This window comes from Abditibacteriota bacterium, assembly GCA_017552965.1.
GTDB lineage: Bacteria > Armatimonadota > UBA5829 > UBA5829 > UBA5829 > RGIG7931.
In genome coordinates, this window is record JAFZNQ010000003.1 from 1 (window position 1) to 57,671 (window position 57,671).

The following is a 57,671-nucleotide window of genomic DNA, read 5'->3' on the forward strand; positions in this document are numbered from 1 at the left end:
ATCCCGATGCATGGTCTCAATGACCATCTTTCTGAAATCACCGTCATACTTTCTGTTCTTTCTATGGCGCTTCATGAAAACTGTCCTCTCTTCGTACAATAATATCATAACATAGTTGTCCTACTTTTGGGGTGCAGATCAAACCCATGGGTATTCTTTGTTGACGATTTTCCACCAAAAGTTTTCCAAGCGGATTCTTTATAAAGCCTGAAGCCATTTATGTTACTGGTACAGTGAATTAGATTATAAACAACAGCATTCCTTGTATTAAAAAATGGGAAGGCAGCAATGTAGTATTTTTTCCCTCGGTCAAGTCGCAAACCCTTGATAATTCTTTCGATGCGTTGTTCAAAAGCGTCTTTATCGCTTCCATATAGAAGGAGATTTTCAAGGTCCATCAAATATGTTTGTTGGTATTTATTTCTTGTGTTCTCAGTTTTAACCATCTTAACTGCTCTTATGGTATCTGATACCATATGATTAAGTATTACCTCGCTCCAGCTGTTTATAAACGGCATTATTGCGCCCCAGTCAATAGAGGCAATAAATGGATCGTAGACAAGAAGGTAATGCTTGTTCTTTTGTATCATCTGCCCTAAACGTCTGGCCAAATCATTTCCGTTCTCGGTTGTGATATGCCAATGGAAATTTTTAGTTTCCTTGGGCATGAGAGTTTTCAAGTGTTCTGTTTTTGCTTCGCAAAAATCGCTGAAATATAAATCAATTTGCTTCTCTTGATATTGCCACGCAACATTCCTGAGGTAGTTTGCCACCCGAACAGGAGTGCCATATACTTGAGTGCCGGTATCATCGAAGTACTCGCCACAATTTGACATGCAATCAATGAAAACAAGTCCTGAACAATACGTGTTTTGGAGTAACTTTTGTGCCCAAGTCTCTACGTACTTCTTGATTAATTCAAACTTTTTGATTGAATGAGGATTAACATGTCCAATAACAGTACCGTTGATGTTCACTTCATTTATTCTCCAGCAATACGATAAACTATTAAAAATCGTGTCAAAAAGTCCTACTTTATATAGTAAAATCTATATTTGTATCGATTCACTTTTCTGCTTTCTCGGATAAGGTTCCTTCTTTGATATGGTAACTGATACCATGTTTGTTACAAAAAGATATAACCTCATCAGCCTTGTCGTTATAGAAATTTTTGTGAAGGCTATATGACGTTACATCTGTACTGTAATTCATTCGACCAAATATAATTCGGTCAACAAAAGCTACTTGCTCAAGCAACTTCTGCAAATCCTGTTTAACTATGTTAGGTGTCGGAAACGGCTCGATGCTAACCCATGTTTTACAACCTGCTTCATGCAAAGCCTTAAGTGAATCAAGTCGTTTTTTCCATGGGGCTGAACCAGGTTCCATGCGCTTTCGAAATGACTCGTTTGTAGAAATTAACGTGATGCCGTACTCATTCTCTTTAGAGAGTTTTGCAAGTTCAATTGGCAAAACTCCTTTAGTTAGAACGGAGCATCGGACCCCTGCTTCATTAATCTTTCTTATTGCCTCAAAGCTCATGCTCTGGACTTCATTGTACTGATACATGAACGGATCGGTTGTAAAGCACAAATGCAGTATCTTGATTTTATTCTTGAGTTTCGGTAGTTCGACATCCAGTAAAGACAGCGTGTTTTCAACAAGTGCAGGTTCACACCATTCATCATATGATTTTATCTCGCCAAACCTTTTCTTCTGCAAAAATGCGTAACAAGGATAATGGCAACCATGAGAGCAACCCAAGACATGGTTCATTGTGTAGTCACCATATTCGACCCCTGTTTTGTATATAAGCGATTTTCTCTTAATAAACTTCTTGATTTTTTTCATGACTCCCACTTAATGTGTACTTTTTGATTTGAGCTTTCTGACATGAATGTTGTCGGTCTGCCCGTAGCTGTAAATGCCGGGTTTCTTAAAACTGAAATATGACCTTCTTTTTCAAATTCTTTTAGAACCTTAGCGACTTTATGTTTTTCGCAGATTGCCCCATTTCTCATATAGAATTCAGCCAAAGCCTTGTTATATGAAGTCATAACGTTGTAACTTGAAAAATGCTCCTTTGCTTTGTTCTTAATGATTGTATCATCGATGAAATTATTATTCGGGTCTTCAGGGATTAAAGACAATTGCCTGTTGTTTTGGACAGTTTGCCATAGCTGCCAGCGATTCCAGATATTATCAACCATTAACAAGCAACCGTCAGGGTGGTTAGTAGCATGAATCATTCTATATTTTGGTCTTTGGCCTTGACGTATTCTAAGTGGCATGTTAAGGACATAGGTAAAATCTTTTGATAGTCGTTGACAATACTGCTTTGCAAAGCATTCTTCTGCCTGGTATCCGTCTTTTCGTCTGTCGCGATAGTCTTTTATAATGGCCTGCCAATAGTTACCACCGGCAATTACATCTAAGTCATGAATAGAATTTGGAGTAGTCGTATTTGTTGAATCGTATTCTACAAGGTCATCAAATACTGTCGGATCATCAAGTATTAATGTAGTACCTAATACACTGCAAGCTTCTCGGATAAATCCGAATGTATTTAGATTAATTAGCAACTCAACAGAATTAAAACCGTTTTTAGCAAGTGTGTCAAATATAGGAAAATGAAGCGACTTGATTCCATAGGGATCAAGATATAAGAATACGTTAGTATTGACCTTGTCCCTGAGAATATCAAAGATTTGTTCTTCGTATCGTCCTGATACAACTGTTGCAGACGGATAATCTGATAGGACTTCTTGTAATTCGCGTCCATACTTTAATTCAATAAAAGTTGTGCTGATACAAGGATTATCATGTGTTGTTGATCTCAAACACTCTTCAATAACATCTAAAGCAATTAATGGGGAACCCGGTTTCCCATCTTCAAATTTGCCCTTGCCGGCAAAACAATCGATATATGTTAACGGCTTATGTGTGTGAAGAATTTTAGCAACATACGGTTTAAAATAACACTCAAAGAGTTGGTCTTTCACTTCTGACCACGCTTTCTTTTCCTGAAAGAAGTCATCGTTATTCCTCGGCATATTCTAATCCCCTTCGCCTTAAATCTTTTTAGTAATAATATGTGTCACAATCCGTCTATGCAGCTCAAGGCCTCCTTAATTATATGTTTTATGTTATACGGCATCTGGCTTAGCATAATTATGCGTCTCGTGCGGTCTGACAGAGTTGTAATCCGTGATGTTGTTGAATCGGATTGCGAATTGAAATGCTTTTGGCGAGTTGACCCCGGCAACTTGCGCTGACGCCTGACAGTAATATTAGCGTCCGAATTTATCTTGTTTTGGTATTGGATATCCGTTTCGGCGAAACACGTCCCGGAGAAAGTCGCGTTCCATCGTCAGCTGACCGATGGTTTTCAACATCCGAACGCGCTCTTGCTCCAGCTCAGCCTCCTTTTTGCGGATTTCATTCTCGGATGACGTTCGTTGAACACGCGGTCGGCGTTCTTGATGAATTCTGATTTCCAGTCTTGACCATATCAGAATCTAGACCGCTCTCCGCTGCTTTCTCGCCGACTTCCCGATCGCCATCGATAATACAGACCGGCAACTTATAATTCTTTCATAATCCAGAAAAAATGAAATAACTATAAAAACGGACTGCCATAGGCAGCCCGTTTTTAAAAAGATTACAGTCTTTCGCTCTTGTAGACGTCCAGGAAATACTTGTAGGTATCTACCTTCAGCTCGCCGCAGGCGGCTTCGTCCACAGCGATATAAGCGTTGTTGTGGTTCTGCAGAGCAGAGATGGTCCACTTGCTGCTTACCCCGCCTTCCACGCAGTGGGCCAGGGCCCGGGCCTTGTTGTGGCCGTTGATGAGGAGCAGCACCTCGCGGGAGTCGGTGACGGTGGCCACGCCTACGCTGAGGGCTCTGGAGGGCACCTGGTCGGGGTCGTTGTCAAAGAAACGGGAGTTGACGATCTTGGTGTCCTCGGTCAGGTCGCGCACGCCGGTGCGGGAGTTGAGGGAGGTGTAGGGCTCGTTGAAGGCGATGTGACCGTCAACGCCGCTGCCGCCCATAAAGAGGTCTATGCCGCCGTAGGAGGCTATCTTTTCTTCATAGCGGGCGCACTCGGCTTCCAGATCCTCGGCCATGCCGTTCAGGATGTTGATGTTGCCGGCGGGAATGTCTATGTGGTCAAAGAAGTTGTCGTGCATGAAGAACCAGTAGCTCTCGTGGTGGGTCCTGGGGAGGCCCACGTATTCATCCATGTTGAAGGTGACCACGTTCTTAAAGGACACCTTGCCCTCTTTGTTGGCCTTGATGAGCTTCTTGTAGACGCCCAGAGGGGAAGACCCGGTGGGGAGACCCAGTACAAAGGGCTTGTCCTTGGGGTGGCTGTTGATGGCGTCGATGATATGGGCCGCCGCCCATTCGCACATCTTGTCGTAGTTTTCCTGAATAATGACTTTCATGATGATCTCCGTTTTATATATTATAGCGATGAACTGACAGACAGTCTTGTCAGTATATACCTATCTGATTAGCTTGCTTTTCCCTGCCGCAATCGATGGTATGCATCCCCCCTTCAGGTATCTATGCAGCTAACTCCTCTACATAAAGCTCTTCCCGTTGATCAGATTGATCAGGTTGATGCCCTTTCTGAAGTCATATATGTCCTGAGGCGGATTAGTACGTCTGTAACCGGAACTCATTATGTGCTGGCAGTTCAGGCCGTAATCCTGTCTGACAAACAGAACCTTTCTTTCTTCTTCCAGATTATCAAACTTTTTCATTGCTTCAAGTGAAGGACAGTAATCGTCGCTCATCTTATAGACTATGTTATTCCAGTTGATCCGTTCTCTGCGCCTGTTCCATTTGGCCAAGGCCTCTTCTTTGTCCTTGTAGTGTATAAAAAAGATTTCCACTCCGCCCAGAACTCCTATGGGTGATGTCATTCTTTTGGGATGCTTCTGCAGATCTTCATAATGAACCGATTCTTCCGGGCTGATAAAACTGAGGTCCATAGACATATATTCCCGCAAATCAGAAATGAACCTGCCGAAATCCTCGGAGTAGAATAAAAGTCCTACCGTAGGAGACTGATAGGGGATCTGAAAATAGCGGTAAACGTGTCCCCCCCAGCAATTATCCGATATAATGGTAAAGTCGGTATCCTTCAGCCGGCTCCGGCGAAAAGAGCCCCATATAAAGTTAGTCTTTTCCCTTGTGTTCAAAGGGTCGGTCTTGTTTATGATGTATTTTATTAGTTTTCCTGCCATGATCTTGCTCCGTATTCTTCCTTGAAAAAGTGGCCGCAGAAAACTGCTTGCTTTATATCTTCGGTCTGCATACTTCCTGTGGTCGAGAAATTGCATCTCTTCCGCGGAAGGACGGTGGCTAAAATTGGGTCATATCTCCAAACCGTTGTACAGATCGGCGTATCTTTTGACGGTGTTTTTTACGTCAAATTTTGCCAGCTCCTCTTCATTTACCGTCGGTCTGTTGTTTTTGTGCTCTTCCATAAAGCCGCAGATGTATTCCGCCCAGCCTTTGGGGCCTGCGCTGAGAGGAAGAGCTTTCCACAGGCCCAGCGTTTCGATCTCTCTCGTAAGACAATCGGAGCCGAAGCACATTACGTTCATGCTCATAGCTTCCATCGCTACGTTGCTCAGTCCTTCAAACAGAGACGGGAATATCATATAGTCCGCTTTGCCCATGGCTTCAGGGACATAGGTATCAGGCGGCAGCATAGCGATACAGTTATTCAGCTGCAGATCCGATATTTGCTTTTTGATGTCTTCTTCAAGAGGGCCGTAGCCAATAAGGGTCAACCGGATATTCGGAAATCTGGTCTTTATCAGGTTGAAGGTATCAATAATAAATTTGTGGTTCTTTTGGGGAGTGAACCTGCCTACGTGGACAAAGTCTATAGTATCCTTTGTATCGTCTTTCGGATATTTGGATTTGTCGAATATACTGAGATCTATGCCGTTGTAAAAGACTTTCGTGTCCTTCCTTTTGCCGAAGACGTCGTCACAAGCGATACGGGATACTCCGATAAGGCGGTTAGCGTTCCTCAGGGCGTTTTTTGTTGTGATGTAAATAAACAACTGTTGAATGACCGTTTGATTCTTGACCAGGATCTTTGAGCTGTGAGCGCTCAAAACTCTCGTGGTGATCTTATGCTTTTTGGCTGCTGCCAGGACGATACCGCCTATTCTGGTATCGTGACAATGGACCGTGTCGTATTCGTGCTGATCAAAAAAACTGTCGGCGAAACGGTATAGACGCCGGCAGTTATCGAGTTTGCCGATGTCCTTCCTGTCTTCAAAATAATAAAAGCTTCTGATGTGAGGGAACTCGTTTCTGAGAACCGTTTCTTCTACAGGATGGAATAAAAGCAGGTCTAAATCAAACTCGCTGCATAAGAGTTTTGTCCGTAGCTGGACACCCTTTTGTATTCCGCCCTTGTTGTCAAAGGGCATACCGCACGAAAGAAGCACCTGTTTTTTCATAATGATTTCCTCGTTGTTCAAACTATAATGCTGAGCCAAAACCGCTCTGCCGGGTGACTTGCTATTTGAATACGACCACGTCTTCCGGCTCTTTTCTGTTGCTGTAAGGGACGCTGAACGATTCCGGATAGTGACCTATGGCGATCTCAGCGCAAAGCTGCTCGTTCTCCGGGATCGCCAGATAGGCTTTGATGGCTTTTTCTTCTGCCTGAGGCATTTTCAGGGTTTTCTTCAAAACGCTGCAGCCGATACCCAGAGAATGAAGCGTCAGAGACAGATATCCGCTGAAGATCCCTGCGCTTACGATCCAATCAAACAATTCGGTATTATTGTAGGCGGTCTTTATGCCTGTGATCACCAAAAACTTTTCGCCCTGAATGTCAAACGGTTTGTTGCATATAGCGGCGCAGGATTTGTCCGATACGTATACCCTGAAAGCTTGTCTGTTACAGGCGCTGGGCGCTCGCAAAGCAAGCCGCACAGCCTCGTTGATCTCTTCCTTTGTGACGGGTTCGTCACTGAATGACCGGATGCTGTGTCTGGTACTCAGCACATCTTTGATGGCTGAATAGGGAGTCATCATAACTTCGTTTTTTGTCAGGCTTAGGACGCCTCCGCAGCCGTAGTCGGTCAGAGGCACGTTTTTCTTGGCAAAAATGTCTTCGATCTCTGCAGCCAAAAGCGTGTCCTCCGGGTATGCCGAGGCTTTCTTGGCCTGGATATACTTGTATAATACGGACATGGCCGTGCGATAATAAAACTTATCGTGCTCCACAAGACCGGACAGCAAAGCGGCCATTTTCAGAGCCTTGTCCCTGCCCCACAGCTTGCGCGGATTAGTGTAAAGCAACCCCTTTTCCAGCCTGTGCGCCTGCTGCAAGAGATAGTATTCATTATCCTGACGGCTGACAGACATTTTATATATACTGCATGTGGTTCTTACGGCATCAACGAGTTTTTCGGCTCGTGCTCTCAGTTTTTTTAGGATCATTTTACTTGTCGTTCTTCTTGCTTATGATGTCTTTCAGGTCTGTACTGGAGATCCCTTCCGTGTGGGGAAGAAAAACCAGATCGCATCCAACTTCTTTCAGCTGACGTTCTATTTCATTATACATATCGCTGCCCTTCCAGTCGCTTCCGTGAAAAAGGGCGTCAAACTTCAGCTCCCGCCAGGCCTGCATTTTGTCCATGCTTGTCTGAGGGACCACCTCGTCCACGTATCTTATGGCCTCAACTATTGCCTTTCTCTGTTCGAATGGTATTACAGGGGTTTTGTGCTTGTATGATTGCACGGCTTCATCTGTGCTGACGCCCACAATAAGATATTCGCACTGCTCCTTGGCATTTCTCAGTATATTGAGGTGCCCTATGTGAAACATATCAAATACGCCGGTAGTGTAACCGATTTTATATTTTTTCATGTTGTGCCTCTATTTCTTTTTGGCAGCCAAAGATTTTAACGTTGTTATCAGATATGCCAGACTGTCATCCTTAAAGAGCCTGGTTAGTATTAAATAAGTCGCTAATCCTATTATGGTTTGGAGCAGCAGGATCACAGTGTCATTTAAGCTCAGCAATAAAACAGAATACATCGCAGCGCCCATAATGGACGACATTAGCAGGCTGGGGATGACGTCCTTTATCTGCAGCAGATATCCGTAGTTGAGCAGCTTTTTGTTGGGCCAGATGTTTATCAGCGCGCATATAAAGTTTGTAATGGCAAGACTCATGGCCACCCAATAGATCCCGAAAAACATGCTGATGATCAAAAGGATGACTCCGATCCCTTTCTTCAGCAGATCCAACTTAAGCAGCAGACCGGCTTCCTTACAGGCCATGATCACACTTACGTTTACAAAGATCAAAGGCCGCGACGCCATAGCCAGGCAGCCTATCTGAAGATAAACCACGCTTTCCAGCCATTTTTCTGTCAGTATCAGCAGTATCAAAGGCTTGGCCATTACGGCTAACCCTGCCATTATGGGAAAGGTCACATAGCTGGACACCTTGGTTATGCGGCGAACTATGGATCTCATTTGATCCCGGTCGTCCTGGCATTTTGCCAGCGCAGGAAACAACACGCCTGTGATCGTTGGCTCTACGAAAGCCATGCCTGTATGCGGGAACTGATGCCCTTTATTGTAAAACGCCAGATCGGCGGCAGAATATTTCTTGCCGATTATCAGATTCCGGAGCTGCGCATACACGGTATCCAGCAAGCCCATAGCGAGTATTTTCCAGCCGAAGTCATATATCTTTTTCAGACGCTGAAATGAAAATTCCGCTTTAGGCCGCCACCCGACTATACACCATAGTACGGCGGCATTTATGAGCGCTCTGGAAAGATTCTGGCAAACAAGAGCCCACACTCCGCAGCCCATATACGCCATGGTGATGGATATGACGCCTGACGCCAGGGTGCCCGTGAGTGTTGCGTAAAAAAACTTTTTAAACATCAGGTGCTTTGACGTGTAGGACTCCTGCACACAGGAAAGAGCCGTCACCGGCAGCTTGAGAGCCATGACCCTTATAACAGGCACCAGCATAGACTCGTGATAAAAAACAGCTATATAAGGAGCAGAGAAATAAACCAGCGCATACAATACCACGGCTATGCCCAGGCTGAACCACAGACAGGTGGAAAAATCCAAATGGTCCGAGTCCTTGTTGGCGATAAGCGACTTGCCGAAGCCACTGATGACGAATACGTCGCATATGGCTATGAATACCATGACCATAGCAACCACGCCGTATTGACTGGGCAAAAGCAGCCTTGCCAGCACCATAGATATTACAAAGCTGGTCCCCTGCGCTCCGGCGCGTTCGGCAAATTTGTACAAGAAGCCGGATTTGGCCTTTCTTCTGAAGTCGCTCATACTACTTCCTGTTCAGCGGCGATTTGCCGAAGAACATTTCTCCCGAAAGATCCGGCTCGGGATAAGGACTGAAGTCAAACAGGTATTCGGTCAGATGTTCTTCGATGTATTTCACGTCATCGTCAAAGTTCTTGAATCGCAAAAAGGTCTGAGTGTTTGCTATTGACAGGGCCGGATCAAACACTGTTTTGGGACGCGGATTTTCTCCCAGTCCCAGAAAGCCTCGCAGCTTGGCGGTAGCATTGTCATAGTCATATACCATATCCTCAAACCGCATACGAAGGATGCGCTCTGATTTTTTCTTGTAGGGCTGATCGTCTCTTATCCCCCGGAAATACTTGACGAAATCCCGCACGTCATTCACCGGGGCAAAATGGTTTCTGCCCCTCAGCTTTGTTTTCAGGAAAATGTAGTTGTCTCTCGGATCACGATCCACTATTATTGCATAGGGCTCATCAAAATAGGGGAAGGCAGCCTGGGGGTCGTTGCCGGCAAAAGGCTGATCTATGACCAGCGGCTTATCGCCCTTGGCTCCGATTATCTGCAGCAGGTTTTTTACGTGCTGTTTTGCCAGTTCATAAAAATCCCTGGTTGCGGCAGCATAGCTGACCTGCTTTTTGGGCCAGGACGATAGCTGGACTCCGCTTTTCTTTTCTTGTTTTTTTATGCTTGCCAACGCCCTTCCTCGGAGCTTATTCTCAATAAAACTCCTTTTGGTATATGTCAGGTCCGTCCAGTACCAGCTGACGGAGGTGATCTTGTCGATGAAGTCCATTACCTCTTTTTCAAACAGTTCAAAAGTGGCGGTACTTCTGGAGTAGTAGCTCTTTATATAGTTCAGTCTGTTGGCGTATCGCTCTATAGCTACAATAGAATCCTTTGTCCGGTTGTGGGGATTCAGCACATGATACGCCAGGTCTATCAGACCGTCAACGTCATATACCCAGTTAAATTCGATAGTATCAAGGATCTGAAAAGAATCAAACTCCATAAGATAATCGGATACAACGCTTGAACCGGTAGAGCCGAAGCCGCAGGCGCCAATAATCATTTTTTATCCTCTCTGGTTAAATAATATATATCAAAAATCAACGGCAACGTAAAGAACATGTTGATCCCAACGATCGGGACCAGTATCGTACCGATCAGCGATCTGATGATGATAAATACAAAAATCACGGAAAACTGTTTTGAGAGAACCGTAGATTTGAAAAACGCCATTTGCGTCGCGTTATAATAATAGTATCTCAGCATAGAGAAAAGCAAAAGTCCACCCAAGAGCCCATGCTTTGCAAGAGTGTCAAATATTTCGCTGTGACCGCCGATAAACGCAAAACTGGTCCTGTCATCGCCGTATCCTGCAAGGAAGGTGGGGATGTCCGTGAAAAGCCATGTATTGATGCTGTTTTGAATATACGTTACCCTTGTCAAAAAGGAAGAGCCCAACAGCAGTGTATTCTGTTCAAAAATCGTGTCGATCACAGATATAAGCCTGAAGGATAGTCTCCTTGAAGGGATAGTTGCTGAGATGAAAGAAGTGATTCTTTCGTAGTCAACGGTCAGATAGATATACAGGAATGCTGCGCATAGTATTGATGCAATGACAATCATAACCGAATTATATTTGGTATTAGTAGTGACAAGGACCAGCAGCATCAAAAGGCCGAGTACTGTAACAATACCCCTTTGCAGCAGGAATGAGTTGACAAAAAAGATCAATGCGTATAAAGCAATACTGAACAGCTTCAAAAGGAGATTTTTATCCCTGAGAAAAACCACCAGCAACGCTCCGGCTATTATAAACAGAGCAGTAGAAAACTGTGTTGACTGAAGAGTCTCACCATTATCCGAAAGGGTGACCATTATTGTCCTGGCTTGCTGAATGCAATTGTATACGGCAAAAAACATAAAAACCATCAGCATCGTGAAAAGCGCCTTTTTTTGCTTCAAAGTCGCTGTTTTGAAGAAATAGACGGACCAGACTCCTCCCAAAGCCCATGCTACGTATCGGTTGGTAGTATTTAACGGTATATTGGATATCCCCATATATACGTAGAGCGGGGTCATCGCCGCAAAGACAAAAAGAAGTCCGACAAAGAGCTTTTGTTTTTTGTCAAGCCTCGTGAAGTATTTTATAGTCAGGTAAAGGCTTCCCAGAATGAGTATGCCCAACGCGAATTTTTGCAGCTTCTCAAACCCGTTAACTATAAATGGTAAAGAGCATAACGCTATAAATATGTGCATATTTCTGCCTGTTATTCTACTATAGACCTGAACATGTTGATACTGTCTCCGACGCTGATATTAGTTTCAACAGGGTCTTGTTTTTCTTTCTTGATCCATTGTATTTGCGAAAGGGACTCCGGAGTAATGTCGCATATTATGTCCGACGAAGGGTCGCAGACTTCCCGCATTATGTCTATGTCCCGCGCAATAACACGAGTGTTAAGCAGGTGCGCTTCCGCGGCAACCATTGAAAAGGTTTCGTGGAAAGAGGGGATCAGGATATAATCGGCTGCCTTTATATACGGATACGGGTTGTCTTTGAAACCAGTAAGAATGATCCTGTCCGAGAGTTGCTCCTTCAGGACCAATTCTGTTATAGCGCTTTCCTCGGGACCGTTCCCGATAATATACCATGTGATGTTGCTGTGGTTCTTCAATATTGGAGCCAAAGCTGCCGCGGCTTCAGCGAATCCCTTCTCCTTAGTCATTCTGCCTACGGACAGGATATTTATCTTGTCTTCATCAAATATCACTTCAGCTTTTTCTTCCGCTTTATCCAGAATGGCTTGTGACGGAAGGATGTTGTAGCAAAAATCCGTTATGGGTGCCAAATCGGGATATCTGTTCAGAAAACTTTTCATACACGACTGTGAAACGCAGATTATCAGGTCAAATTTTCTGTATGTCTCGTGGTTTTCTGCAGTTGCAAGCCTGGTTCTTTGAAAATCTGAATGGACCCAGGCTATTTTCTTTTTAGCGTCGCATTTTTCGAGAGCAAATCTGCCAAAGCCTGTCACCAGTGTTTTTGCAGAGGTCTCCTGATGGTAGGATATGACGGCGTCATAAGGCCCCAGCCTTTTTTGAAATGCCAGCAGGAACGAGACAGGGAGTTTGTTGCCAAAAAACATAGTCCACACTCCCAAAAAGTATTTCAGGAACTTCTGACTGAAGGTACAGACAGAAGATGTGTCCTGCTTGTTCATTCCAAGGACCCTGACGAAAGGGTGCAGTTCGACTAATTTGACGTTTTCCGGGACCGACTGCCTGAAAGGGCCGTTGTCATTGAATATTGCAATGTCTATGTCATATTCGGCGCTTATTGCGCCAAGCAGATTTGAAAGGGCGGACTGGATGCCGCCGAATTCAAAGGATTTATTGATGAACAAGAGCTTCTTTTTCATTTCTGCAACGTGTCAAAAGTCACCAAATCTATATTGTTTTTTGCTAATAGTTCCCTGACGTTGTTTTGAGTATAGAGAACGTGTTCTATGATTCGGGATTCCGACATTGACCCAAAATACGGACTGTCGCATTCCGTGGCAGGATGAATGACCAATTCGCCGACTTGTTTGTCATTCCATTGTATATTGGAAAAAGCGTAATTCAGATCTTCGGCATCAGCTGAGTCCATAAATATTATTATTCCGTCAGGAAGACCGGTGCCGTTTTTTCTGAATTTGTTTATCCAGCTTTTCAGCAGGATCACCTTGAATGGTTCGAAGATCCTCCATTTCAGTGACCTGGTGGTTTTATGATTTTGTGACGGAACGTATATACGCAGATGGTTTCGCATACGTTTTATGCTATATTCCTGCGCCTTTCGTCTGAAAATGTCTATGACCCCAAAGTCTACGTGGACGTTCTGATGGGTATTCCAGTAGTCCGGCTTGCCGATATTTTCCGAATACAACTTATATTGCGCAGCCAGCTCTTTTTCTATATCGGCATCCTTGATCTCGTGTTCACGGTATTTTTTACGGAAAACAGGGTAGCTGAAAAAGACACCGTTTTCATCAACTAGAGAAGGTATTTCATTGGCGTCCAGAACAGGCTTTCCGCAAGATAGAGTCCAGTGCAGTCCCAGGGAAACGTTTTTGTTGCTCGTGTGTTTTTGGGCTTCCCTGAAAAACGGCATATTGACCATGATATTTGTCGAAGAGATGTTTTGCAGTTCAATGCACTGATCTATAGCGTCGTTGACTGCCCTGGACATTCCGTAATCATCTGCGGTTATAATGATTTTTTTCGTATTACCTGCCATGATAAAACCTTTTTTCTTCTATTTTATACTTTATTAAGCTGGAAAGATAGTACACTATACCGCTTGATTTGGATATCTTCGCTGCAAGCGAATCAGTTCCAAAGGGTGTTGACAGTATATCAGGCGCAATCGCTCTTATCAGCTCTTTGTGGATCTGCGTCTTTTTTCTGTATTTTCTTTCTACAGCAGTCCAGGCATATATGATGCTTCTGGAATTGAAGATATTAGCATATCTCTGCCCTACGGCGTTGTATATCAGATTTTCCTGGCCTGCCCATCTGCCTACCCTGCTCTCTATAGAAAACAAGTCAAACGGATTTACCTTTTCGCCGGATCCCTTAATATCTTTCAGCCAGTCATTCAACAGTCTGATGCTTTCTTTGCTGTAATTATGCAGCTTGCACCTGAAGTAGCCTGCTCCGGCCAGCATTCCGGGAATATCTCTGTGAAGGGAACACTTGCCGACCTGTCCCATAATATCTCCGTTTACTATCAGGCCACCTCCGTATTCTGAGAATATGGTATTGGCTATCATAAGAGTCCTCTGAGAAAACCCGTCTTTGCCAAGCAAGCTTTCCATATATCCAAGCAGATCGTCACCAAAGTCCTTGTCGGTTATCTGACGGTGTTTGATGCCTGCGCTATGGCATAGGATAGTCGGTATGGTGATATCCTGTTCATCCCCGGAAAACGAACTATGCCTGATGGTATATGCTTCTGTGTCTTTGTCGAGCGCGTAAAAAACGGCAAGCACTACTCTGCTGTCGTAACCGCCTGTGACGGGGACATAGATTTTGTAAGTATCGTGGTAGTACTTGGCTATGTTCCTAATATAGGGCAAGGTCGTTTCGGCAGCTGCCTTGGGAGTCAGGACAGATTGTTTTTCTTTTGCATTTATGAATCTGCATGCCTGCTTTTTAGTAAGGTCAAGCCGATGGTTCGGCAAGAGCCGTTTTATCTTCCTGTATTCCGTAATATCATAAGGCATTGCCTGGGATATATCGCCGCTTTTTCTGATGGCAGTAAGTTCGCTGTCCGGCTCCAGGGCACACACCTCACTGATCTTTTTCTTGTTGTCTGAGCAACAGGACTTTGTCGTTGAATAAAAGACAGGAATGCTGCCCGACGCATCTCCTATGACATTGCATCCGACGTCGTCCTTGTATAGGATAATATATTTCCCTCCTAAGACTTTTTCTTTCTCAACAATGTCTTCTACGCCTGCTGAGTCTGTCAATAAAAAGCCCGGCAGGTCCTCGCTGCTTCCGGTGATCACGTTTACACAATCACCAAAGAGCACCAGGATCCTCGATCCCTGCTTCTTGATTTGCAAAGGAGTTCGGTCATCACAGCAAAAAAAGTAATTACCCAGATCGACCGTCTTTATGTACTCGTCGTCAGCAGTATTACCGATATAAAACGAGTAAAGCCTGTTGTCAGATAATTTCATTACACAATGTCTCTGTAAATGCCATGATATTGTCCTGCTATGACGTTCCAGTCAAACTTTTTGGCGGCATCAGGAGCGTTAGCCGAAAGACTGGCATAGTTCTTTATGATATTTTTAATGCCTTCCGCCACGGACTCTGCGCTGTGCGAATCTACGTGATAACCCACGTAGCCCTCGTCAAACTGTTTGTCGAAGCCCTGCCCTTCGGAATAGATGACGGGCAGTCCGCAGCTCAGGGCCTCGGCATATACCAGGCCAAAGCTTTCCGCAAAAGAAGGCATCACAAAAATATCATGCTGCCTGTAAAGGTCTGCCAGTTTTTCCTTCCGGACAGGCTCATGATAGGTGGTATACCCGTCTTTGATTATCTGATCATAGACGTCTTTTTCCACTATCTTGCCTACCGCGGTAAGGGTGGTCTTAATGCCTTCTTCGCGAAGGATCTCCATAGCCTGCTGAGTAGCGCCGATGTTTTTGTTTCTGTCTATTCCTCCGGCATATATAAGCCTGACCGGGTCACCGGGGCTTTTTGCTTTTGCAACGCCTGAAAGCCAGAAAGGATCTATACCATTGGGAATCGTGTCAGATTTTCCTTCTAACGAACTGTGATATTTCTCCGGAACAAAGCGACGGAACACGGTATTCTTATAGGCTTCCGACAAATAGAATACCCTCTTTGCGTCCAGCATGGTTTTTACGCCTCTGCTTCTCAAAAAGGGGAGCTTGGCAAAAAAATCATTTACGTCGGTATTGCGAATAGCTGCGACATACGGTACTCCGTATTTTTTGCTTAACACTCTGGCTGCATTGCCGTCTGTAAAGAGCGTATAGGCGTGGATCAAATCAAATGACGCTATATCATACTGTCTTTCACAGGCTTTGATGATCTTGCTCTGCTTGTAGTCAAAAAGGATCCTGTCCCAGTATTTAAAACATTCGCTCACAACCGCATAGTCTGCGGGCTCTATTATTTGCTCAGAACCGTGATAAATAGGGACGAATACCTGATTGTCGTATCCCAGACCGTTCAGATATTCAATCATTGTCTGATGCAGCGTCGATCTTAAATAATTGCAGTTTATATGCAGAATGCGCATATGTTGTCCTACAGCCTCCACCACAGGAGCCCGGACTTGGCCAGGGCTTTAACTTCATAGAGTCCCTTCACGTCTATGAGCACCTTGCCGGAGGCCTTTTTGTTGTACATGGCCTTGACGTCGTCCAGGGACAGGGCTCTGAATTCGTTGTGGGCCACGGCGGCTATGATGCAGTCTGCGCCCTTGGCGTCTCCGATATCCGTGAGCTTCACGCCGTATTCATGCTCCGCGTCTCTCTCACTGGCCCAGGGGTCCACCACCACCGGCTCGATGCCGTATTCCCTCAGGCGCACGATGATGTCGTTCACCTTGCTGTTGCGGGTGTCCGGGCAGTTTTCCTTGAAGGTGAGGCCCAGTATCACTACCTTGCTCCTGGCCGGGGCCTGTCCCGCCTCGATCATCTTTTTGATGGCGGCGTCCGCCACGTATTTGCCCATGTTGTCGTTGACGATGCGGCCGTTCAGGATGATCTGGCTGTGATAGCCCAGCTTTTCCGCCTGATAGGTGAAGTAGTAGGGGTCCACGCCTATGCAGTGGCCGCCCACCAGGCCCGGGCGGAACCCGAGAGCGTTCCACTTGGTGTTCATGCCGTCCACTACCTCGTTGGTGTCTATGCCCATGCGGTCAAAGACCATGGCCAGCTCGTTCATAAAGGCTATGTTGATGTCCCGCTGGCTGTTTTCCACCACCTTGATGGCTTCGGCAGTCTTGATGGAACTGACGGGGTAGGTGCCCACCTCTATGACCAGGTCGTACACCTTCTTGATCTCCCTGAGGGAGGCTGCGTCCATGCCGGAAACTATCTTGCGTATGTTTTCCAGCCGGTGCACCTTGTCGCCGGGGTTGATGCGCTCGGGGGAGTAACCCACCTTGAAATCCCTGCCGCACTTCAGGCCGGACTCCTTTTCCAATATGGGGACGCACACGTCCTCGGTGACTCCGGGATACACGGTGGATTCATACACCACTATGGAGCCCTTTGAGAGGTTGCGGCCCACTATCTCGCTGGCGCCTATGACCGGGGCCAGGTCGGGGGTATGGTCGGTGTTCACCGGCGTTGGCACCGCCACTATGATGAACCGGGCCTTTTGGAGATCCTTTTCGTCGGCGGTAAAATATACGGAGGTCTTTTGGATGCCCTCGTCTCCCACCTCGTTGGTAGGATCCACGCCGGACTTGTAGAGGTCTATTTTGGCCTTGTTGAGATCAAAGCCTATGACGTTCACCTTTTGGGCAAAGGCCACCGCGATGGGCATGCCCACGTAGCCCAGACCCACCAGGGCCAGGCTCTCGGTCTTGTTAAGCAGTGATTTATATAAAGTCATATCGTGTACCTTTAATGAAGATGTTTTCCGTTTTTCCGGGCATTAGCCAACTTATACCGGACACATAAATTCATTTTTCAATAATATCTATCAGCATCCTCGTAAGGTTCTTGAAGTCATACACTTCTGCAGCTTTTCTGGCATTTCTGCCCATCTCTTCCTTTTCGTCATCGTTCAACGAAGCCATAGCAAGGATCCCTGCGGCGATATCCTTGGGCTCAAAGCCTTCAGTAAGCTTTCCGCAACGGTATTTCTCGACAATGCTGTATCCGGGTCGGACCGTATAAAACACAGGCTTTCCGGCTGCAAAATATTCAAAGGCCTTGTTGTAGCTTTCACCAACACGAAGCAGCGGATTCATTTCCCAGTGAACTATGTTCAAGTTTGCTTTGCTGTCTATAGAAGGGATGAACTGTTTGTTCACTCTCCCCTTGAATACAACGTTTGAGATGCCTTCATCTTCTACTCTTTTCTTCAACTGTTCCAACTCATCTCCGTCTCCGAAAATGATGAACTTGATCTTCGGGTCATTTATCAGCTTTGCGGCATCCACTATCAGGCCAAGATTATTGATCCGCCTTATTGAGCCGCAATAGACGACTTTGTAGAGCTCGGGATTATCCAGATCTTCATCTGAATACGGATGAGAATTAAGATTTTGATCAAACGCCTCCAGGTCAACACCGTTATTGATATGATACAGCTTCTCATTATCGACAGGACCGCCATGAGCCTTATCCCATTTATGCTCGCATACATAGTCAGGCCCACCCTCCTGGGTGAAGATAACTGCTGCGGCTTTCTTGTAAATCCATTTTTCACCGGCATACAGGATCCTGGACAGCAAGCTCTTCTTTGTGAGCCGCCTTGAATAGGCTACGATGGCTTCCGGCCATAGATCCCGGACTTCGCAAATACACTTGACGCCAAACTTTTTGGCCAGCTGGATCCCGGCGACCATCGTAAGAGGGTGGACTGATGATGCAATGATGATATCCGGATTGCCATGTATCTTTGCGTATTCAAGGGCAGCCTTTTTGACGTTGAAATAAAAGTCTATCATATTAAGCACGCGTCCGATGCCATTTCCCTTATATTTTCTTGCCTTTACGAAAACGAAAGGGGTATGGATCTCCTCTGCGTATTTCTCTGCCCAAAGATCATCGGTATCAATACATTTTTCTTCTGTCCTGTTGAAAAAGATGTTTGAACAGAATACTACCGGGCTGTAGCCGGCTCTTTGAAGGTACTTGGCAAAATAATAGTGCCTTCCGCCCTTGTCAAAGAGCATGTTGCTTGCATAATGATTCATTAACCAGATTTTCAAAATACTACCCACTCTTTACTTACTAATCATTTAGTCTTCTTCCAAGAATTCCGTCCGGCTGCCTCAAAAAGGACTAACCTCAGCGAATACAGGTGTCGCCTGTTCCTGAAGGAAGGCAGCCGGATTCATTCTTCGGTTCCTTTGAATTCAGTCATAGTTTCGGATTCTTCGCCGCTAATACCTTCCCGTTTGAATACTGTTTTAACCGTTTCAAGAATGATTGTCCAGTCTCCGATGAAGGTTACGTGCTCTACGTATTTCACATCCCAATCAAACTTCTCTTCCCAGCTTATGGCGTTCCGGCCGCTTACTTGCGCAAGGCCGGTCAAGCCCGGTCTCACCTCATGGCGGCGAGCCTGATGCTCGTTGTAGAGGGGCAAGTATTTTACAAGCAGCGGTCTTGGGCCGACAAGAGACATATCGCCCTTTAGAATGTTAAACAGTTCAGGGAGCTCATCCAGTGACGTGGAACGCAGCTTTTTACCAAAAGGAGTCAATCTTATGGCGTCATACTCAGGTCCGGACTGCCCTTCCTTTGGTGAGAGCATCGTCCTGAACTTGTACAACTTGAAGACCTTCCCGTTTTTTCCCGGACGATCCTGTGTAAAAAAAACCGGCCTACCGAGCTTGGCGAGAACCAATAGCGCAGTAATCAGAAGCACTGGAGATAATACGACGGTCGCAAACAGCGCGCATAGAAAGTCCTGCGGACGCTTAATGAATCTCTCGTATGGACCGCAAGATTTGTGCTTCATTCGTTCCTCCGTCTTCCGCTCTGTAATGACTCGCTGGTATCCGACGTTACGGCATCGGGATGCAGCAATATCTGCACGAAAATCATGAATATAATGCTTTGTTTATTCTTGTCCTACTATAAAGACATAATTAGTGGTGGCGCTTCCGCCAATATTCAGCATCAAGCCGTTTTTAGCCCCCCTGACCTGATACCTGCCTGCGGTTCCGGTAACCTGCTTGTAAATATCCAGAAACATCCTGGCGCCGGAAGCTCCTACCGGATGGCCTGCTCCGATAAGGCCGCCCGACGGATTGATAGGCTTGGTACCGTCAAAAGCAATCAGGCCGCTTTCTATTGCCTCGTACTCTTTACCGGGTGCTGTCAGTCCGAACGCGCTTATTGCCGCATACTCGGAGCTTGTAAAACAGTCATGAGTTTCAAATACGTCTATATCGTCAACAGTCAATCCTGCTCTTCCATATGCATCCTGCACAGCTTTTCTCGTCCAAGGCAACACATATTCGGACCCTTCGTTGTCTGCCATCTTCTTGTCAAACAGCATTGGCGCAGTTCTGTGCCCGTAACCTTTGATAATGGGTTTATCTTTGATCCCGCGTTCGCCGACAAATCTTTTGCTGCAGAGCACAATAACGGCAGCGCCGTCTGTGATTTGCGAGCAGTCGGAAACAGCGAGTCTGCCGCCGACAAGAGGGTTTGTGTCTGTTCCTCTGGTACTTGCCTGATCGTAACTCATAAACCATTTGCGTGTCTGCGCAAGGGGATTGCGCTTTGCATTGCTATAGTTAATGATGCTTATCCTCGCCAGAGCGTCCATGTACCGCTTTGCATCCAGTTCCGGGTATTTCTTCAGCGTCTCATCAGCAAGTTTTCCAAATAGTTTTGGAAAAGGGAACTCAATGCCTTTGCTTTCTTTTTCATAATCGGCAGCGCGCCCCAAAAAGTCTCCGCCGGTCAGCGAGTCAACGGTTTTCATCAGTTCCCAGCCGAGGACTATGGTTACGTCATATTCGTCTGCCCTGATTTTTGTGGCCGCTGCGTCAATAGCAACGGAAGAACTGGCGCATGCCGCCTCATAACGCGCAGAAGGAACGCCATAAAAAGCCTCGTCTACTTCCGTCAGAAAAGCGCCAAGGTGCCCTTGTTCCGTATATTTTTCAGCAATGAAATTGCCGACAAAACATGCGATACGGTTTTCCCGGTTCAGGCTCTTCACGTCTTCAAAAGTCAGTCCTGCGTCAGACAGCCCGTCAGCAACCACCTCTTTAAGAAGAGCAACCATACCTTTGCCTTCTTTCTTCCAGTTGCGTTCAAAATCAGTCTGTGCGCCGCCGAGTATATAAACCTTGCTCATAACTTTACCTCCCTGATTTGAAATAGCGCCTGAAATCATACTTCGAGGGCTTCACATCTGACAGAAGCTGTTTAATATCTACCTTCCTGCAGATTTCCGGAAGCCGATCGTTTATCAAAGCCGGTACATCAGTTGCTAAGGACAAAGCCTGATACACCGCCAAGGGAGGACACCAGCTAAATCCTGTAGCCATCACGTCATCGGCAGCATCGACGTTATAACCGACATTTTTGGCTGCGTAGAGGCTGTATATGATATACTTGAGGAGAAACGACAGGCATATCTCTGCTTCCTGTGACTGGTTATTAACAAGACAGACGAATGCATTCGTGTATTCGCCGTCAGCGATACACTTCTTCATTTTGTCGGCAAACGGAAAAACATATGGGATCACGTCTCTGTACATCCCCGTATTAATATCTAAAACGGTTTGACGAACGATCCCGTTTTCATATTTGATTCGCCTGTAGAGGCCGGCCCCGCTTTTTCGCCCAAGCTTGTTTTCATCTATCAGCTTCTGAGTAAACTCCGGAAGGACAAAGGTCTCATGCGCATAATCATTTGTATTTTCATAAATGTTATCTACTATGGCCTTGTGGACATCCAGACCGACAAAGTCCGACGTAACCAGCGGAGGCATAGTGCGACCGGTAAAAGATCCGAGCAGAGCGTCTATATAATCAATTCCGCCATTGTCTTTGAACTTCTCAGCGTATTGGAGAGCCTCATTAATAAACTGAAAGCCTATGCGGTTGCCCAAAAAAGCCGGAGAGTCTTTTACCTCTACGACCGTCCGATAAAGTATCTTGCTGAGATACTCCTTCAGAGCGGTCTTGGTTTGTTCATCCGAAAAAGCTGTTGAGGTCAATTCGCAGAGAGGCATGCTGTATGGCGGGTTGAACATATGAACGCCAAAGAAATGTTCGCGCAGTCCCTTCGGATAACAAGATGCGAGATCAGTGATCGAAAGACCTGAAGATCCGGTGCAGGATATTGCGTTGGGCTGAAGCGCTTTTGCCACTTGCATAGCTATGTCTTTTTTTACCCCCATGTCTTCTTTGCTGCTCTCAAATACAAGATCTGACTCTGCAACACATTGCTCAAGCATTGAAAAATCAGCCGGGATCAGATTCTTTGCGATAGCATCTGCTCTAACAGATTTCACGATCCTCGGAATAGTTCTCTTTACTTTTTCAATATCCCTGCCCACGCAATAAACTACTGCATCGCCAAAGGAAGCAAAAATACCCGCAACAGTCGCACCCATTGTGCCTGTTACTCCTACAACAGTTATTGTTCTGATATTCAACTTGTTACCCTCTCTGTCAGTCATCAAAAAACTTGATCGGCTTTGCGGGACACCCCACTGCAGTACATTTTGCCGGGATATCTTTAACAACAACGGCTCCTGCTCCTACTATGCTGTAGTCTCCTATATTCTTTCCCTGGATGATACTCATGCCCGTACCCATTTCCACTGAATGTCCGATGTTTGTATTTCCGGACACATTGACAGACGGATAGAGGGTCACGAAGTCGTTCAGAACGGCGTCATGGCCGATCGTGCAGTCCAGGTTAACGATGACATGATCGCCGATGGATACATTCACAGTAATAATCGAATGAGCGCAAATGATGGTTCCTTCTCCTATAGTTACGAGATCACTTTTCACTACACCCGGGTCGATCACGGTTCCAAACAGAATATTTGCGTTTACTGCTTTCATGTTGGCAACTATCTTTTCCCGAACTTTTGAAGCGCCTATTGCGCATACAAAATAAGCGTGGGGATACTTACCAACATCGGCTGTCTTACCCAACACCTTATAGCCATTGATGCTTGCGCCCTGAATGCTGTCATCATCATCCATAAACCCAAGAATATTCCAGGTTGGTTCGTCAATATTTTGGCGCTCTGCTGCCCATGCTACCTCACGGCCAAATCCGCTTGCTCCAAATATGATTAAGTCCTTCATGTGCAATTAGTCTCCGCTTTCACTCATTTAGTGCATCCTGTTAAAAGAAGCAGATATTTTCTCGAGTCAACATCTCATGCTTGTATTTTTGCATTATTATCCGGGGAAATGCCTGGATGCAAAATTTACCGGAAGCATCTGTGAATGATATCGATAACTCTGTCCTGCTGATCCGGAGTCATCTTGTTGTCCGAGGGGAGGCACAGGCCTCTCCGGAAGATATCTGCGCCGACGTCAACGCCTTTGCCTGCAATATAGGCGTTGCTGCGTCCGCGGCCGCTGCCTTCTTTGGTCACGAATGCATGGCTTCGGTATATCGGCTGCATATGCATGGGTTTCCAGATGGGGCGGCCCTCGGCGTTAAATGAGTTCAAGGCGCCCAGTATTTCCCCAGGCGAGCTTTTTCCCGGCTTTGATCTCCACAATTCGTCTTTTTCGCCGCGAACAAACGGAGCCATAGCCTCTTCATCGATCAGTAAGCAGGAAAGCCAAAAGTTGGGGACACTGTCGGCGGCGTCAAAAGGATTCAGACTGATAGGAAGGTCTTTGAGCCCTTCTTTGTAACGATAGTAGATAGTTTTCTTTTGCTCAATGTGTTCTTCGAGATAAGGGAGCTGGCCGCGCAATAATCCGGCAATGATATTGCTCATTCGGTAGTTGTAGCCCAGCTCTTCGTGCTGATACCAAGGGGCGTCCTCACGGCTCTGAGTGCTCCATTTTCTGGCCTTGTTTGCGTCTTCCCGGGAATCGGTCAGCAGAAATCCTCCGGCGCTTCCGGTGATGATCTTGTTGCCGTTTCCGGACAAAATGCTTATTGTTCCGAAGCAGCCGGTCTGGACGCCTTTATAAGTAGCCCCGAAGCTTTCGGCGGCGTCTTCCACTATCAGCGCGCCGTGAGCATCGGCGATGCTTCTGATCTCATCGATCTTTCCGGGAGTGCCGTACAGATGTGCCACAACGATAAGGCGCACGTCCGGATACAGCTCGAAGGCGCGGGAAAGCGACTCGGGATCCATGTTCCAGGTGTCATATTCCGTGTCGATAAACACGGGGATCCCGCCCTCGTAGCAGATCGGATTGACAGTTGCGTCGAAGGTCATATCAGACGCAAAAACACGGCGACCCTCAAGGGCCCCGTGCCCGGCAGCAGGCTGTCCATAGAGCTTTTCTGCGCATAGCTTTATGGCGAGATGAAGCGCGGCAGTTCCGCAGGTCAGCGCTACAGCGTATTTCCGGCCGACCTTTTCCGCGACCTGCTTTTCAACTGTATCGATATTCTCCCCGACAGTACTGACCCAGTTGGTCGTTATTGCCTCGTCGACCCAATGCTGCTCATCGCCGTGCATAGTTGGAGACGACAGCCATACTTTGGCAGGGAACCTTTCGACGCCTGAAAAACGAGGGTCTTGTAAAAAATTCATTAATATAATCCTTAAATATCCGGTTGATCAGGCCATGGCGGCTGATCGGTCCGGCGAGACGGACTTCCGATGAGCAGTCAGAATGCCGACCATAAGACCAGGCAGTCGTCGTCAGCACCTTCGGTGACCTTAACGGAATACACACGCTTATATTATATCATACTTTGCATATGTTTACAATATTATGATTACCACACCCCACGACTGCTTTATACGGCCGGGACAGTACCCGGCTGCAGAGCATGAAAGATAAGATGAGTAAGGGCTGTCTTTATTCATGGCGCGTCTCTATTTCTGTTGCATAGCCGGCTCCGCAAGGACGGAGGTGAAAGCCGGAATGACGAGATAAGATGGATGGAAGCAAATTGACGGGAGGCCCGGCTTTATAGTATAATATATATGTTTATTGACTACACAGACGGTTTCGGGGCGTTGTCAAAGCTTCCGCCGGAAAGGCTGCGGCTTGTGACACGGAGTTTTCGAGGGTTATGTACAAACGATTTTTCAAAAGACTCACAGATATTATCCTCAGCGGAGCAGGCATTATCATATTGTCTGTTCCTATGCTTATTATTGCCCTCGTTATCAAGGCCGAAGACCCGGGTCCCGCCATATTCAGACAGCAGCGGGTAGGCAAAGGCAAAAAGCTCTTCTGGCTGTACAAATTCCGCTCCATGAAAATGGACACCCCCCACGATACTCCCACCCACCTGTTGGAAAATCCGCAGCAATATATTCTGAAAAGCGGGCTCGTTCTCAGGAAGCTGAGTCTGGACGAGCTGCCCCAGATGTTCAATATATTCAGGGGACAGATGAGCATCATCGGCCCCCGCCCGGCCCTGTGGAACCAGGAAGACCTGATCGCCGAGCGGGACAAATACGGGGCGAACGACATCAAGCCGGGGCTGACGGGCTGGGCACAGATCAACGGCAGGGACGAGCTGGGCATCGAAGTCAAGGCTGCCCTGGACGGCGAATATGTGAAAAAGGAGTCCTTTTCCTTCGACGCCAAATGCTTTTTTGCCACCATCTTCAAGGCGGCAAAGAGCGAGGGTGTAGTGGAAGGCGGCCCCAAATCAAAGGAATAGAGACCGGCAACTAGGAGAGAGCTATTGACGAGAGTATTGATCACGGGCGCAAACAGCTATGTCGGCAACTGCATCAAAAAGTGGTTGTCAGACCGTGAGGGTTCATATTACGTGGAAGAGGTCGACACCATCGGCGATGCCTGGGAGGCCGCCGACTTTTCACGTTTTGACACTGTGGTCCACGTAGCCGCTATAGTCCATCTGAAAGAGAACCCATCTATGGCCGGGCTCTATGATACCGTCAACGCGCAGCTCCCCGTCAGAGTGGCGGAAAAAGCAAAGCAGCAAGGCGTCAGACACTTTGTCTTTATGAGCACCATGGCGGTGTACCCCGCCAATATACCCTTTGTGGCCCCGGACACTCCCGAGGCTCCCTCGACTTTTTACGGCAATAGCAAGCTGAAGGCGGAAAAAGCCTTGCGGGAGCTGGCCTCGGAGGCTTTTTGCGTGTCCATCCTGCGGCCGCCTATGGTGTACGGCGAAGGCTGCAAGGGCAATTATACTTCCCTCGAAGCCTTTTCGCGCAAGTGCCATGTGTTCCCCCGGATATACAACAAGAGGAGCATGATATACATCTGGAATCTGTGTGAGTTCATCAGGAGGATCATAGACGCTCCGAAGCCCGAAGCGGCTGTGTATTATCCGCAAAACAAAGAGCAGATAGGAGCCCTGGATATTCTGAAGGCCCTGTGGGAAGGGCGCGGAGAAAAATATAACCTGTCCGTAGTGGGCGCTTGGTTCGTGTCTGTATTGATGCTGCTGCCCAAGACAGGCACCCTGAAAAAGGTGTTCAGGGATTCCGTGTATGAACGATCCATGTCCGACTATTTTGACTACGAGTATTGCATCTATTCCTTTGACGAATCCATAAAAAGTATCTTGGCAGCGGAGGCAAAGTCATGACAGAGCCCATCAGGATCCTCAACGCCGTCGGGCTTATGGCTCCCGGCGGTATTGAAACCTTTATCATGAACGTCTACCGGAATATCGACAGAAGCAAGGTCCAGTTTGACTTTTTGTATCACAGAGGGCTCGGAGGCGCTTACGAAGACGAGATACGCTCTTTGGGCGGCAGGATATACCAAATGCCCGTCCTCAAGAGCGGTGAAAAAACTTATTATTGGAAAATATTCGCCTATATCAGCGAATTAAAAAAGTTCTTCAATAGCCATCCCGAATACCACGTTCTTCACGGGCATATGACCAACACGGCTTCCATCTACATGCCTATTGCCATGAAACACGGCAAAGTGACCTGCGCTATAGCTCACAGCCATTTGAGCCACGCCAGGCCCGGCCTTTCGGGAACCGTGACCAACCTGCTGCAGAAGTCCCTGTCCGGGATATCCACAGATTTCTTTGCGTGTTCCGAAACAGCTGCAGAATGGATCTTTTCAAAAGAAGACATAGCAGCCGGCAAGGTCAGGATAGTCAAAAACGGCGTTGCCCCCAAAAGGTTCTGCTATGACAGAGAAAAAGCACTTGAGAAGAAACGCGAGCTTGGGCTCGAAAGCAAAACGGTCATAGGAAACGTAGCCAGATTCAGAGCAGAGAAAAACCACACCTTCCAGATAGACGTGCTCGCCGAGTTAGTAAAGACAATGCCTGACACGGTCCTCATGCTGGTGGGAGATGGCGAGCTGCAGGGCGAAATGGAAGATAAGGCCAAAAGGCTGGGTCTGCAAAACCACGTAAAATTTATGGGGCTGCGGACCGACGTTCCCGACCTGATGCTGGCCATGGACGTTTATTTCCTGCCTTCTCTGTTTGAAGGGCTTCCGGTCTCGGCTATAGAAGCCCAGGCGGCAGGTCTTCCGGTGGTGACTTCCACCGGTGTTACGCCGGAAACCGATATCACCGGCAACGTCACTTTTCTTGAGCTGAGTCAGGGCCCGGCCGTCTGGGCAAGTAAGGTCATTGAAGTATGCAAGAGCTTTGAACGGGGTGACATGACGGAGTATATCCGCAAAAACGGCTATGACATTACCGAGACTGCGCGCTGGCTCCAGGAGTTTTATATCAAAAAACACAACGGGCAATAGTCTTTGCCCGAGCCGTTTCCCGGCCGGGAAACGGTGAGTATTTCAAAAGCCGGATCAGTGTTTTGCCGGCATACAACGTAAGTATTGCAAATGAATATATTGTGTATAGCCTTTAAGGATTTTTCCCAGAAGCATTTCGGCGGCAGCAAAAAGGTGATCTGCGAATGCGCCGCCCTGGAGGAGCTGGGGCACAAAGTTACGCTTATCGGGCGCAACCAAAGCTCTACTGTCCTTATTGACACCACCGGAAACGAAACCGTATTGTGCGGACATACCCGTTTTCCCGTGGCGGCGCTGCGGCCGTTGGTTGAAAAAAAGAACCAAATGGCCGATGTCGAAAACTACATCAAGGACAAGAGTTTTGACTTGTGCTACGTGAGATATGATCTCTCCACCGCAGGCTTTATCGGTATGCTGAAGAAGCTGAAAAACAGGTGCGGGAAGCTGTACATAGAGATCCCCACCTATCCTTATGACAAAGAATATTCCGGCAGGCTGAACGACTTTCGCCTGAGAATAGACGATTTCTACGCCAAACAGCTGAAAAGGTACACAGACAAGATAGTATCATTTTATCAGATACCCGGCGACAGTTTTTACGGAGTTCCTGTACAGGTCGTCCCCAACGGATTTGATTTCAGCGAAATAAGTATTGTCAATGCAAAAGACACGTCAGAAGACATACACGTAGCGGCAGTTTCTTCTATGCGTCTTTGGCACGGATACGAAAGGTTTATCGAAGGGCTTCACGAATATTATTCTCAGGGCGGTACCCGCAATGTATATTTGTATCTGGTGGGCAACGGACGCGAAAAACAAAAATACGAGGCCCTGACGCAAAAATATGTGCTCCAGAAGCACGTCATTTTCTGCGGTCCCCTGCACGGAGAAGCATTGGATGCTCTGCTGGAAAAGTGCAATCTGGGAGTAGATTCCCTTGGCCGGCACCGGACCGGCATTTCGGTACTGAGCTCTCTGAAAAGCCGCGAGTACGGAGCAAAGGGCATCCCCATCATCAATTCCTGCAGTATAGATATATTGGACGATGATTTCAGATATTTTCTGAAGGTCCCTGCAGACGAAAGCCCCGTAGATATTCAGAGCGTTATCGATTTTTACGACAGCGTATATGCCGGCGGAGACAGACAAAAGGTCGCCCGGGAAATACGTCAGTATATTGAAGCCAAAAGCGGGATGACAAGCGTTATGAGGCAAATAGTTTCCGATACTGCCAATTAGCGGTCTCATGCGGAGATTCGGCGATCCGACAGGTCTCCCGCAGGCAGCCTTGAGCCAAAGAACGGTATTATCATAATGAGTTTTCAACAAAAGATCAGGTCTGAAAAAAGTATGAAAATCAAATTAAGAAAACCAGCAGCATTTATCCTGTTTGTCGGTGTATTCGCATTGATCAGCAGCGCTGTCTGGCCTAATATTTATTTTTTGACACTGGCAGCTCTGGCGATTTGGCTAACGGGCGTGATGTATTCTGTGTTCAAAGTCAGCAAACGCTTTTCTTTATTAAGCTTTAATACAGGCTTTTTTATCTTTATTCTGGGCGGTTATTCCATAGACCTTTTCACCAACTTTAACACCGACTATTTACGGAACTCCAACGTACTTGTCACAGACGAAGCCATCAACCATTTAGGGATATGCATGGTCATCTGTATGCTGATCGTCAATTTCACCTATATGCTCCTGGACACTATCCGCCCCGTAGCTTCAGAGGAGAAATACGAGGCGCCTGATATCCTGCCCAACAATACTATGCGGCTGGTCCTGATGCTGCTGATCATTATAGGCTTTACCTGCAAGCTGCTGCTTTCTATAGAGGACTTTGCCATTGTCAGGGCCACGTCATTCAGGATACACGCCAGCACGCTGTCACATTATCCCTATTACGTCACTGCCCTGTCGTCGCTGTTTTTGGTATCCACCTTTGCCTTCTGGGGCCTGATGCCCGGCAAAAGAGAGACCATCTTCACCTTTATCCTGCTGGGTATCCCCGAGATATTTCAGCTGCTGTCGGGCGAAAGAGGAGAGCCCATCAGCGTGGTGCTGACGATCCTGTTTTACGTCATGCACCGCAACCGTCTGGGCAACTATGACTTTACCATCAAAAAATCGGCTGTCATCGTCAGCCTGATCGTGCTTCCGTTTGTTATCTACTCGTTGCAGTTTATCGCCTATGCCAGAAATCACATGACCTATGACAAATCCCTTGGAGTAGGCATCACCGAGTTCTTTGCTACCCAGGGCGGCTCGGTAAAGATCATCTCAAACGCTTTCGTCATGCGGGACAGGATAGATGCGGCAGCGGGGCATGACTTCTTTCTCGGCGAGATCCGGGAGTATCTGAAAAGCAACATCTTTGCCAGGTATCTCGCAGGCACCAGTGTCAGGACGCGCACTGTGGAGGATGCGCTGAACGGCGACAACTTCCTGCGGTGTTACGGGTATCTGTATTCGCCGGGGACGTACAAAGCCGGCGTGGGAGGCGGCTCAACTTATATTGCGGAGGTGTATCATGACGGCGGGTATGTGTTCCTGGTCCTATTCAACATATTTATCGCCTTTGTCATCAGGTCTATCGACAATACTAAGATAGGCAACATCATCCACTTTACCATCAGCATGGGCATATTCAAATACATCGCCACGCTTCCCAGGGAGCAGGCCCTGCAGTGGTTTACCGGTACCTTTGCCCTTCAAAATCTGTTGTTCTATTTCTTCCTCTACGTTTTTTACGTAAGGCCTAATATGAGGATCTCCGAAAACAGAGATACCCACAACAAAATAAGGATCGGTAAGCAGAGATGAGGATACTGGTCATCAGCGTCGGATACCCCTCCGGCCAAAACAAGGCCAGGCTGGTCTTCCTGCAGCGCCTGGTCAACAAATTTGCCGACAAGGGCCACGAGTGTACCGTTATCGCTCCCGTCCGTTTTATGCGGGAGGACAAAAACCTGGACCTTACGGAGCTGCAGCCCACCGAAAACGGAAATCAGGTCCGGGTCTTTTTCCCCCGTTATATCGGCGGATGGATGGACAAAAAGAGTCCGCTTGACGCAGTATACAAGCTCACGGTCCGGGCCTACGCAAACGCCGCCCTGCAGGTGATCCGCAAAAACAACATTGAGTTTGACTGTGTGTACGCTCACTTTACAGGCTTTGCATCCTTGTGCGCTGTCAGTATCGGTAAGGCCTTCGGCGTGCCCGTATTTGCCGCTGCAGGCGAGAGCAAATTTGTCAGCCTGGAGGGGTATAACAGGGCGGAGACAGTCAAAGCGTTGAACCGTATGAGCGGCATTATCTCCGTTTCCGCCTACAACAAACAGATACTTCTGGAAAACGGGGTCCTGGACGACGACAGTATCATCACGCTGCCCAACGGCGCCGACGAGAAGCGCTTTTATCCCAGGGATAAGGCGGCCTCCAGAGAAGCGTTGGGTTTGCCCGGGGATGCGTTTATAGCTGCCTTCGTCGGGCATTTTATAGAACGCAAGGGGCCCTTGCGCCTGCTCTCTGCCGCCGAAGGCACAGGCGTAAAGCTGGCTTTTGCGGGGAAAGGTCCTCAAACGCCCGAGGGCGACAGCGTAGTATATTGCGGACCGGTAGCTCCAGAGCAGATGCCGGAGTTTCTCAGCGCCGCAGACGTATTTGTCCTGCCGACCCTGACCGAAGGCTGCTGCAATGCCATTGTGGAGTCCATATGCTGTGAAATACCTGTCATTTCCTCGGACAGGCCCTTCAATTACGACGTTTTGGATCCTGAGTGCTCTATAATGGTCGATCCGGAAAACGTGGAAGCGCTGCGCGAGGCCATACTCCGGATCAAGAACGAGCCGGACCTTTATAAGCGCCTGCGGGATGGGACGCGGCAAAAGAAAAGGGTCTTGTCCCTTGATTACCGCGCAGACGCGATCCTTTCCTGGATCGGGAAGCGTATCAGGCAGAATTAATTGCGGGAACAGTATCACATGAAAATCGGTATCTTAACACACTACAACGTCTCAAGCCACGGAGCGCTGCTTCAGATGTACGCCCTGCAGCAAACGCTGAAAAGCCTTGGGCATGAGGTTTTTATCCTGAGCTACAACCGCAATCTGGATTTTATCGACGAAGAGACCAGAAAACGCTTCAGCGCCAATCTGCGAAACCTGCCCTATTATCTCAGGGATTACACCAAGAAAAACGGCTTTTCCTCGTTGATCTTTCAGTACAAAAAGCAGCGGGTATTGTCGGAATTCAGGCAGGCGAACTTCCACGTCATACCTTATACCGAATCCGGCGGGCTTGACTGCGTCGTGGTAGGCGCAGACGAGGTATTCAGCCTGGAAAACGGCATCAATATCATGATGTACGGCCACTGCATCACCTCCAAGAGGATCATCTCCTACGCGCCCAGCTTCGGACAGACGGATATGGACCGCATAGAGCGCTTTGGCTGCAAGGCCGTCATCAAAGCCGGATTGGAGACCTTTGACAGCCTGTCGGTGCGGGACGAAGGCTCGCAAAATGTGGTGGAGACTCTGACAGGCCGCAGACCGCCTGTGGTATGCGACCCAGCGCTGCTGTATGACTTCGGCTCGAGGCCCAATAAGCGAAAGGACTATATAGTCGTATATTCCTATCAGTCCAATTTCGACAGCCCCGACAGAATAAAGGCCATTCGGGAGTATGCCCGGAAACGCGGCTGCGAATTGTGGTCCGTAGGCGTCAGCTTCAAGTGGTGCCACAGGAAGATCAATTGCGATCCGCTTCAGATGATAGACGTCTTCAGAGATGCCAGCGCGATAATAACCGACACGTTTCACGGGACTATCACGTCATTTATAGCGAGAACGCCGGCAGCGGTCTTTGTCAGAGAAAACAATTGCGTCAAGCTGGATCATTTGCTTCGGTCCATAGGCATGGAGAGCAGAAAGGTTTGGGAGAACTCTCAGCTGGAAGCCGTGTTGTCAGAGGAAGAGTCCTTTGCCGATATCGAGGCGAAGGTCCTGGAGCTGAGAGCGCGCAGCATGAACTATCTGACAGAGGCATTGAGAGGATAGCAGCGCTTATGGATACTTACCTGGTAACTAAAGACAAGGCCTGTTGCTGCGGCTGCGGGGCATGCTCCGCTGCATGTCCGACACACAGCATAACCTTTGAAGCAGACTCCCTGGGTTTTTCTTTTCCTGTCGTTGACCAAGAGACCTGTGTGCACTGCAATAAATGCATAGATGTTTGCCAATATCATCACGAGCTCCGGACGAATAACGCCTCGGGGACCTTCGTGGCCAAAACAAAAGACAGCGATACTATAGACAACAGCAGCTCCGGCGGGCTGTTCACCGAGCTCGCGAAGGAAGTACTGAGCAAAAACGGCATAGTGTATGGCGCAGCCTTTGATCATGCCCTTCGGGTGTCGCATATCCGGGCCGTATCCGAAAAAGAGCTGCCGCTACTGCAAAAATCCAAATACGTCCAGAGCGATACCGAAGGCGTTTTTACTCAGGTAAAAAACGATCTTATCGCCGGGCGGACTGTTCTGTTCTCGGGAACGCCTTGTCAGGTGGCCGGGCTTCGCTGTTTTTTGGGCAAAGCTTATGACCGGCTGATCTGCGCAGACGTTGCCTGTCACGGAGCCCCCGGTCCGAAAGACTTTGAGATATGTAAAAAATACATAGAGAAAAAGTATGGAGGCGAGCTGCTCCGATTTGATTTCAGGACCAAAAAACGAGGCTGGACTCACATGTGTTCCTTCGTGATCAGAGACGGCTCCGGCAGGGTCGGGACGCATATAGTCAAGCCTTACGATTTGCCGTATTATTATTTCTTCCTGCATGGCAGGAATTTTCGGGAAAGCTGCTACAGCTGCCCTTACGCCTCCCTGTCGAGGACGGGCGACATCACCCTGGCCGACTGCTGGAACGTGGAAAGCCTGCAATTAAGCTTTGATACTACCCGGGGCGTTTCTCTGGCGCTGGTAAATACAGAGCAGGGAATGAGCCTGTGGAACGACGTTGCAAAGCGGCTGGAAACAGCCGGCGTTCCAAGCGATTTTCCTGCCGCAAGCAATCAGCCTTTCAGGGCGCCTTGCAGAATGCCGGACAATCGCGAGGCTCTCCTGAGAGGAGTGATGGAAAACGGATACAGGGATACAGGCAGCTATCTGTCAGCGAAGGAAAAGATCAGGGAACTGGTCAAAGGAGCGATCCCACCGAGGATAAAATCAATGCTCCGCAAGGTTGCTGCGGGAAAGAAACCCTGCAGCTGAGGAACAAGGCCTGGCCCCCGGTGAGCGGCGCGCTCAGGCGTATATCAAACACATTTTTACCAAAGAAGCGAAAATATGGAAAACATTTTCAGGTTTGCTGCGAAAGAGGCTGTTTGGCATGAACTGCTGAACTGGATGCCTGATGAGCCCTACGTAAAGTTTCTTTACTGGGCTTTTATGAAGAAGAAATTGGATCTCGAGGATCCCAAGACCTACAACGAGAAGCTGCAGTGGCTGAAGCTCTACGACCGAAATCCGGAATACACCAAGCTGGTAGACAAATATGAGGCCAAGCTGTATGTGGCAAGCCGGATCGGAGAGGAGTATATCATCCCTTCTTATGGCATTTGGAACAGCCCCGAGGAGATAGATTTCGACAAGCTGCCCGATCGTTTTGTCCTGAAGACCACTCATGACTCCGGCGGGATCAAGATCATCAACAAGGCTGAGGGCTTTGACCGCAACGCTATCAATGCATTTTTTGCCAAGCGGCTGAAGCAGAGCACTTACAAAAAGCAACGAGAGTGGCCGTATAAAAACGTCAAGCCCCGCATTCTGGCGGAGCAGTATATGGAAGATGAAAAAACAGGGGAGCTGAGAGACTACAAGTTTTTCTGTTTCAACGGTGAGGTCAAAGCTCTGTTCATAGCCACGGACCGGCAGAGCAAGGACAGGCCCACGGCTTTTGACTTTTTTGATACCGATTACAATTGGCTGGACGTTCGTCACGGACACCCCAACGCTCCGCGCAAGCCCGACAAGCCCGAGACCTTTGACAAGATGCTCGAGCTCGCCGGCATACTGTCTGAAGGGCTGGTGCACGTCCGCGTAGATCTTTATGAGATCAACGGCAAGGTCTATTTCGGAGAAATGACCTTCTTCCATCACGGCGGGATCGTGCCCTTCGACCCGGAGGAATGGGATCTGAAGTTCGGCCAGTGGCTCACCTTGCCGGCAAAGCCCACGAAAGCCTGAGAATTGTGATCAGACAAAGGACACAGTCATGTATTTTTTAATAGGCGCCGATACAGTCCCCACGGAGGCCAACGAACGCTCATTCGCCGAAGGCGATGTGAAGTCTGTTGTCGGTGATGAAATATGGGACCTGCTGCAAAACGCAGAGTATAGGATAGTCAATATCGAAGCGCCAGTTACCGACGCCGTTGCTCCCATTGCAAAGTGCGGACCCAATCTGCGCATCCCAAGCAATTGCGCAAAAGGATTTGCCGCCATGCATATCGATCTGGCTGCGCTGGCCAACAACCATATCATGGATCAGGGAGCGGTCGGGCTGGCCGAGACCTGCCGGGCACTCAAAGAAGCGGGCATAAACTATATGGGCGTGGGGCAAGACTCCGCTTCCGCAAGGCTTCCTCACATCTTCAGCTTCAATGGTAAGAAGGTCGGTGTGCTGAATTGCGTAGAGCATGAGTTTTCCGTGGCAGAAAGCGATTTGCCCGGAGCAAACCCCTTTGACCCTTTGGAGACGCCGGACGACGTTGCCGGGCTCAAAGCGCAATGCGATTTCGTCATAGTCCTGTACCACGGCGGCGGAGAGCAGTATCGCTACCCCTCTCCGCAGCTGAGGGTCATTTGCAGAAAGCTGGCGGACAAAGGCGCTGATCTGGTAGTGTGCCAGCATTCACATTGCATCGGCTGTGAGGAATTATACAACGGTTCCCGCATCATCTACGGTCAGGGCAACTTTTTGTTTGCGCTCAGAGACAATGACTACTGGAACTCCGGGCTGCTGATCAGGGTAAACGAGGACCTAAGCGTGACCTATATCCCGGCTGTCAGAGACGGCATCGGCGTCAGAATGGCGCGGGGAGCGGAAGCGGATGAGATCATGGCAGGCTTTCATCGCAGAAGCGCCGAGATCAAAAACGATGACTTTGTGCAGAATGCCTATGACGAATATGCGCGGAAAAGACTGCCCTTTTATCTCGGCGCCTGCTATCCGGCCAAAGGCTTTTTTGCCAGAGTGTTGAACAAGCTCCTTGGCGGCGGATATCAGAGCCGGGTGCTGAATAAGGTTTTCGGGCGGCCCGAGCTCATGCGGCTCTATAACTACATATATTGCGAAGCCCACCGGGAGCTGTTCGTTCGGGGTCTGAAGGATCGGGCGGAGGACCATCGGGATCGGCGCAAATGATCTCGTTACTGAATGGCCGGCTGGCCCTGCCGACGAAAAAGACCACGCAAAGGAGATAAAGAGAATGAAGGCATTGATCCACGGGGCTATCAACAGAAGCAATTACGGCGACTTTTTGTTTGCGGCTATATTTTCCAGCGCTCTGAAGGAGAGGGGAATAGACGTAGAGTATTACTGCCATCCCAAATACGGGATCAGTGATTTCTTTGCCAGGCATCTCGGATATACTCCAGACAGGAAGCATTATAAGAAGACCATGGAAAGCTGTGACGTGCTGGTGTATATATCCGGCGGGTATATGCTGTCACACAAAAAGCTGCTGGTGGAGTATTTCCATACAAAAAGATTCCTGCCGCCCGCAGAGTATTTCATGAAGAGCGGCAAACCTATATATATCATGGGCATCGGCGCCGGGCCGTTTTACAAAGGGCCCTTTGCCAGGATTGCAAAGGAGCTCCTGCCATACGCCTCTGCCATCACCTTCAGGAATGAGGAATCCAAAGAGCACTGCCTGAACCTGGGGGTCACCAGAGACATACCCGTCACTGCGGATACGGCGTTGGTCATCAGAGATTATCTGGACCGCAACGTTGCCGGCGTTCCCGCGTTTGAAGTGGAGCCGGGAAAGAAAATGCTGCTGTTGCATACGGACTGTACTCAGGAGCTGAAAAGCAAGTGGAAAGAGATAGCGGCGCCTGCCGTCAAAAAATTCCTGGACAGCCACAGCGAATACGCGCTGTATCTGGCTTCGGACGGTTTGGCGCCGACATACGACGAATATGCTCCCCTGTTCTCTGAGTATTCGCCGCATATCCTCAGGTATGACGACCCGTGGCTGCTCACCATGCAGATCCGGAGAGCCGATCTCATCCTGACCACCAAGCTCCACGTGGGCATACTGGGGACCACCTTCGGCTGCTCGGTGGTGTCTTTCCCCTGGCACCAGAAGACGGCCAGGTATTACAGACAGATTGGACAAGAGGACAGATGCGTCCCGCTGGCCGAAGCAGACGAAAAGACTGTGTTGGCTCAGATGGAACGCTTTGAGGGCAAACCAGTTGTCGTGCCGGAGGAACTCGTAAACAAGGCCAGGAAAAATATAGAGCTGCTCCCCGTTGCAGACGACCGGGTCCCGTAACAGGACCGCCGCGGGGGAGCATACGGCCCGGAGCCGAATGATATTCGGAGCGCCGCCCGGCGTGAGAGAGGAGGACGCCGGCGGTACCCGAAGGTAAAACCGTATTCTTAGATGAGAAAAAAGAAAGCCTTAATAAATACAGTATTTTCCATACTGCTGGAAATAGTGACCGTGATATCGGGGTTCATACTCCCCAGATTGTTCATAGGGACCTTTGGTTCGGAAGTTAACGGTCTGGTGTCTTCTATTTCCAGCTTTATCGGCTATATCATATTGCTGCAATCGGGTGTCGGCACCGTAGCCAAGGCGGCCATGTATAAGCCCCTGGCCAAAAAGGAACACGAGAACCTCTGTATCGTGGTCAAGACAGTCGAGAACTTCTTCAGAAAGATCGCGGTCATAACGGTAATATACATATTCCTCCTGGGGTTTTTGTTCCCCTACGTCATTACGCCCGATGCAGGCTCCTTCGTATATACTTTCTCACTGGTCATTATTATCGGCGTCAGTACGGCGGCCCAGTATTTCTTCGGCATCACCCACCAGATGCTGCTGGAAGCCGACCAGCGGTCCTATGTGTATTCCATCATACAGATACTGACCGTCATATTCAACACCATCATTTCTATCATACTTATCAAGACAGGCTATTCCGTGCAGATCGTCAAGCTGGGCAGCGCCGTCCTGTTCGTCATCAGGCCCCTGGCCCTGAGTATTTACTCAAGAAGAAAATACAATATCGACGACCGCGTTCCCATTGACAACTCCCTTATCAAGCAGCGTTGGGACGGCTTTGCCCAGGCCATAGCCTATTTTATACATTCCAGGACCGACGTCTTTGTATTGACCATATTTGCCAGGCTGTCACCGAACGTTTCCCTGAGCCTTGTGTCGGTCTACAGCGTATACGCCCTGGTGACCACAGGCCTCAACTCCTTTGTCAGGGCCATAGAAAGAGCGGTCACGTCGGCTCTCGGCAATATTATCGCCCTGGGAGAACGGGAAAATCTGATCAGGGCTTTCAGGGCATATAATAACTTCATCCATATTATATGCACGGCGATCTTCGCCACTGCCAGCATTACCATCTTCAGCTTTGTGGAGATATACGTAAAAGACGTGACGGACGCCGAATACATACAGTACGCCTTTGGGTATATCATTATTGCCGCCGAGTATCTGTACTGTCTCAGGTCTACCTATACCAGCGTCATTTATGCGGCAGGCAAATTCAAGGAAACCAAGGTTTCTGCCGAGATAGAAGCCGGGCTCAACATCCTGGTGTCGGTGATCCTGGTCCCGAAGTTCGGCTTGATCGGCGTCGCCATAGGGACCTTTGCGGCCATGGCCTACCGCACGGTATCCTTTATCATGTATCTGCACAGGGAGGTGCTGGAATTTGACTATAAGTCTCAGATCAAGCGCTATCTGATCACGGCCTTTTCGTATGTGGCGCCCATCATGGCCTTCTCGTATGTTCCGATAACAGTAAACGGCTATATGGAATGGGGCATACTTGCCATTGTGGTCATGGTCATTACGACTGCGGTTGTGGTCGTTGTCAACCTTGTTTGCAACAAACAGGAAACGCTTGACGTGTTCCGTACGCTCCTTAAAAGAAATCGCAAACAGAGACAGGAGAACGGCGAAACCAAGGGATAAAACGGATCGTCCGGCCGGAGGCTGACTGCTCAGCGGGCAATCATACCGAAGCCCGCTGAAGTGTTACGACAATGCAACGGTATTGACATACAAACGTCCGGCCGGCCAGCAGGCAGGCCGGATGGTCATTTGTGCTGCGCTGCGCGGAAGGTCACTGTCTGTAGTCTGCGAGGAAATCGGCCAGCTTATCGGCCGCTTCTCTCAGGACGTTCACGTTGGGCAGATATACTATCCTGAAGTGATCGGGCTTGTGCCAGTTGAAGCCTCTGCCGGGGACCACCAGCACCTTCTTTGACCTAAGGAAGTCCAGGGCGAACCTGTTGTCGTCGGTGATATTGAACCTCGCCGTATCCAGCTTGGGGAACAGATAAAAGCCGGCCTTGGGCTTCTTGGCGCTGAGCCCGGGTATGGAGTTGACCGCATTGTATATGACCTCGCGCTGCTCATAGACTCTGCCCCCGGGGACTATATACTCGTTGACGCTCTGATAGCCTCCCAGGGCCGTCTGCATGATGCTCTGGCCGGGAACGTTGGAGCAGAGGCGCATGTTGGAGAGCATGTTGACCCCGTTGATATAATCTCTGCCTATCTCCTTGTTGCCGCTGAATATCATCCAGCCTACCCGGAAGCCGCATATCATGTGGGACTTGGACAGGCTGTTGAAGGTGACGCAAAACAGGTCCGGAGCCAGCGACCCTATGGAGACGTGCTCCTCGCCGTCCATGACCAGCCTGTCATAGACCTCGTCGGACATGATCATAAGCCCGTGCCTTCTGGCCAGCTCGGCGATCTGCTCCAGCAGCTCCCGGGGATACAGGGCTCCCGTGGGGTTGTTGGGATTGATGATCACTATGGCCTTGGTCTTCTGGGTGATCTTTGCTTCCATGTCCGCGATATCCGGCAGCCAGTCGGATTCCTCGTCGCAGATATAGTGGACCGCTTTGCCGCCTGCAAGGTTGACGCAGGCTGTCCACAGGGGATAATCGGGAGCGGGCACCAGCACCTCGTCGCCGTCGTTGATCAGGGCGTGCATGGCCAGCTGTATCAGCTCGCTGGCGCCGTTGCCGGTGTAGATGTCCTTCATATCCACGTTTGGCAGCTTTTTGATCTGGGCATACTGCATCACCGCTTTGCGCGCCGACGCCAGGCCCCGGGACACGGAGTAACCCTGAGAGTCGTTGATGGACGACTTGATGTCCACTATCACCTCGTCGGGCGCCCGGAAGCCGAAGATGGCCGGGTTGCCGATGTTGAGCTTCAATATGCTGAGCCCCTGTTCTTCCATTTTGGCGGCTTCGTCCACCACGGGCCCCCGCACGTCATACAGAACGTTGTCGAGCTTGTTGGATTTGTAAAACTGCACTGGTTTGTCTCCCTGTTCCTCCGAGTGTGGACCGCGCTTGGGGCCCCTGTGGAGAAACCGACTGAAATGGCTGCGGCCTCGGCGGCCGCGCACCTATTACTTATTATATACTAAAAAAGATCTCGATTCAAGTGAGGGGAGCGTTCCGTTCAGCATCAGACGTCATCTCGGCGCCCTGAACGAAGTGAAGGGCGGTAAGAGATCCCCTGTAACAGATGGACGAGCCCCGGGCATGGACCGACCCCTCCCCATTTGCATATATGCCCTCGGTGTCCCCGGAAGCACTCCGGTGCCCCGCTTATATGGCCCCTTCCACCAGCCCGCTCCCGCAAGCGGGAGCAATGAACGGGCTGGCGGACCCTCCATAGATCCCTTACCGGAAATCGCGTAATGCTGACGCATTACACATATGCGATTTCCGCCGGGATGACGCGGGGTTTGGCGGAGCCGCCGGGATGACGCTGTAACGGGGGGTTCTTCCGGTGGCGACGAATGTGCTACAATACATATGGAGATCATGCGAGCGACGGCGCTCTGCTGCCACAGGAGAAACAAATGCAAAACGCCATAGAAAAGGGAGTCATGGATCCGTCCGGCTTTGTGCTGCTGGCGGACTACGTCCCGGGTATCATTCAGGAGATACGGTATTATTCCACCTACAACTTCATCGGGGACCGGATCGACGGCTATGAGGAGCCCTGCGCCATACTGACCATCGAAGCGGCTCGCGCCCTGAAGGAGGTGAGTATGGAGCTGTTTGTCCGGGGATATAGGCTGAAGGTGTATGACGCATACAGGCCGGCCTGCGCCGTGAAGCAGTTTACCCTGTGGGGCATAGAGGATCAGGACATACGCATGAAGCCCTATTTTTACCCGGAGCTGGAAAAGGAAGAGCTGTTTTCGCGGGGCTACATCGCCAAGCGGTCCTCTCACAGCCGGGGCAGCGCCGTCGATCTGACTCTCTTTGACATGCAGACGGGCAAAGAGGTGGATATGGGAGGGCCCTTTGACTTTTTCGGTGGGCTCTCCCATCCGGACTGCCGGGACGTCACCCATGAGCAATACCAAAACCGCATGACCCTGCAGCGCGTCATGGTCCGCTACGGCTTTGCGCCCTACGAATGCGAGTGGTGGCACTTCAGGCTGGACGGCGAGCCCTATCCGGACACCTATTTTGAATTTCCCGTTTCCTCGGCCTATCTGAAGAAGTGAGAGATGAGGAGAGGCGTTGTCCTCCGCCGGTGTCCACGGAAGCACTTCGGTGCCCCGCTTATATGGCCCCTTCCACCAGCCCGCTCCCACAAGCGGGAGTAAGGAAGGGGCTGGCGGACCCTCCATAGATCCCTTACCGGAAATCGCGTAATGCTGTGGCATTACACATATGCGATTTCCGCCGGGATGACGCGGGGAGGCGCCGGGATGACGAGGACCGGGTCCACGCCGGCGGAGAATTAGTCCCGTTCAGACACAACGTCACTTCGGCGGTGAGGGCAACTCTTGCCCTCACCGGTAAGAAGTCCCCTTTAAACGGACCGCGAGCCCCGGGCATGGACCGGCCCCTCCCCATTTGCATATATGCCGTCGTTGTCCCCGGAAGTACTTCGGTACCCCGCTTATATGGCCCCTTCCACCAGCCCGCTCCCACAAGCGGGAGTAAGGAACGGGCTGGCGGACTCTCCATAGATCCCTTACCGGAAATCGCGTAATGCTGTGGCATTACACATATGCGATTTCCGCCGGGATGACGCGGGGAGGCGCCGGGATGACGCGGACCGGGGCTTTTCTTTTCCTCTGTTTTACCTTTACCTCTATTTCACCTTCACCTTGCACTTGGCGGTGAAGCCGCCGTCCCTGGTCTTGGCTCTGATGGTGGTGGAGCCCGGGGCGACGGCGGTCACCTTGCCCTTCTTGTCCACTGTGGCGACGGCCGTGTCATAGCTCACCCAGGTGACGGTCTTGTCCGTGGCGTCGTCGGGCCTGACCGTGGGCTTGAGGGTCAGGGCGCCGCCCGTTTTCAGGGTGGCGGTCGCCTTGTCCAGGGTCAGTCCCGTCACGTGTATCTGCCGGGGTGTCACCTTCACCTTGCACTTGGCGGTGTAGCCGCCGTCTTTGGTCTTGACTCTGACGGTGGTGGTGCCGGGGGCGACGGCGGTCACCTTGCCCGTCTTGTCCACCGTGGCGACGCTTGTGTCGTAGCTCACCCATGACACGCTTTGGTCTGTGGCGTTGTCCGGCTTGACCGCGGCGCTCAGCGCGAGGGAGTTGCCGGCTTCAAGGCTGACGCTCGACCGGTCCAGGGATATTCCGGTCACGGGCACTTGATGGGGTATCACCTTCACCTTGCATTTGGCTGTCAGGCCGCCGTCCCGCGACTTGGCTCTGATGGTGGTGGTCCCCAGGGACCGGGCCTGGGCGTTGCCCCACTCGTCTATCTTGACTATGGAGGGGTCGTAGCTCAGCCAGGTGACGCTTTGGTCAAAGGTGTTGTCCGGGGTAAAAACCGGCTTGAATATAAAGTGCTCCCACAGCTCCAGGGTGAGCTTGGTCTTATTGAGAGTCAGGGCTTCCGCTCGGGCGTAGGGAGCGCCGTTGATATACAGGGTGTGGCCGTTGGTGTCCACGGTCCCCCGGTTTTTCAGCTGGGTGATCCAGCTGTCTCCCGTCAGCACCCACACGCAGCCCTCGGCGATGTGGACTCTGCGGTCCTTGGTCCCGTCGCCGGTGATGGAGCCGTGATATACGGTGGGCTCGCCCAACGGGTCGGGCTCAAGAAACAGCTCCGCTTCCGTCACCCCCGACAGCCTGATGTCGCCCTCGAAGTTCATCCCCCGGGCGGTCAGCCAGATGATCGAGGCGGTCCCGTAGGTGTTTTCGCACACCAGCAGGTCGTTGTCCGGCCCGCAGTCCAGAGTCGTGCGGGTGAGGTCGATATCCGCCTTTTTGGTCTGCGCAAAGTGGAACAGAGGCCCCTTGCCGGACACTATCTTGCCGCCGGTCATGGACAAATACACTTCGCCGAGCCAGCCGCGTTTTGGATAATTGCCGCCGCTGCAGTAAACGGTCCCCAGGGGGTCCGAGGCTTCCAGACGGCAATCGGTCAGCTCCGCGTTGAACAAGCCCGATCCGTAAATAACGTCCGGATATATGACAGGGAACGCCGACGCGCTGAAGGCGGCGCCCCTGGCCCGGAAAGTCGAGCTTGTAGAGCCGATGGCGGGAGAGGCACCTTTGGTGCTGTAGGAGCCGCCGTTTACGTTCACGAGCCCCTGCACGGCGGGAGAATCTGCGCCGTAGGTGGTGACGCGGACGTTGTTGGCAAAGAGGACGTCCGAATGGGGCGCGTATATCCCGGCGCTGTCATTCCCCGACGTGGTGACCGTGGTCCCGTTCAGAAACACGGGGCCGCCGCTGCTTTGGTCGATCTCGACGCCGCAGGTGTTGACGCCGTCCGAAGTGATGCTTCCGTTGCTGATGGTGACCGGCGTTTTTGAGGTGTGGATCTCTGCCGCAGGCCGCGACGTCTGCAACTTGTCCCAGCTGCCGGATTTGATGACAGTGGGGTTGGTGATGCTAAGGGACGTGAAGTTTTTGGGGTCGTAGAGATTCACCCGCAGAGCGCTCTCGGTCCTGTCATGGGACTCAAAACGCTTGCCGCTGTAGCTGCCGGCGGGAGAGTCGTCGTTGATCACCACAGCAAAGGCTGCAGCGCAGAGAAGCAGAGCAAGGACCAGCGCAGCAAAAGTATGTCGGATCATGGTTGACGGGCCTCCTGTGTGTATCCCGTGTATATAAATCGTTCCGGCCCGGTGGGCCGGGACCGGCGTCGTCATGCTGATACATAGATTATAGCATTTTCCTCCGCCGCATGTAAAGCGGAGGAGGACAAGGCGCATAATTACAAGGGCCGGCCGGCGCTATTGCGCCGGCCGGCGTTGGTCGTGTGTTGTTTTTTACTCCGTGAAGAGGGCGGTGGAGTAGTAGCGGTCGCCGCTGTCGGGCAGCAGGGCCACTATGACCTTGCCCTTGTTCTCGGGGCGCTTGGCCAGCGCGATGGCGCCGGACAGGGCCGCTCCGGAGGAGATGCCCACGGAGATGCCTTCGGTCTTTGCCAGCAGCTTGGCCGCCTCAAAGGCTTCGGCGTTGGAGGCCTTATAGACCTCGTCATACACCTTGGTGTTCAGGGTGTCCGGCACAAAGCCGGCGCCGATGCCCTGTATCTTGTGGCTGCCCGATCTGCCTTCGGAGAGCACGGGGGAGTCCTCGGGCTCCAGAGCCACTACCTTCACGGCGGGGTTCTGTTCCTTGAGATACTCGCCGGCGCCGGACACAGTGCCGCCGGTGCCTACGCCCGCTATGAATATATCCACCTTGCCGTCCGTGTCCTTCCAGATCTCGGGGCCTGTGGTTGCCTTGTGGATGGCCGGGTTGGCCGGGTTCACAAACTGTCCGGGGATAAAGGAGCCGGGGGTCTCCTTAGCCAGCTCTTCCGCCTTGGCGATGGCGCCCTTCATGCCCTTGGCGCCTTCGGTGAGCACCAGCTCGGCTCCGTAGGCCTTCAGGATGTTGCGCCGCTCCACGCTCATGGTCTCGGGCATGGTGAGGATGATCCTGTAGCCCTTGGCCGCCGCTATGGAGGCCAGGCCTATTCCCGTGTTGCCGCTGGTGGGCTCGATGATCACCGATCCGGGCTTCAGCTGCCCCTTCTCTTCCGCGTCTTCGATCATCGCCTTGGCGATGCGGTCCTTGACGCTGCCGGCCGGGTTGAAGTATTCCAGCTTCAGGAGCAGAGTCGCCTGCAGGTCCAGCTTCTTTTCAATATTCACCGCCTCCACGAGAGGGGTGTTGCCTATGAGTCCAAGCGTTCCTTTGTATATTTTTGCCATTTGGGTTTCCTTCCTTATTTGATCGCCGCAAAGCCCTTTTCCAGGTCGGCGATGATGTCGTCTATGTGCTCGGTGCCTATGGAAAGGCGTATGGTGCCCTGACCTATGCCCTGGTCAGCCAGCTCTTCTTCGGTGAGCTGGGAATGGGTGGTGGAGGCCGGGTGGATCACCAGGCTCTTCACGTCCGCCACGTTGGCCAGCAGACTGAATATCTCCAGGTTGTCTATGAACTTCCAGGCAGCCTCCCTGCCGCCCTTGATGTCAAAGGTGAATATGGAGGCGCCGCCCCGGGGGAAGTATTTCTCATACAGAGCGTGGTCGGGATGCTCCGGCAGAGAAGGATGGTTCACCTTTTCCACCAAAGGATGGCCGGCCAGATATTCCACCACTTTGGCGGCGTTTTCGGCGTGGCGGTCCAGCCTCAGGGAAAGGGTCTCCACGCCCTGCAGCAGCAGAAAAGCGTTGAAGGGCGAAATGGTGGCGCCGGTGTCCCGGAGAAGGATGGCCCGGATGTAGGTGACAAAGGCCGCAGGGCCCACAGCCTCATAGAAGGATACGCCGTGATAGCTGGGGTTGGGGGCCGCTATATTGGGGTATTTGCCGCTTTTGCTCCAGTCAAACCTGCCCGATTCCACGATGATGCCGCCCAGAGTGGTGCCGTGGCCGCCTATGAACTTGGTGGCGGAATGGACCACCACGTCCGCTCCGTGCTCGATGGGCCTGATAAGGTAGGGGGTGCCGAAGGTGTTGTCTATCACCGAGGGTATGCCGTGGCTGTGGGCTATCTCGGATACCTTGTCTATATCGGGAATGTCGCTGTTGGGGTTGCCCAGTGTCTCCATAAATATGGCTCTGGTATCGGGCTCGATGGCCTTTTCCACCTGGTCAAGGTCGTGGATGTCCACGAAGGTGGTTCTGATGCCGTACTGTGGCAGGGTGTGGGCCAGCAGATTGTAGGTGCCGCCGTAAATGGTCTTCTGGGCCACTATATGCCCGCCGTTGGCCGCCAGCGCCTGAATGGTGTAGGTGATGGCCGCCGCGCCGGAAGCCAGCGCCAGCGCCGCGCTGCCGCCCTCCAGAGCCGCCAGCCTCTTTTCCAGCACGTCCTGAGTGGAATTGGTGAGCCGGCCGTAGATGTTGCCCGCGTCCGCCAGACCAAAACGGTCTGCCGCGTGCTTGCTGTTGTGGAACACATAAGAAGTGGTCTGATAAATGGGTACCGCCCTCGCGTCGGTGGCGGGGTCTGCCTGCTCCTGTCCCACGTGGAGCTGCAGGGTCTCAAACTTGTATTTGCTCATAGTGTCGATCTCCTTGAAAATGTGACTGCAAATAATGAAAAATCCTGTAAGCCCGGGGAAAACAATGGATGGTGTATCCCCGTCCGATTTTAATTATACCACTATCTGCCTACTGTGTCAATAGGTAATTAAACTTTTTTTGAGACGTTTTTTTTACTCCGCCGTCATCCCAACGCCCAAACGAAGTGAGGGCGTTGGAGATCTGTGGGGGGACCGACGGCCAAAGGCCGTTGGGGGGGCCACGCCGGCGGAGAATTAGTCCCGTTCAGACACAACGTCACTTCGGCGGTGAGGGCAACTCTTGCCCTCATCGGTAAGAAGTCCCCTTCAAACGAAACGCGAGCCCGGGCCGCGGACCGGCCCAACGGGACAGAGTGAAACGCTCACTTGGTCATTTTGTCAGGACCATGGACCGGCCCCTCCCCATTTGCATATATGCCGTCGGTGTCCCCGGAAGCACTTCGGTACCCCGCTTATATGGCCCCTTCCACCAGCCCGCTCCCGCAAGCGGGAGTAAGGAACGGGCTGGCGGACCCTCCATAGATCCCTTACCCCAAATCGCGTAATGCTGTGGCATTACACATATGCGATTTCCGCCGGGATGACGCGGGGTTTGGGGGAGGCGGCTTGAATTTCCTACTTACCTTGCGGTATAATAGGTAATGGATGTGCGGAGGCAACATATGATATCTACAAAAGGACGCTATGCTCTGCGGGTCATGCTGGACCTGGCCGAAAACGGAGCGGAGGGCTTCACTCCCCTGAAGGACATTGCCGACAGGCAGGAGATCAGCAAAAAGTATCTGGAGATCATAGTCAAGGAGCTGGTGCAGGGCAAGATGCTGCTGGCGGTCAGCGGCAAGGGCGGCGGCTACAAACTGGCCCGACGGCCGGAGGAATATTCCCTGGGCGAGATACTGGAGCTCATGGAGGGGACCCTGTCTCCGGTGGCCTGCCTGGCGGACAAGGACTACCGGTGCGACCGCAGAGCCGGCTGCAAGACCCTGCCCTTGTGGACGGAATACGACCGTATGACCCGCGATTTCTTTTACGGCAGGACCCTGGCGGATCTGATGAAATGACGTGGCCGCTCCCGCGTTTTTTCACCTGCTTCTCCTAAGTATGGTATAATGTTATATAGATAAAGAAGCGTCCGGACTATCGCTTCTGCCCGGACGGGAGGAATGACTTATGAAGCTTGACACAGATATATTTTCACTGTTTGACCAAAAATGGGCGCTGCTCTGCTCCGGCACCGCAGCAGACCACAACGCCATGACCGTCAGCTGGGGCGGGCTGGGCACCCTGTGGGGCAAGCCTGCCGCCACCGTGTACGTGCGGCATTCCCGCCACACCTACGGATATATGAATACCCACGATCTGTTTACCCTGAGCTTTTTCCCCGAGGACTGCCGCCGGGCCCTGGAGGTCATGGGCAGCGTGTCCGGCAGGGACACGGACAAGGACGCGGCCGCCGGCCTGACGCCGAAGCCCCTGGAGGGCTGCGTGGCTTATGAGGAAGCGGAGCTGGTCCTGGTGTGCCGGGTCATGATGAGTCAGGACATGGATCCCGACGCCATCCCCGAAGACGCCCTGCAGTTCTATCCCGACAAGGACTGGCACCGTATCTATATAGGCGAAGTCGTGGATATCATACGAAAATAGCGATATGAAAGGCATCATTCTGGCCGGCGGCGCCGGCAGCAGGCTCTATCCTCTCACTCTGGTGACCAGCAAGCAGCTGCTGCCCGTGTATGACAAGCCCATGATCTACTACCCCCTGTCCACCCTGATGCTGGCCGGGATAAGGGACATCCTGATCATATCCACTCCCGCGGATTTGCCCAATTTCCGGCGGCTCCTGGGAGACGGCTCCGGTCTCGGCATCAGGCTGTCCTACAAGGAGCAGCCCTCCCCCGACGGCCTGGCTCAGGCCTTTATACTGGGCGAGGAGTTCATAGGCGGCGAAGCCTGCGCCATGATACTGGGCGACAACATCTTTTACGGCAACGGCCTGGGCAGCCTGCTGAGGGAAGCGGGACGGACTGCCGCGGAGCAGCATCTCGCCACCGTGTTCGGCTATTACGTCCACGACCCTGAGAGGTTCGGGGTGGTGGAGTTCGACTCGGACTGGAAGGCCGTGTCCATAGAGGAAAAGCCGGCCAGCCCCCGGTCCGGCTATGCCGTCACGGGCGTGTATTTTTATCCGGCGGGGGTCAGCGATATGGCAAAGGCCGTCAGGCCCTCCGCCCGGGGAGAGCTGGAGATCACCACTCTCAACGAGATGTATCTCAGGGAGGGCAGGCTCATGGTCCGTCTGCTGGGCCGGGGCTTTGCCTGGCTGGACACCGGCACCTTTGAAAGCCTCGCCCGAGCCTCTGCCTTTGTGGAAATGGTGGAAAACCAGCAGGGGATCACCATCTCCGCTCCGGAGGAGATAGCCTACGTAAACGGTTGGACGGACTCGCAGACGCTGCTGCAGGCTGCCGAAAGATACGCCAATTCGCCCTACGGACAGCACCTGGCCAGAGTCGCCAAAGGAGATATCAAGTATTGACCACCCACAGCGGCAACTTCACCTTTCACACCACCTCCCTTGAAGGAGTGTATATCATAGACGTCAAGGCCTTCGGCGACCGCCGGGGATACTTTATGGAGACCTACAGGGAGTCCGATTTTGACGCGGCCGGCCTCAGATACCGCTTTGTGCAGGACAACCAGTCCTCCAGCTCAAAAGGGGTGCTGAGAGGGCTGCATTTTCAGAAGACCCATCCTCAGGCCAAGCTGGTGCGGGTGCTGGCGGGCGAGGTGTTTGACGTGGCCGTGGATCTGCGCAGAGGCAGCCCCACCTACGGACAGTGGACGGGAGTCCTGCTGTCCGGGGACAACCGGCGGCTCTTTATGGTGCCCCGGGGCTTTGCCCACGGCTTTCAGGTGGTGTCGGACTATGCGGAATTCGCGTATAAATGCGATGATATATACCATCCCGAGGACGAGGGAGGCATCAGGTGGAACGACCCGGATATAGGCGTCAGGTGGCCTCTGCCGGACGAGGTGATACTCAGCGACAAGGACCGGGTCTGCCCCTTCTTCGCGGACAGCAGGCCGGAGTTTGACTTATGAAGGTGTTGGTGACGGGGGTCAACGGCCAGCTGGGCCACGACCTGATGAACCTGCTTGCCGCGGAGGGAGTCTGCGCTCTCGGCGCGGATATCACCCCGGCCTACGGCGGCATAGCCGACGGCTCCGCCGTCACCGGCATGCCTTATGAGCCTCTTGATATCACCGACAGAGACGCGGTCATGAGAGTCACGGAGGCCTTCGGGCCGGACCGGGTGGTCCACTGCGCTGCCTGGACCCGGGTGGATGACGCCGAAGAACACGCCGAGGCCTGCCGCCGGGTCAACGCCTTCGGCACCCGTTACGTCGCCGAGGCCTGCCGGGCCGCCGGAGCCGTCATGATCTACGTATCCACGGACTACGTGTTCGGCGGCGGAGGTGAGGCCCCCCGGGACCCCGACTCCTCTGCTTTTGCCCCGCTGAACGTTTACGGGGAGACCAAGCTGGAAGGGGAGCGGGCCGTCAGGGAGTTGGTCACAAATTACTACATAGTGCGCACCTCCTGGGTGTTCGGTCTCAGCGGAGCCAACTTTGTCAGGACCATGCTGCGTCTGGGCAGGACCCGGCAGGAGCTGCAGGTGGTCTGCGACCAGATCGGCTCCCCCACCTACTCCCGGGATCTGGCGGTCTTGCTGACGGAGATGCTCCGGAGCGACAGATACGGCGTCTATCACGCTGCCAACTCCGGAGGCTATATTAGCTGGTATGACTTTGCCCGGGAGATCCTTGCGCAGGCGGGATCGGAGGCGAGGGTCCTGCCCGTGACCACTTCCGAATACGGCGCCGCCCGGGCGGCCCGGCCGGCAAACAGCCGGATGGACACCTCCAAGCTGCAGAAAAACGGCTTTCGGCCGCTGCCACACTGGAAGGACGCTCTCGGGCGGTATTTGAAAGAGCTGAAGGACTGCTGCCATGAATAACACGATACTGGTCACCGGCGGAGCCGGCTTTATCGGCTCCAACTTTATCTACATGCTGCTGAAGGAACGGCCTGATGCGCAGATTGTGTGCGTGGACTCTCTCACCTACGCCGCCAATATCCACACCCTTTCCGAAGCCCTGCGGGACCCCCGTGTCAGATTTGCGCGGGAGGACATCCGGAACAGAGAGGGGATATACAGGCTCTTCGAAGAGACAAGGCCCCGGGCGGTGGTCAATTTTGCCGCCGAGTCCCACGTGGACCGCAGTATAGAGGATCCGTCCCTGTTCCTGGAGACCAACGTGCTGGGGACGGCGGTGCTGATGGACGCCTGTCTGAGATACGGGGCGGAACGGTTTCATCAGGTGGGCACCGACGAGGTCTATGGTGACCTGCCTCTGGACAGGCCGGACCTCCTCTTCACGGAGCAGACGCCCCTGCGCGCCTCCTCGCCCTATTCCGTTTCCAAGGCATCGGCGGACCTGCTGGTCATGGCATATCACCGCACCTACGGTCTGCCCGTTACCATTTCCCGTTGCTCCAACAACTACGGGCCCTACCAGTTTCCCGAAAAACTTATTCCGCTGATGATCAACAACGCCCTTCACGACAGGCCGCTGCCCGTCTATGGCAGAGGCGTCAACGTGAGAGACTGGCTCTACGTCCGGGACCACTGCCTGGGCATACTGGCCGCGCTGGAAAAAGGCAGAGTCGGCCAGGTTTACAACCTGGGCGGCCACAACGAGAAGTCCAACATAGAGATAGTGCGGCTGATACTGGCGGCTCTGGGCAAGCCCGAGAGCCTCATCACCTTTGTCACGGACCGCAAGGGCCACGATCTCAGATACGCCATAGACCCCTCCAAGGCCGCCGCGGAGCTGGGCTGGCAGCCCTCCGTCCCCTTTGAAGAGGGCATAGGCATGACGGTTGGATGGTATCTGGAGCATATGGACTGGCTGGAGGAATGTACCGGCGGGGAATACGTCAGGTATTACGATCAGATGTACGGAGACCGGGACGCCGAGCCCGGGACTCTCCGGTGAGGACGGGTATATGAAAGGCGCCGACGAACTCGCAGCCGGCAACGCCGGGCTGCTGCTGTCCCTGATAAGGCTTGTCCTGACCGGGGAGGCCGGCGACGGTCTCGGGGAGGTCACCGAGGAGCAGGCGCAGGCCGCGCTGGGGCTGGCCCGCCGCCAGTCCCTGGAGGCCATGGCCGCCGAAGGGCTGCTGCGGGTCGGGAAATGGCCGGAGGAGCTGCAGAAACAGCTGAAAAACGTCTGCTACAGGCAGCTCCTTTACAGCGAGCTGCAGGCCGAAGAACGGCGCAAGGTTTACGCCCTGCTGGAAGAAGCCGGAGCGGAATACGTGCCCCTCAAGGGCGACATCATAGCGTCACTGTATCCCGAGCCCTATATGCGCCGGAGCAGCGACGTGGATATACTGATACGCGAAGAAAAGCTCGGGGAAGTGGGGGAGCGGCTGAAACAGGCCGGCTTCAAACTGGCGGTGGTGTCGGGCCACGACCATCACTACGTTTCCGACAGGCTGTCCCTGGAGCTTCACTATCAGCTGGAGGGCAGCGGCCTGTTTACCGACGCGCCCAGCATACTGGACAGGGTGTGGGACTACGTGATCCCTGCTCCGGACTCTCTGCGGCGGGATATGACCGGCGCCTTTTGTTATTTTTACACCACTGCCCATATAGTCAGACATTTTCTGCTGACGGGGGGCTGCGGCCTGCGCAGCGTCATAGACCTGTGGCTTTTGCGCCGGAGCACCGAGTCCGAGGCGGAGCAGCGGGACGGCTTTTTGCGGCAGCACGGGCTGAAGACCTTTTCCGACGAGATATGCGGCCTGGGGGAAGACCTATTCGGCAACAGCGGCCGCGACCCGGACCCGGGGCTGCTGGAGGTGGTGTTCGGAGGCACCGTTTTCCGGTCGGACGAGGGGCAGGAGCTGGGCAACATAGCCCGGCAGGACGGCAGGCTGAGGCACGTGGTCAGGATCGTCTTTCCGCCTCTTGCCATCCTGGAAAACACCTATCCGGTGATGAGGGGGCGGCCCTGGATGTATCCCGGGATCGTGGTGTACAGGCTGTTCAAGGGCGTGTGGTTTGCCAGAAGGAATATAGACCGCATGTCCGCCATCACCGGGGCGGACCGGGAGGAAGTGCAAAAACGCCGGGCCGTCCTGCAGCAGCTGGACCTGCTGAAAAAGTAGGCTATCTGAAGCGTTTTTTGTATTCGGAGGGGGAGATGCCCTCCCTGCGCTTGAAAAAGGCGGAAAAATAGCCCGGATCGGAAAAATTCATCTCATTGGAGGTTTCCGTCACGTTCAGACCCTGCTCCAGCAGGGTCTTGGCATATCCCAGCCTCAGGGCGCAAAAGTATTCTATGGGGCTCATGCCCGCGTATTTGTGAAATATGTTGCGTATGGCGGTGGCGCACCTGTGGGATACAGACTCCATCTCCTCTGTGGTGATCCCCTTGCACACGTTTTGCTCCATGTAGTGCACCAGCTCGGAAAAGGTCTGGGCCTCCGCCGACAGAGGCTTGGGCTCGGCCACGGCGGACTCCTTTTGCATCATCATGAGCAGCAGGCTCTCCAGCAGAGACTTCAGGAGGGTCAGGTCCAGAGGTGTGTGGCTGTGCTTCAGGATCTCCTTTTCCAGCAGCTCCAGCAGGCGCCGCTCCTTGTCCCCCACCGAAAACCGTCCTCCCCTCAGATGCTTGGTCAGACCCTCGCCCTCAAAGGATATGGTCATGATGGTGACGCTGCCCTGCTCTGCGTTCAGACCGTGGAGCAGGTGAGGGCTGTGGAGCAGCAGGGCGCCCTTTGACGCCCGGTAAACCCCGGAGCCCGTGGTGAAGATGCAGTCGCCGCTGAGCACGTAGCCCAGCTCCCACATGGGATGGGTCTCTCCCATGAACACGAACCGGTTGTAGGTCCTGATAAAGGCTGTGTGGACGGAACGGATCGCTATCTCGGGCGCGATCTCCCTTTTTTCGAATATCATGTTCTGAAACGGCGTCCCGTGTCTTCCAGAAAACGGACGAGAGCCAGGGTGCGGTCCGTCTGGATGATGTCAAAGCCCCGGTCCGCCAGCCAGCCCCAGGCGTATTCGGGACCCAGGGTGCAGGCGCTGTCGTCGGAATGGCCCGCCGCCAGCTGGACCTTGTAGTTGTAGATCAGGGAGTTGACCCACACCAGCCTGCCGTCCCGGTGCAGCCTTTCCACGTAGGCGGGACTGCCGGTCTCGCTGTCCTCGGAGGTAAAGCACACCTCGGCGCCCACGTAGTTCATGCGCCGTCCCAGAAGATGCTCGTGGATACCCTCGTCCCTGTTGCCCAGTATGGGCAGATAGGCGATGTCCGGAGCGTATTCCTCCATCATGTCAAACAGGTCCGCCCTCGGCGCGGACTTGACCACGATCCGGTCCTGCATCCCCCGGTCCTTGATGCACCGGGCGATGGCCTTGGGGTTGTCGATGAATTTGTCCACGTTGATAAAGCACCGGTGGCCGAAACGGGTCAGCACCTCGTCAAAGGTACACAGCCCGAACTGGGTGGGGTCGCGGTCATAATTCACGTAGCGCAGAGCCCGTATCTCCTCGTCCTGCAGCTCCCTGATGCTGCCCTCAAAGCCCAGATGGGCCCGCTCCATGCCGGGGTGCAGTATCCACAGAGTGCCCTCGGCGCTGTAGTTCAGGTCTACCTCTATCATATCGGCGCCGTGGCCGGCCGCGGCCTCGTAGCTGGCTATGGTGTTGGGAGGGACGTTGCCTGCGGCTTCGCCCCGGTGGGCGGCTATGATGATTTGTTTTTTGGCGTATTCGGTAATGCCGGTCATGTGAGTCCTGCCTTTGTGGTGATGCTGCTATAAGTATAGACCAAAAAGCGCTGCCTGTCAAGGGGCAAAGCCCATGTGTCATCCCGGCAGGGTCCATGGCCGGGAGCTCTCACGTCATTCCGGCGGTCGGCAGAAAAAAGTGCATCGGCGGGCGCCGCGCGCCCGCCGATGAAAGTATTGTAACGTCCCCGCGCTTCATTGCCTCCCGGGCCGTGACCGGGGCTCGCGGTTCCACTACAGGGGATCTCTTACCGCCTCCTGCGGAGGCGCCGGGATGACGTTGTATTTGAACGGGACAGTGAACGCTCCCTTCTCCGCCGCGTGGCCCCCCCAACGGCTTTCAGCCGTCGGTGCCCCCACAGATCTCCAACGCCCTCACTTCGTTTGGGCGCCGGGATGACGGCGGGTTGAGGCTCGCGGCGTTTTGTCCGGGATGCCGATAGAAGCTGCCGGCGCGCTCATCCCTCAGGGATGACGGCGGGTCACTTGATCCGGGCGTATTCTATCAGCAGGCTTCCCGGCTTGTCGGCTATCACCACGTTCAGGCTTGCCAGCTCCTTGCCCGACACCTCTCTGGTCTCCTTCAGGTCGTAGGTCTCGTAGAGGCTGATGCGGTAGCGGGCGTTCTCGTCGATGGCCCTGAAGGGCACGTCTATGCCGCTCCAGGGGCATTCCTCTCTCCTGAACACCACGGCGTAGCCGTCCTCTTCGTCGGGCCTGTGATACTGCCAGGCGCATATGGAGGAGGCTGTGTTGTCCACGTTAAAGAGGGAGTAAAAGTCTCCCAGGTGGTATTTGCGCAGGCGTTTGCACTCCTGCAGGCCCTTTTCCAGCTCCGCCCTGGGGTAATCCTCCGGACGGGTGTCGCCGCAGAAGGAGATGCCCGTGTTGAAGCCGCTGCGCAGGGAATAGGGCGTCACGGCCAGGGTCCCGCCGGTGCTCCAGGGGATATAGTGGTTCAGGTTGCTGGTGATCAGCTGGTTCAGGCGGGCGGACTTCAGGTCGTCGTTCTGCACCCACACGTTGCTGTCGCTGCGCCACAGGGTGATGGAGCGGCTCATGAGCTCCAGCTCCAGCCGGGTGCCGCCGCCGCAGCAGTTGTCTATGAGAAGACCGGGGCGCTCTTTGCGCAGATCGTCCCAGAAATTATACAGGGCTCTTACGAACATGTCCTCGGCGATACCCTGTCTGTCTGGGGCGGTCTCGCCCGTATAGGTCAGCAGGGCGCCGAGATCCGTGCCCGAGTCGGTGCGGAAGATGCTCACGTCCCATTCCTTGAAGCAGGCGAGGAGAAAACGCTTCATATAGTCATAGGCCTCCGGGTTCACCAGAGCGAAGCTGCCGCCGCCCGGCTTGCCATCCGCGGTCATGACCCATTCGGGGTGCTCTTCGGCCAGGAAGGTGCCCGCCACCACGTTTTCGGGAGCGAACCACATGCACACCTTTTTGCCGTAGGCGGTGATGAGATTCGTCAGAGGCTTCATGCCGTGGGGGAACCTCACCGGGTCCGGCAGGTCGCTGATGGGGAAATGATAGTTGCCCATGCCCGCGGGGAAGGCGTTGCGGTGATACCAGGCGTCGAACCAGCTGACCTCAAAGCTCATGTCCCTGAAGGATTTGATGTAGGCCCGGTCTATATCCTCGGTGGTGCTCACCGCCTCCTTGCCGGAGGTGGAGTAGGCCAGAGGGATATAGGCCGGCTGTCCGTCCAGCTTGGGTATGATGTGCCGAATCATGGCCTGACGGAAGCAGTTGAAGCCCTCCTGCAGGCCCGTCCCCTCGTAAAATACAGACAGGGCTCTGGCGCTGCGCAGGGTCTCGCCGGGCTTGAGATATGTATTTACGTTGCTTCTGCCGGCTGTGATAAAGAGCTCCTTGCCCTTTCGCGAAAAATCCGCTTCCCAGGTGCCGGACCAGCCCAGAGCGCACACCACGCCGCCGGTGGGCCACTTGACCGCGAAATAAGGCGAATAGTCTCCGCCGCAAGCGGACAGGCTGCCGTGTCGTATCTCTATGGGCTTGTCCTCCTGCAGAAATTCGGGCTTCATCTTGAACTCGTCCCAGTTGAACCTGACGCAGCCGATGGAGCCGGCGGTGGTGAGGACTATGATGTCGTTTTTGTCATTGGGGCCGCTGTCCGGGGCAAACATGAGCCCCGTGGGGAGGGCGTTTTTGCCCGCGGGAGCCTCTTCGGGGTTGTTGACACGGATGTCAAGAGTCCGCAGGTCGGATATGACGGGAGTATTTGCCTGCCCCTTGTTCTCAAAATACACGGTCCAGTCCAGGGCTTGCTGGTCTTCGTATATCCTGACCTCCGCCCTGACCGCAAGGCCTGTGTCCGGGTCGGTGTAAAGGTAGGTCTTTTCCGTGACGCCGTCCTCTGCCTTTCTCTCGCTTTTTTCAAACTGCCACAGCGGCAGAAATACGTCGGAGGACACGCCGCCGTATTTGAAGCTGAAGGGATAGCGGGTCTCCACGCTGGAGCCGCCTGCCAGAACGTCCAGATAATACTTTTTGCCGGAGGCGCCTGTGACGTAAGCCTCCGCCCAGTCCCACTGGTCGCAGGTGGGGCCGTCCTCCGCGTTGTCCAGAGCCAGCTCTATGGACTCCGCCCCGTCAAAGGCCAGGTCTATATCCAGCACCGAGTTGTCACCTTTTACCGCTCCCTCGGTCTGCCACACCGTCTTGCCGTCAGCGTATATATATGCCCGCACCGAGGCGGGAGTGCCGAACATCTGGCTGTCTATGCCCGCCTTGCTCCGAAAGGCCTTGATGGGCTCGTCCAGAGTGATCTTCAGCCGGCCGGGGGCGTGGGTGCCTATGCCCCGGTCGAATTCCCTGCCGCCCAGGCATATGGGCTGGTTGGTCTCGTGGACGCAGCGGTTTATTTTGGTGGTCTTGCCGGGCTCAAACTCCTGCAGGATCTCAAAGTATTTGTTGCCCTCTTCTTTGGGCGCTTTCTCTCCGCCGAAGGCGCTGTCGGCAAACGCCGAAAGGTTTACGGCAAATACGGGCATTGCCCACAGCATTATTGCCAATACAGCCGCCAATATAACAAGTTTCACGATACGCTCCTTTTGTAATAAAACATAGATCACAGTAATATTATAGCACAGCAACCCGCGGGGGCGGCTTTTCCGCCCTGTATTTTTCTGCTCTGCTGCCGGAGCGAAAGCCGGTTTGCCGGCCTGTTGGCTGAAGGGCGCCTGTATTGTCCGGCGTATGACATATGCCTGCGGGACGGGCAGGCCGTATGTGACAGACGCTCTGACTGTGTTATAATATAAATACACTATACTATGAAAAGCGAGGTGGTCTGTGATGCGGGCGCTTTTACTTGCGGCAATGATAATACTTGCGGCGCAGGCTTTGTGGAGCGGAGAGATCGAAGACAGAGTGGCGGCTTCCTGCTGGGGAGGCTGGGGAGACGGAGGGACGATCTCCGTGGAGGAATTCGACGGCCGCCGGTGTATTCACCTGACGTGGCAGGACGCACCTGTCAGCGAAATGAGCTTCTGGGCCCTTTCCAGAGGGGTGGACGCGAGA

At 52.1% G+C, this 57,671-nt stretch carries 49 protein-coding genes (1 of these 49 running past the window's edge); 20 read left to right on the plus strand and 29 right to left on the minus strand.

From position 1 onward, the window contains the following. Positions 1-104 precede the first annotated feature (104 nt). The 22 genes from tcmP (IK083_00045) to IK083_00150 form a co-directional block, all read right to left on the minus strand. Positions 105-977, minus strand: coding sequence for a three-Cys-motif partner protein TcmP (gene tcmP, locus IK083_00045; protein ID MBR4747947.1), 873 nt, complete (start codon positions 975-977; stop codon positions 105-107). An 88-nt stretch (positions 978-1,065) separates the two neighbouring features. Beyond that, positions 1,066-1,851, minus strand: coding sequence for a radical SAM protein (locus IK083_00050; GenBank protein MBR4747948.1), 786 nt, complete (start codon positions 1,849-1,851; stop codon positions 1,066-1,068). Then, positions 1,848-3,053, minus strand: coding sequence for a three-Cys-motif partner protein TcmP (tcmP, locus tag IK083_00055; protein MBR4747949.1), 1,206 nt, complete (start codon positions 3,051-3,053; stop codon positions 1,848-1,850). The genes IK083_00050 and tcmP (IK083_00055) overlap by 4 nt, the downstream gene beginning before the upstream one ends. A gap of 608 nt (positions 3,054-3,661) precedes the next feature. After that, positions 3,662-4,450: a glucosamine-6-phosphate deaminase gene (locus IK083_00060; GenBank protein MBR4747950.1), complete on the minus strand. Its 789-nt coding sequence runs from the start codon at positions 4,448-4,450 to the stop codon at positions 3,662-3,664. Between the two features lie 138 nt (positions 4,451-4,588). Further along, positions 4,589-5,257: a DUF1919 domain-containing protein gene (locus IK083_00065; GenBank protein MBR4747951.1), complete on the minus strand. Its 669-nt coding sequence runs from the start codon at positions 5,255-5,257 to the stop codon at positions 4,589-4,591. Between the two features lie 129 nt (positions 5,258-5,386). Continuing rightward, entirely contained in the window at positions 5,387-6,493 is a 1,107-nt protein-coding gene (locus tag IK083_00070; protein MBR4747952.1) for a glycosyltransferase, read from the minus strand. A gap of 61 nt (positions 6,494-6,554) precedes the next feature. Next, positions 6,555-7,484: a nitroreductase family protein gene (locus IK083_00075; GenBank protein MBR4747953.1), complete on the minus strand. Its 930-nt coding sequence runs from the start codon at positions 7,482-7,484 to the stop codon at positions 6,555-6,557. A gap of 1 nt (position 7,485) precedes the next feature. Beyond that, a complete protein-coding gene (locus tag IK083_00080; protein ID MBR4747954.1) occupies positions 7,486-7,914 on the minus strand; it encodes an adenylyltransferase/cytidyltransferase family protein in 429 nt (142 codons plus the stop codon). Between the two features lie 9 nt (positions 7,915-7,923). Next, a complete protein-coding gene (locus IK083_00085) occupies positions 7,924-9,369 on the minus strand; it encodes a lipopolysaccharide biosynthesis protein (protein ID MBR4747955.1) in 1,446 nt (481 codons plus the stop codon). A gap of 1 nt (position 9,370) precedes the next feature. Further along, on the minus strand, positions 9,371-10,360 hold the full coding sequence (locus tag IK083_00090; protein MBR4747956.1) for a hypothetical protein: 990 nt from the start codon (positions 10,358-10,360) through the stop codon (positions 9,371-9,373). A gap of 56 nt (positions 10,361-10,416) precedes the next feature. After that, positions 10,417-11,613, minus strand: coding sequence for a hypothetical protein (locus tag IK083_00095; protein ID MBR4747957.1), 1,197 nt, complete (start codon positions 11,611-11,613; stop codon positions 10,417-10,419). A gap of 11 nt (positions 11,614-11,624) precedes the next feature. Beyond that, on the minus strand, positions 11,625-12,776 hold the full coding sequence (locus tag IK083_00100) for a glycosyltransferase (GenBank protein MBR4747958.1): 1,152 nt from the start codon (positions 12,774-12,776) through the stop codon (positions 11,625-11,627). Continuing rightward, complete coding sequence (locus IK083_00105; GenBank protein MBR4747959.1) at positions 12,773-13,636, minus strand: ChbG/HpnK family deacetylase; 864 nt, start codon at positions 13,634-13,636, stop codon at positions 12,773-12,775. The genes IK083_00100 and IK083_00105 overlap by 4 nt, the downstream gene beginning before the upstream one ends. Beyond that, complete coding sequence (locus IK083_00110) at positions 13,626-15,086, minus strand: hypothetical protein (protein MBR4747960.1); 1,461 nt, start codon at positions 15,084-15,086, stop codon at positions 13,626-13,628. Before IK083_00110 ends, IK083_00105 begins: the two co-directional genes overlap by 11 nt. Further along, a complete protein-coding gene (locus IK083_00115; GenBank protein ID MBR4747961.1) occupies positions 15,086-16,129 on the minus strand; it encodes a glycosyltransferase family 4 protein in 1,044 nt (347 codons plus the stop codon). Before IK083_00115 ends, IK083_00110 begins: the two co-directional genes overlap by 1 nt. A gap of 62 nt (positions 16,130-16,191) precedes the next feature. Next, positions 16,192-17,508, minus strand: a complete 1,317-nt coding sequence (locus IK083_00120) for a nucleotide sugar dehydrogenase (protein MBR4747962.1) — start codon at positions 17,506-17,508, stop codon at positions 16,192-16,194. 70 nt (positions 17,509-17,578) lie between these two features. Next, entirely contained in the window at positions 17,579-18,835 is a 1,257-nt protein-coding gene (locus tag IK083_00125) for a glycosyltransferase family 4 protein (protein MBR4747963.1), read from the minus strand. A gap of 125 nt (positions 18,836-18,960) precedes the next feature. After that, positions 18,961-19,590 carry a sugar transferase gene (locus tag IK083_00130; protein MBR4747964.1) on the minus strand — a complete coding sequence of 210 codons (630 nt, stop codon included), beginning with the start codon at positions 19,588-19,590 and terminating at the stop codon, positions 18,961-18,963. 102 nt (positions 19,591-19,692) lie between these two features. Beyond that, entirely contained in the window at positions 19,693-20,982 is a 1,290-nt protein-coding gene (locus tag IK083_00135) for a thiolase domain-containing protein (protein ID MBR4747965.1), read from the minus strand. After that, on the minus strand, positions 20,948-21,826 hold the full coding sequence (locus IK083_00140) for a hypothetical protein (GenBank protein ID MBR4747966.1): 879 nt from the start codon (positions 21,824-21,826) through the stop codon (positions 20,948-20,950). The genes IK083_00135 and IK083_00140 overlap by 35 nt, the downstream gene beginning before the upstream one ends. 442 nt (positions 21,827-22,268) lie before the next feature. Next, positions 22,269-22,919: an acetyltransferase gene (locus IK083_00145; protein ID MBR4747967.1), complete on the minus strand. Its 651-nt coding sequence runs from the start codon at positions 22,917-22,919 to the stop codon at positions 22,269-22,271. A gap of 125 nt (positions 22,920-23,044) precedes the next feature. Beyond that, a complete protein-coding gene (locus tag IK083_00150; protein MBR4747968.1) occupies positions 23,045-24,340 on the minus strand; it encodes a DegT/DnrJ/EryC1/StrS family aminotransferase in 1,296 nt (431 codons plus the stop codon). Positions 24,341-24,828: 488 nt separating this feature from the next. Between IK083_00150 and IK083_00155 the strand changes: the two genes are divergently transcribed. The 11 genes from IK083_00155 to IK083_00205 all read left to right on the plus strand — a co-directional run bounded on the left by IK083_00155 (position 24,829) and on the right by IK083_00205 (position 38,690). Further along, on the plus strand, positions 24,829-25,428 hold the full coding sequence (locus IK083_00155) for a sugar transferase (GenBank protein MBR4747969.1): 600 nt from the start codon (positions 24,829-24,831) through the stop codon (positions 25,426-25,428). A gap of 24 nt (positions 25,429-25,452) precedes the next feature. Continuing rightward, positions 25,453-26,331, plus strand: coding sequence for an NAD-dependent epimerase/dehydratase family protein (locus IK083_00160; GenBank protein ID MBR4747970.1), 879 nt, complete (start codon positions 25,453-25,455; stop codon positions 26,329-26,331). Then, entirely contained in the window at positions 26,328-27,470 is a 1,143-nt protein-coding gene (locus IK083_00165; GenBank protein MBR4747971.1) for a glycosyltransferase family 1 protein, read from the plus strand. The genes IK083_00160 and IK083_00165 overlap by 4 nt, the downstream gene beginning before the upstream one ends. Before the next feature lie 90 nt (positions 27,471-27,560). Beyond that, positions 27,561-28,709: a glycosyltransferase family 4 protein gene (locus IK083_00170; protein MBR4747972.1), complete on the plus strand. Its 1,149-nt coding sequence runs from the start codon at positions 27,561-27,563 to the stop codon at positions 28,707-28,709. A gap of 111 nt (positions 28,710-28,820) precedes the next feature. Beyond that, positions 28,821-30,293, plus strand: coding sequence for an O-antigen polysaccharide polymerase Wzy family protein (locus IK083_00175; GenBank protein ID MBR4747973.1), 1,473 nt, complete (start codon positions 28,821-28,823; stop codon positions 30,291-30,293). Then, entirely contained in the window at positions 30,290-31,435 is a 1,146-nt protein-coding gene (locus tag IK083_00180; protein MBR4747974.1) for a glycosyltransferase family 4 protein, read from the plus strand. Before IK083_00175 ends, IK083_00180 begins: the two co-directional genes overlap by 4 nt. A 968-nt stretch (positions 31,436-32,403) precedes the next feature. Continuing rightward, a complete protein-coding gene (locus IK083_00185) occupies positions 32,404-33,735 on the plus strand; it encodes a Coenzyme F420 hydrogenase/dehydrogenase, beta subunit C-terminal domain (protein MBR4747975.1) in 1,332 nt (443 codons plus the stop codon). A gap of 75 nt (positions 33,736-33,810) precedes the next feature. Continuing rightward, a complete protein-coding gene (locus tag IK083_00190) occupies positions 33,811-34,710 on the plus strand; it encodes a glycosyl transferase (GenBank protein MBR4747976.1) in 900 nt (299 codons plus the stop codon). 28 nt (positions 34,711-34,738) lie between these two features. After that, positions 34,739-35,890 (plus strand): CapA family protein, encoded by a 1,152-nt coding sequence (locus tag IK083_00195; protein MBR4747977.1) that lies wholly within the window; start codon positions 34,739-34,741, stop codon positions 35,888-35,890. Positions 35,891-35,954: 64 nt separating this feature from the next. Then, a complete protein-coding gene (locus IK083_00200; protein ID MBR4747978.1) occupies positions 35,955-37,028 on the plus strand; it encodes a polysaccharide pyruvyl transferase family protein in 1,074 nt (357 codons plus the stop codon). A 111-nt stretch (positions 37,029-37,139) separates the two neighbouring features. Then, complete coding sequence (locus IK083_00205) at positions 37,140-38,690, plus strand: polysaccharide biosynthesis C-terminal domain-containing protein (GenBank protein MBR4747979.1); 1,551 nt, start codon at positions 37,140-37,142, stop codon at positions 38,688-38,690. A 151-nt stretch (positions 38,691-38,841) separates the two neighbouring features. Here IK083_00205 and IK083_00210 read toward each other — a convergent pair whose 3' ends face one another. Beyond that, the gene (locus IK083_00210) at positions 38,842-39,975 is read right to left on the minus strand and encodes an aminotransferase class I/II-fold pyridoxal phosphate-dependent enzyme (protein MBR4747980.1); all 1,134 of its coding nucleotides are present in this window, start codon (positions 39,973-39,975) and stop codon (positions 38,842-38,844) included. Between the two features lie 570 nt (positions 39,976-40,545). Between IK083_00210 and IK083_00215 the strand changes: the two genes are divergently transcribed. Then, positions 40,546-41,265, plus strand: coding sequence for a M15 family metallopeptidase (locus tag IK083_00215; protein MBR4747981.1), 720 nt, complete (start codon positions 40,546-40,548; stop codon positions 41,263-41,265). 596 nt (positions 41,266-41,861) lie between these two features. On the opposite strand, the gene IK083_00220 is transcribed toward IK083_00215, so the two are convergent. The 3 genes from IK083_00220 to IK083_00230 form a co-directional block, all read right to left on the minus strand. After that, a complete protein-coding gene (locus IK083_00220; protein MBR4747982.1) occupies positions 41,862-43,808 on the minus strand; it encodes an Ig-like domain-containing protein in 1,947 nt (648 codons plus the stop codon). 195 nt (positions 43,809-44,003) lie between these two features. Beyond that, complete coding sequence (gene cysK / locus IK083_00225) at positions 44,004-44,936, minus strand: cysteine synthase A (GenBank protein ID MBR4747983.1); 933 nt, start codon at positions 44,934-44,936, stop codon at positions 44,004-44,006. Positions 44,937-44,950: 14 nt separating this feature from the next. Continuing rightward, the gene (locus IK083_00230; GenBank protein ID MBR4747984.1) at positions 44,951-46,234 is read right to left on the minus strand and encodes an O-acetylhomoserine aminocarboxypropyltransferase/cysteine synthase; all 1,284 of its coding nucleotides are present in this window, start codon (positions 46,232-46,234) and stop codon (positions 44,951-44,953) included. Positions 46,235-46,917: 683 nt separating this feature from the next. Here IK083_00230 and IK083_00235 point away from each other — a divergent pair. The 7 genes from IK083_00235 to IK083_00265 all read left to right on the plus strand — a co-directional run bounded on the left by IK083_00235 (position 46,918) and on the right by IK083_00265 (position 52,496). Next, positions 46,918-47,316: an Rrf2 family transcriptional regulator gene (locus IK083_00235; GenBank protein ID MBR4747985.1), complete on the plus strand. Its 399-nt coding sequence runs from the start codon at positions 46,918-46,920 to the stop codon at positions 47,314-47,316. Between the two features lie 109 nt (positions 47,317-47,425). Continuing rightward, positions 47,426-47,899 (plus strand): flavin reductase, encoded by a 474-nt coding sequence (locus IK083_00240; protein ID MBR4747986.1) that lies wholly within the window; start codon positions 47,426-47,428, stop codon positions 47,897-47,899. A 4-nt stretch (positions 47,900-47,903) separates the two neighbouring features. Continuing rightward, on the plus strand, positions 47,904-48,791 hold the full coding sequence (gene rfbA, locus IK083_00245) for a glucose-1-phosphate thymidylyltransferase RfbA (GenBank protein MBR4747987.1): 888 nt from the start codon (positions 47,904-47,906) through the stop codon (positions 48,789-48,791). Next, positions 48,788-49,357: a dTDP-4-dehydrorhamnose 3,5-epimerase gene (rfbC, locus tag IK083_00250; GenBank protein ID MBR4747988.1), complete on the plus strand. Its 570-nt coding sequence runs from the start codon at positions 48,788-48,790 to the stop codon at positions 49,355-49,357. Before rfbA ends, rfbC begins: the two co-directional genes overlap by 4 nt. Next, positions 49,354-50,274, plus strand: a complete 921-nt coding sequence (gene rfbD / locus IK083_00255) for a dTDP-4-dehydrorhamnose reductase (protein MBR4747989.1) — start codon at positions 49,354-49,356, stop codon at positions 50,272-50,274. The genes rfbC and rfbD overlap by 4 nt, the downstream gene beginning before the upstream one ends. Next, on the plus strand, positions 50,267-51,316 hold the full coding sequence (gene rfbB, locus IK083_00260; protein ID MBR4747990.1) for a dTDP-glucose 4,6-dehydratase: 1,050 nt from the start codon (positions 50,267-50,269) through the stop codon (positions 51,314-51,316). Before rfbD ends, rfbB begins: the two co-directional genes overlap by 8 nt. A 10-nt stretch (positions 51,317-51,326) precedes the next feature. Then, positions 51,327-52,496: a nucleotidyltransferase family protein gene (locus tag IK083_00265; protein ID MBR4747991.1), complete on the plus strand. Its 1,170-nt coding sequence runs from the start codon at positions 51,327-51,329 to the stop codon at positions 52,494-52,496. A 1-nt stretch (position 52,497) separates the two neighbouring features. Here IK083_00265 and IK083_00270 read toward each other — a convergent pair whose 3' ends face one another. From IK083_00270 to IK083_00280, 3 genes are all read right to left on the minus strand, one after another. Further along, positions 52,498-53,292, minus strand: coding sequence for a helix-turn-helix transcriptional regulator (locus tag IK083_00270; protein MBR4747992.1), 795 nt, complete (start codon positions 53,290-53,292; stop codon positions 52,498-52,500). Next, on the minus strand, positions 53,289-54,125 hold the full coding sequence (locus tag IK083_00275) for a glycerophosphodiester phosphodiesterase family protein (GenBank protein ID MBR4747993.1): 837 nt from the start codon (positions 54,123-54,125) through the stop codon (positions 53,289-53,291). Before IK083_00275 ends, IK083_00270 begins: the two co-directional genes overlap by 4 nt. Before the next feature lie 482 nt (positions 54,126-54,607). Then, positions 54,608-57,190 carry an NPCBM/NEW2 domain-containing protein gene (locus IK083_00280; GenBank protein ID MBR4747994.1) on the minus strand — a complete coding sequence of 861 codons (2,583 nt, stop codon included), beginning with the start codon at positions 57,188-57,190 and terminating at the stop codon, positions 54,608-54,610. Positions 57,191-57,470: 280 nt separating this feature from the next. Here IK083_00280 and IK083_00285 point away from each other — a divergent pair, with 280 nt between their 5' ends. Next, positions 57,471-57,671: the 5' end (the start) of a hypothetical protein gene (locus tag IK083_00285; protein ID MBR4747995.1), read on the plus strand. It continues 2,577 nt past the right edge of the window; 201 of the gene's 2,778 nt are visible here — the first part of the coding sequence; the start codon lies at positions 57,471-57,473; the stop codon falls past the right edge of the window.

Coding starts and splice junctions, on each gene's coding strand:
- IK083_00050 (MBR4747948.1), bottom strand. CDS start 1,851: ATGAAAAAAATCAAGAAGTTTATTAAGAGAAAATCGCTTATATACAAA.
- tcmP (MBR4747949.1), bottom strand. CDS start 3,053: ATGCCGAGGAATAACGATGACTTCTTTCAGGAAAAGAAAGCGTGGTCA.
- IK083_00060 (MBR4747950.1), bottom strand. CDS start 4,450: ATGAAAGTCATTATTCAGGAAAACTACGACAAGATGTGCGAATGGGCG.
- IK083_00065 (MBR4747951.1), bottom strand. CDS start 5,257: ATGGCAGGAAAACTAATAAAATACATCATAAACAAGACCGACCCTTTG.
- IK083_00070 (MBR4747952.1), bottom strand. CDS start 6,493: ATGAAAAAACAGGTGCTTCTTTCGTGCGGTATGCCCTTTGACAACAAG.
- IK083_00075 (MBR4747953.1), bottom strand. CDS start 7,484: ATGATCCTAAAAAAACTGAGAGCACGAGCCGAAAAACTCGTTGATGCC.
- IK083_00080 (MBR4747954.1), bottom strand. CDS start 7,914: ATGAAAAAATATAAAATCGGTTACACTACCGGCGTATTTGATATGTTT.
- IK083_00085 (MBR4747955.1), bottom strand. CDS start 9,369: ATGAGCGACTTCAGAAGAAAGGCCAAATCCGGCTTCTTGTACAAATTT.
- IK083_00090 (MBR4747956.1), bottom strand. CDS start 10,360: ATGGAGTTTGATTCTTTTCAGATCCTTGATACTATCGAATTTAACTGG.
- IK083_00095 (MBR4747957.1), bottom strand. CDS start 11,613: ATGCACATATTTATAGCGTTATGCTCTTTACCATTTATAGTTAACGGG.
- IK083_00100 (MBR4747958.1), bottom strand. CDS start 12,776: ATGAAAAAGAAGCTCTTGTTCATCAATAAATCCTTTGAATTCGGCGGC.
- IK083_00105 (MBR4747959.1), bottom strand. CDS start 13,636: ATGGCAGGTAATACGAAAAAAATCATTATAACCGCAGATGATTACGGA.
- IK083_00110 (MBR4747960.1), bottom strand. CDS start 15,086: ATGAAATTATCTGACAACAGGCTTTACTCGTTTTATATCGGTAATACT.
- IK083_00115 (MBR4747961.1), bottom strand. CDS start 16,129: ATGATTGAATATCTGAACGGTCTGGGATACGACAATCAGGTATTCGTC.
- IK083_00120 (MBR4747962.1), bottom strand. CDS start 17,508: ATGACTTTATATAAATCACTGCTTAACAAGACCGAGAGCCTGGCCCTG.
- IK083_00130 (MBR4747964.1), bottom strand. CDS start 19,590: ATGAAGCACAAATCTTGCGGTCCATACGAGAGATTCATTAAGCGTCCG.
- IK083_00135 (MBR4747965.1), bottom strand. CDS start 20,982: ATGATTTCAGGCGCTATTTCAAATCAGGGAGGTAAAGTTATGAGCAAG.
- IK083_00140 (MBR4747966.1), bottom strand. CDS start 21,826: ATGCCTCTCTGCGAATTGACCTCAACAGCTTTTTCGGATGAACAAACC.
- IK083_00145 (MBR4747967.1), bottom strand. CDS start 22,919: ATGAAGGACTTAATCATATTTGGAGCAAGCGGATTTGGCCGTGAGGTA.
- IK083_00150 (MBR4747968.1), bottom strand. CDS start 24,340: ATGAATTTTTTACAAGACCCTCGTTTTTCAGGCGTCGAAAGGTTCCCT.
- IK083_00155 (MBR4747969.1), top strand. CDS start 24,829: ATGTACAAACGATTTTTCAAAAGACTCACAGATATTATCCTCAGCGGA.
- IK083_00165 (MBR4747971.1), top strand. CDS start 26,328: ATGACAGAGCCCATCAGGATCCTCAACGCCGTCGGGCTTATGGCTCCC.
- IK083_00170 (MBR4747972.1), top strand. CDS start 27,561: ATGAATATATTGTGTATAGCCTTTAAGGATTTTTCCCAGAAGCATTTC.
- IK083_00175 (MBR4747973.1), top strand. CDS start 28,821: ATGAAAATCAAATTAAGAAAACCAGCAGCATTTATCCTGTTTGTCGGT.
- IK083_00180 (MBR4747974.1), top strand. CDS start 30,290: ATGAGGATACTGGTCATCAGCGTCGGATACCCCTCCGGCCAAAACAAG.
- IK083_00190 (MBR4747976.1), top strand. CDS start 33,811: ATGGAAAACATTTTCAGGTTTGCTGCGAAAGAGGCTGTTTGGCATGAA.
- IK083_00195 (MBR4747977.1), top strand. CDS start 34,739: ATGTATTTTTTAATAGGCGCCGATACAGTCCCCACGGAGGCCAACGAA.
- IK083_00200 (MBR4747978.1), top strand. CDS start 35,955: ATGAAGGCATTGATCCACGGGGCTATCAACAGAAGCAATTACGGCGAC.
- IK083_00205 (MBR4747979.1), top strand. CDS start 37,140: ATGAGAAAAAAGAAAGCCTTAATAAATACAGTATTTTCCATACTGCTG.
- IK083_00210 (MBR4747980.1), bottom strand. CDS start 39,975: ATGGAAGAACAGGGGCTCAGCATATTGAAGCTCAACATCGGCAACCCG.
- IK083_00215 (MBR4747981.1), top strand. CDS start 40,546: ATGTGCTACAATACATATGGAGATCATGCGAGCGACGGCGCTCTGCTG.
- IK083_00220 (MBR4747982.1), bottom strand. CDS start 43,808: ATGATCCGACATACTTTTGCTGCGCTGGTCCTTGCTCTGCTTCTCTGC.
- cysK (MBR4747983.1), bottom strand. CDS start 44,936: ATGGCAAAAATATACAAAGGAACGCTTGGACTCATAGGCAACACCCCT.
- IK083_00230 (MBR4747984.1), bottom strand. CDS start 46,234: ATGAGCAAATACAAGTTTGAGACCCTGCAGCTCCACGTGGGACAGGAG.
- IK083_00235 (MBR4747985.1), top strand. CDS start 46,918: ATGATATCTACAAAAGGACGCTATGCTCTGCGGGTCATGCTGGACCTG.
- IK083_00240 (MBR4747986.1), top strand. CDS start 47,426: ATGAAGCTTGACACAGATATATTTTCACTGTTTGACCAAAAATGGGCG.
- rfbA (MBR4747987.1), top strand. CDS start 47,904: ATGAAAGGCATCATTCTGGCCGGCGGCGCCGGCAGCAGGCTCTATCCT.
- rfbD (MBR4747989.1), top strand. CDS start 49,354: ATGAAGGTGTTGGTGACGGGGGTCAACGGCCAGCTGGGCCACGACCTG.
- rfbB (MBR4747990.1), top strand. CDS start 50,267: ATGAATAACACGATACTGGTCACCGGCGGAGCCGGCTTTATCGGCTCC.
- IK083_00265 (MBR4747991.1), top strand. CDS start 51,327: ATGAAAGGCGCCGACGAACTCGCAGCCGGCAACGCCGGGCTGCTGCTG.
- IK083_00270 (MBR4747992.1), bottom strand. CDS start 53,292: ATGATATTCGAAAAAAGGGAGATCGCGCCCGAGATAGCGATCCGTTCC.
- IK083_00275 (MBR4747993.1), bottom strand. CDS start 54,125: ATGACCGGCATTACCGAATACGCCAAAAAACAAATCATCATAGCCGCC.